This is a genomic window from Candidatus Planktophila sp., from assembly GCF_044232745.1.
Classification (GTDB): Bacteria; Actinomycetota; Actinomycetes; order Nanopelagicales; family Nanopelagicaceae; genus Planktophila.
Genome location: NZ_JBIILI010000005.1, coordinates 57,672 through 113,669, shown reverse-complemented (window position 1 = coordinate 113,669; position 55,998 = coordinate 57,672). Strand labels below are relative to the sequence as shown.

62 protein-coding genes and 1 tRNA gene (2 of these 63 running past the window's edge) are annotated in these 55,998 nt (G+C 45.4%); 17 read left to right on the top strand and 46 right to left on the bottom strand.

Annotated features, from left to right (window positions below; all coding sequences use genetic code 11):
- Together AC9UGD_RS04840 and AC9UGD_RS04835 are read left to right on the top strand one after the other, a co-directional pair.
- A protein-coding gene (locus AC9UGD_RS04840; RefSeq protein WP_509570307.1) for a glycoside hydrolase family 13 protein crosses the window boundary here: on the top strand, positions 1-1,323 show its 3' portion. 285 nt of this gene lie to the left of the window's left edge; only the last 1,323 of its 1,608 coding nucleotides appear in the window; its start codon lies off the left edge, out of view; the stop codon is at positions 1,321-1,323.
- 16 nt (positions 1,324-1,339) lie between these two features.
- Positions 1,340-2,248 carry a TerC family protein gene (locus tag AC9UGD_RS04835; protein WP_509570304.1) on the top strand — a complete coding sequence of 303 codons (909 nt, stop codon included), beginning with the start codon at positions 1,340-1,342 and terminating at the stop codon, positions 2,246-2,248.
- Here the strand turns inward: AC9UGD_RS04835 and hpf are convergent.
- Genes hpf through AC9UGD_RS04800 form a run of 7 tightly spaced genes read right to left on the bottom strand, consistent with a single transcriptional unit; the run spans position 2,245 to position 7,918 of the window.
- Entirely contained in the window at positions 2,245-2,586 is a 342-nt protein-coding gene (hpf, locus tag AC9UGD_RS04830; protein ID WP_509570301.1) for a ribosome hibernation-promoting factor, HPF/YfiA family, read from the bottom strand. The genes AC9UGD_RS04835 and hpf overlap by 4 nt on opposite strands.
- Positions 2,587-2,588: 2 nt before the next feature.
- Positions 2,589-2,972, bottom strand: coding sequence for a hypothetical protein (locus AC9UGD_RS04825; protein ID WP_509570298.1), 384 nt, complete (start codon positions 2,970-2,972; stop codon positions 2,589-2,591).
- The gene (locus AC9UGD_RS04820; protein WP_509570296.1) at positions 2,965-3,114 is read right to left on the bottom strand and encodes a hypothetical protein; all 150 of its coding nucleotides are present in this window, start codon (positions 3,112-3,114) and stop codon (positions 2,965-2,967) included. The genes AC9UGD_RS04825 and AC9UGD_RS04820 overlap by 8 nt, the downstream gene beginning before the upstream one ends.
- 34 nt (positions 3,115-3,148) lie before the next feature.
- Entirely contained in the window at positions 3,149-4,204 is a 1,056-nt protein-coding gene (locus tag AC9UGD_RS04815) for a trans-sulfuration enzyme family protein (protein WP_509570293.1), read from the bottom strand.
- 9 nt (positions 4,205-4,213) lie between these two features.
- On the bottom strand, positions 4,214-5,719 hold the full coding sequence (locus AC9UGD_RS04810) for a phytoene desaturase family protein (RefSeq protein WP_509570290.1): 1,506 nt from the start codon (positions 5,717-5,719) through the stop codon (positions 4,214-4,216).
- Entirely contained in the window at positions 5,720-6,883 is a 1,164-nt protein-coding gene (locus AC9UGD_RS04805) for a MalY/PatB family protein (protein WP_509570288.1), read from the bottom strand. It abuts the gene before it with no gap.
- Between the two features lie 15 nt (positions 6,884-6,898).
- Positions 6,899-7,918, bottom strand: a complete 1,020-nt coding sequence (locus AC9UGD_RS04800) for a LacI family DNA-binding transcriptional regulator (protein WP_509570285.1) — start codon at positions 7,916-7,918, stop codon at positions 6,899-6,901.
- 115 nt (positions 7,919-8,033) lie between these two features.
- Between AC9UGD_RS04800 and AC9UGD_RS04795 the strand changes: the two genes are divergently transcribed.
- Positions 8,034-8,636: a DUF4389 domain-containing protein gene (locus AC9UGD_RS04795; protein WP_509570282.1), complete on the top strand. Its 603-nt coding sequence runs from the start codon at positions 8,034-8,036 to the stop codon at positions 8,634-8,636.
- A gap of 17 nt (positions 8,637-8,653) precedes the next feature.
- Here the strand turns inward: AC9UGD_RS04795 and msrA are convergent, their stop codons facing one another.
- Complete coding sequence (gene msrA, locus AC9UGD_RS04790) at positions 8,654-9,166, bottom strand: peptide-methionine (S)-S-oxide reductase MsrA (RefSeq protein WP_509570279.1); 513 nt, start codon at positions 9,164-9,166, stop codon at positions 8,654-8,656.
- A gap of 64 nt (positions 9,167-9,230) precedes the next feature.
- Here msrA and AC9UGD_RS04785 point away from each other — a divergent pair.
- Together AC9UGD_RS04785 and AC9UGD_RS04780 are read left to right on the top strand one after the other, a co-directional pair.
- Positions 9,231-9,302, top strand: a tRNA-Arg gene (locus tag AC9UGD_RS04785).
- Between the two features lie 154 nt (positions 9,303-9,456).
- Positions 9,457-9,726, top strand: coding sequence for a WhiB family transcriptional regulator (locus tag AC9UGD_RS04780; RefSeq protein ID WP_506626810.1), 270 nt, complete (start codon positions 9,457-9,459; stop codon positions 9,724-9,726).
- Here the strand turns inward: AC9UGD_RS04780 and AC9UGD_RS04775 are convergent.
- The 4 genes from AC9UGD_RS04775 to AC9UGD_RS04760 are packed head-to-tail and all read right to left on the bottom strand — an operon-like array spanning position 9,723 to position 13,293.
- Complete coding sequence (locus AC9UGD_RS04775; protein WP_509570276.1) at positions 9,723-11,192, bottom strand: sensor histidine kinase; 1,470 nt, start codon at positions 11,190-11,192, stop codon at positions 9,723-9,725. The genes AC9UGD_RS04780 and AC9UGD_RS04775 overlap by 4 nt on opposite strands.
- A gap of 2 nt (positions 11,193-11,194) precedes the next feature.
- Positions 11,195-11,581 carry a DUF6912 family protein gene (locus AC9UGD_RS04770; RefSeq protein WP_509570274.1) on the bottom strand — a complete coding sequence of 129 codons (387 nt, stop codon included), beginning with the start codon at positions 11,579-11,581 and terminating at the stop codon, positions 11,195-11,197.
- A 19-nt stretch (positions 11,582-11,600) separates the two neighbouring features.
- Positions 11,601-12,701: a CpaE/TadZ family protein gene (locus tag AC9UGD_RS04765; RefSeq protein ID WP_509570271.1), complete on the bottom strand. Its 1,101-nt coding sequence runs from the start codon at positions 12,699-12,701 to the stop codon at positions 11,601-11,603.
- On the bottom strand, positions 12,694-13,293 hold the full coding sequence (locus tag AC9UGD_RS04760) for a flagella basal body P-ring formation protein FlgA (RefSeq protein WP_509570268.1): 600 nt from the start codon (positions 13,291-13,293) through the stop codon (positions 12,694-12,696). The genes AC9UGD_RS04765 and AC9UGD_RS04760 overlap by 8 nt, the downstream gene beginning before the upstream one ends.
- 122 nt (positions 13,294-13,415) lie before the next feature.
- Here AC9UGD_RS04760 and AC9UGD_RS04755 point away from each other — a divergent pair, with 122 nt between their 5' ends.
- On the top strand, positions 13,416-13,943 hold the full coding sequence (locus AC9UGD_RS04755; RefSeq protein WP_509570266.1) for an Rv3235 family protein: 528 nt from the start codon (positions 13,416-13,418) through the stop codon (positions 13,941-13,943).
- Between the two features lies 1 nt (position 13,944).
- Here the strand turns inward: AC9UGD_RS04755 and secA are convergent, their stop codons facing one another.
- The 13 genes from secA to fdxA form a co-directional block, all read right to left on the bottom strand.
- Complete coding sequence (gene secA / locus AC9UGD_RS04750) at positions 13,945-16,620, bottom strand: preprotein translocase subunit SecA (RefSeq protein WP_509570263.1); 2,676 nt, start codon at positions 16,618-16,620, stop codon at positions 13,945-13,947.
- A 68-nt stretch (positions 16,621-16,688) separates the two neighbouring features.
- On the bottom strand, positions 16,689-17,177 hold the full coding sequence (locus AC9UGD_RS04745; protein WP_509570259.1) for a ComF family protein: 489 nt from the start codon (positions 17,175-17,177) through the stop codon (positions 16,689-16,691).
- Positions 17,178-17,392: 215 nt separating this feature from the next.
- Complete coding sequence (gene mtrB, locus AC9UGD_RS04740) at positions 17,393-18,943, bottom strand: MtrAB system histidine kinase MtrB (protein WP_509570256.1); 1,551 nt, start codon at positions 18,941-18,943, stop codon at positions 17,393-17,395.
- A gap of 2 nt (positions 18,944-18,945) precedes the next feature.
- Positions 18,946-19,632 carry an MtrAB system response regulator MtrA gene (gene mtrA / locus AC9UGD_RS04735; protein ID WP_509570253.1) on the bottom strand — a complete coding sequence of 229 codons (687 nt, stop codon included), beginning with the start codon at positions 19,630-19,632 and terminating at the stop codon, positions 18,946-18,948.
- Positions 19,632-20,939, bottom strand: coding sequence for an adenosylhomocysteinase (gene ahcY, locus AC9UGD_RS04730; protein WP_509570250.1), 1,308 nt, complete (start codon positions 20,937-20,939; stop codon positions 19,632-19,634). The genes mtrA and ahcY overlap by 1 nt, the downstream gene beginning before the upstream one ends.
- 104 nt (positions 20,940-21,043) lie before the next feature.
- Complete coding sequence (locus AC9UGD_RS04725) at positions 21,044-22,399, bottom strand: phosphomannomutase/phosphoglucomutase (protein ID WP_509570247.1); 1,356 nt, start codon at positions 22,397-22,399, stop codon at positions 21,044-21,046.
- A gap of 3 nt (positions 22,400-22,402) precedes the next feature.
- A complete protein-coding gene (locus AC9UGD_RS04720; protein ID WP_509570244.1) occupies positions 22,403-22,774 on the bottom strand; it encodes a DUF3499 domain-containing protein in 372 nt (123 codons plus the stop codon).
- A gap of 42 nt (positions 22,775-22,816) precedes the next feature.
- Positions 22,817-24,121, bottom strand: a complete 1,305-nt coding sequence (locus tag AC9UGD_RS04715) for a DUF5719 family protein (protein ID WP_509570241.1) — start codon at positions 24,119-24,121, stop codon at positions 22,817-22,819.
- Positions 24,118-27,162: a glycosyltransferase family 2 protein gene (locus tag AC9UGD_RS04710; RefSeq protein ID WP_509570238.1), complete on the bottom strand. Its 3,045-nt coding sequence runs from the start codon at positions 27,160-27,162 to the stop codon at positions 24,118-24,120. Before AC9UGD_RS04710 ends, AC9UGD_RS04715 begins: the two co-directional genes overlap by 4 nt.
- 37 nt (positions 27,163-27,199) lie before the next feature.
- Positions 27,200-27,421 carry a WhiB family transcriptional regulator gene (locus AC9UGD_RS04705; RefSeq protein ID WP_445821606.1) on the bottom strand — a complete coding sequence of 74 codons (222 nt, stop codon included), beginning with the start codon at positions 27,419-27,421 and terminating at the stop codon, positions 27,200-27,202.
- A 211-nt stretch (positions 27,422-27,632) separates the two neighbouring features.
- Positions 27,633-28,592, bottom strand: a complete 960-nt coding sequence (locus tag AC9UGD_RS04700; protein ID WP_509570236.1) for a nucleotidyltransferase family protein — start codon at positions 28,590-28,592, stop codon at positions 27,633-27,635.
- 3 nt (positions 28,593-28,595) lie between these two features.
- On the bottom strand, positions 28,596-29,660 hold the full coding sequence (gene dapC, locus AC9UGD_RS04695) for a succinyldiaminopimelate transaminase (RefSeq protein WP_509570234.1): 1,065 nt from the start codon (positions 29,658-29,660) through the stop codon (positions 28,596-28,598).
- Between the two features lie 3 nt (positions 29,661-29,663).
- On the bottom strand, positions 29,664-29,984 hold the full coding sequence (gene fdxA / locus AC9UGD_RS04690; protein WP_509570231.1) for a ferredoxin: 321 nt from the start codon (positions 29,982-29,984) through the stop codon (positions 29,664-29,666).
- A 99-nt stretch (positions 29,985-30,083) separates the two neighbouring features.
- On the opposite strand from fdxA, the gene AC9UGD_RS04685 reads away from it, so the two are divergent.
- Complete coding sequence (locus AC9UGD_RS04685) at positions 30,084-30,284, top strand: LSm family protein (RefSeq protein WP_509570229.1); 201 nt, start codon at positions 30,084-30,086, stop codon at positions 30,282-30,284.
- Positions 30,281-31,627 (top strand): cysteine--tRNA ligase, encoded by a 1,347-nt coding sequence (cysS, locus tag AC9UGD_RS04680; protein WP_509570226.1) that lies wholly within the window; start codon positions 30,281-30,283, stop codon positions 31,625-31,627. The genes AC9UGD_RS04685 and cysS overlap by 4 nt, the downstream gene beginning before the upstream one ends.
- On the opposite strand, the gene AC9UGD_RS04675 is transcribed toward cysS, so the two are convergent.
- Complete coding sequence (locus AC9UGD_RS04675; RefSeq protein WP_509570223.1) at positions 31,624-31,935, bottom strand: hypothetical protein; 312 nt, start codon at positions 31,933-31,935, stop codon at positions 31,624-31,626. The genes cysS and AC9UGD_RS04675 overlap by 4 nt on opposite strands.
- A complete protein-coding gene (mshB, locus tag AC9UGD_RS04670; RefSeq protein ID WP_509570220.1) occupies positions 31,935-32,801 on the bottom strand; it encodes an N-acetyl-1-D-myo-inositol-2-amino-2-deoxy-alpha-D-glucopyranoside deacetylase in 867 nt (288 codons plus the stop codon). Before mshB ends, AC9UGD_RS04675 begins: the two co-directional genes overlap by 1 nt.
- 30 nt (positions 32,802-32,831) lie before the next feature.
- Here mshB and AC9UGD_RS04665 point away from each other — a divergent pair, with 30 nt between their 5' ends.
- Both AC9UGD_RS04665 and AC9UGD_RS04660 read left to right on the top strand, forming a co-directional pair.
- Positions 32,832-33,443, top strand: coding sequence for a TetR/AcrR family transcriptional regulator (locus tag AC9UGD_RS04665; protein ID WP_509570218.1), 612 nt, complete (start codon positions 32,832-32,834; stop codon positions 33,441-33,443).
- 21 nt (positions 33,444-33,464) lie between these two features.
- The gene (locus AC9UGD_RS04660; RefSeq protein WP_509570215.1) at positions 33,465-34,802 is read left to right on the top strand and encodes a DEAD/DEAH box helicase; all 1,338 of its coding nucleotides are present in this window, start codon (positions 33,465-33,467) and stop codon (positions 34,800-34,802) included.
- On the opposite strand, the gene AC9UGD_RS04655 is transcribed toward AC9UGD_RS04660, so the two are convergent.
- Genes AC9UGD_RS04655 through AC9UGD_RS04645 form a run of 3 tightly spaced genes read right to left on the bottom strand, consistent with a single transcriptional unit; the run spans position 34,799 to position 37,138 of the window.
- The gene (locus AC9UGD_RS04655) at positions 34,799-35,410 is read right to left on the bottom strand and encodes a MarC family protein (protein ID WP_509570212.1); all 612 of its coding nucleotides are present in this window, start codon (positions 35,408-35,410) and stop codon (positions 34,799-34,801) included. The two genes, AC9UGD_RS04660 and AC9UGD_RS04655, sit on opposite strands and share 4 nt — an antisense overlap.
- On the bottom strand, positions 35,407-36,252 hold the full coding sequence (locus AC9UGD_RS04650) for a PHP domain-containing protein (RefSeq protein ID WP_509570209.1): 846 nt from the start codon (positions 36,250-36,252) through the stop codon (positions 35,407-35,409). The genes AC9UGD_RS04655 and AC9UGD_RS04650 overlap by 4 nt, the downstream gene beginning before the upstream one ends.
- Positions 36,245-37,138: a DMT family transporter gene (locus tag AC9UGD_RS04645; protein WP_509570206.1), complete on the bottom strand. Its 894-nt coding sequence runs from the start codon at positions 37,136-37,138 to the stop codon at positions 36,245-36,247. Before AC9UGD_RS04645 ends, AC9UGD_RS04650 begins: the two co-directional genes overlap by 8 nt.
- A gap of 22 nt (positions 37,139-37,160) precedes the next feature.
- Here AC9UGD_RS04645 and AC9UGD_RS04640 point away from each other — a divergent pair, with 22 nt between their 5' ends.
- Positions 37,161-38,438, top strand: a complete 1,278-nt coding sequence (locus tag AC9UGD_RS04640) for a magnesium transporter MgtE N-terminal domain-containing protein (protein WP_509570203.1) — start codon at positions 37,161-37,163, stop codon at positions 38,436-38,438.
- 12 nt (positions 38,439-38,450) lie between these two features.
- Positions 38,451-38,948: a DUF1003 domain-containing protein gene (locus AC9UGD_RS04635; RefSeq protein ID WP_509570200.1), complete on the top strand. Its 498-nt coding sequence runs from the start codon at positions 38,451-38,453 to the stop codon at positions 38,946-38,948.
- Here the strand turns inward: AC9UGD_RS04635 and AC9UGD_RS04630 are convergent.
- The 9 genes from AC9UGD_RS04630 to AC9UGD_RS04590 form a co-directional block, all read right to left on the bottom strand.
- Positions 38,916-40,037, bottom strand: coding sequence for an Mrp/NBP35 family ATP-binding protein (locus AC9UGD_RS04630; protein ID WP_509570199.1), 1,122 nt, complete (start codon positions 40,035-40,037; stop codon positions 38,916-38,918). The genes AC9UGD_RS04635 and AC9UGD_RS04630 overlap by 33 nt on opposite strands.
- On the bottom strand, positions 40,034-40,342 hold the full coding sequence (locus AC9UGD_RS04625; protein WP_509570196.1) for a twin-arginine translocase TatA/TatE family subunit: 309 nt from the start codon (positions 40,340-40,342) through the stop codon (positions 40,034-40,036). Before AC9UGD_RS04625 ends, AC9UGD_RS04630 begins: the two co-directional genes overlap by 4 nt.
- A gap of 18 nt (positions 40,343-40,360) precedes the next feature.
- The gene (locus tag AC9UGD_RS04620; RefSeq protein WP_509570193.1) at positions 40,361-41,485 is read right to left on the bottom strand and encodes a S1C family serine protease; all 1,125 of its coding nucleotides are present in this window, start codon (positions 41,483-41,485) and stop codon (positions 40,361-40,363) included.
- A 10-nt stretch (positions 41,486-41,495) separates the two neighbouring features.
- Entirely contained in the window at positions 41,496-42,122 is a 627-nt protein-coding gene (locus AC9UGD_RS04615) for an O-methyltransferase (protein ID WP_509570190.1), read from the bottom strand.
- Positions 42,122-43,597, bottom strand: coding sequence for a leucyl aminopeptidase family protein (locus AC9UGD_RS04610; protein ID WP_509570187.1), 1,476 nt, complete (start codon positions 43,595-43,597; stop codon positions 42,122-42,124). The genes AC9UGD_RS04615 and AC9UGD_RS04610 overlap by 1 nt, the downstream gene beginning before the upstream one ends.
- Before the next feature lie 31 nt (positions 43,598-43,628).
- Positions 43,629-43,808 carry a DUF3117 domain-containing protein gene (locus AC9UGD_RS04605; RefSeq protein WP_445860428.1) on the bottom strand — a complete coding sequence of 60 codons (180 nt, stop codon included), beginning with the start codon at positions 43,806-43,808 and terminating at the stop codon, positions 43,629-43,631.
- A 93-nt stretch (positions 43,809-43,901) separates the two neighbouring features.
- Positions 43,902-44,096, bottom strand: coding sequence for a sigma-70 family RNA polymerase sigma factor (locus AC9UGD_RS04600; RefSeq protein WP_509570185.1), 195 nt, complete (start codon positions 44,094-44,096; stop codon positions 43,902-43,904).
- 23 nt (positions 44,097-44,119) lie between these two features.
- Complete coding sequence (locus AC9UGD_RS04595) at positions 44,120-44,554, bottom strand: SRPBCC family protein (protein ID WP_509570182.1); 435 nt, start codon at positions 44,552-44,554, stop codon at positions 44,120-44,122.
- Positions 44,551-45,084, bottom strand: coding sequence for an LOG family protein (locus AC9UGD_RS04590; protein ID WP_509570179.1), 534 nt, complete (start codon positions 45,082-45,084; stop codon positions 44,551-44,553). Before AC9UGD_RS04590 ends, AC9UGD_RS04595 begins: the two co-directional genes overlap by 4 nt.
- A 30-nt stretch (positions 45,085-45,114) precedes the next feature.
- Here AC9UGD_RS04590 and dapD point away from each other — a divergent pair, with 30 nt between their 5' ends.
- On the top strand, positions 45,115-46,032 hold the full coding sequence (gene dapD, locus AC9UGD_RS04585; protein ID WP_509570177.1) for a 2,3,4,5-tetrahydropyridine-2,6-dicarboxylate N-succinyltransferase: 918 nt from the start codon (positions 45,115-45,117) through the stop codon (positions 46,030-46,032).
- On the opposite strand, the gene AC9UGD_RS04580 is transcribed toward dapD, so the two are convergent.
- Genes AC9UGD_RS04580 through AC9UGD_RS04565 form a run of 4 tightly spaced genes read right to left on the bottom strand, consistent with a single transcriptional unit; the run spans position 45,958 to position 49,861 of the window.
- The gene (locus tag AC9UGD_RS04580; RefSeq protein WP_509570174.1) at positions 45,958-47,259 is read right to left on the bottom strand and encodes a SpoIID/LytB domain-containing protein; all 1,302 of its coding nucleotides are present in this window, start codon (positions 47,257-47,259) and stop codon (positions 45,958-45,960) included. The genes dapD and AC9UGD_RS04580 overlap by 75 nt on opposite strands.
- A complete protein-coding gene (locus AC9UGD_RS04575; protein ID WP_509570172.1) occupies positions 47,246-48,049 on the bottom strand; it encodes an ABC transporter ATP-binding protein in 804 nt (267 codons plus the stop codon). The genes AC9UGD_RS04580 and AC9UGD_RS04575 overlap by 14 nt, the downstream gene beginning before the upstream one ends.
- Entirely contained in the window at positions 48,027-48,854 is an 828-nt protein-coding gene (locus AC9UGD_RS04570; RefSeq protein ID WP_509570169.1) for an ABC transporter permease, read from the bottom strand. Before AC9UGD_RS04570 ends, AC9UGD_RS04575 begins: the two co-directional genes overlap by 23 nt.
- Entirely contained in the window at positions 48,851-49,861 is a 1,011-nt protein-coding gene (locus AC9UGD_RS04565; RefSeq protein WP_509570166.1) for a glycosyltransferase family 2 protein, read from the bottom strand. Before AC9UGD_RS04565 ends, AC9UGD_RS04570 begins: the two co-directional genes overlap by 4 nt.
- 36 nt (positions 49,862-49,897) lie before the next feature.
- On the opposite strand from AC9UGD_RS04565, the gene AC9UGD_RS04560 reads away from it, so the two are divergent.
- The 3 genes from AC9UGD_RS04560 to AC9UGD_RS04550 are packed head-to-tail and all read left to right on the top strand — an operon-like array spanning position 49,898 to position 52,734.
- Complete coding sequence (locus tag AC9UGD_RS04560; protein WP_509570164.1) at positions 49,898-51,019, top strand: LCP family protein; 1,122 nt, start codon at positions 49,898-49,900, stop codon at positions 51,017-51,019.
- Between the two features lie 10 nt (positions 51,020-51,029).
- Positions 51,030-52,340: a UDP-glucose dehydrogenase family protein gene (locus tag AC9UGD_RS04555; RefSeq protein ID WP_509570162.1), complete on the top strand. Its 1,311-nt coding sequence runs from the start codon at positions 51,030-51,032 to the stop codon at positions 52,338-52,340.
- On the top strand, positions 52,333-52,734 hold the full coding sequence (locus AC9UGD_RS04550; RefSeq protein ID WP_509570342.1) for a CoA-binding protein: 402 nt from the start codon (positions 52,333-52,335) through the stop codon (positions 52,732-52,734). Before AC9UGD_RS04555 ends, AC9UGD_RS04550 begins: the two co-directional genes overlap by 8 nt.
- Here AC9UGD_RS04550 and purE read toward each other — a convergent pair.
- Genes purE through AC9UGD_RS04535 form a run of 3 tightly spaced genes read right to left on the bottom strand, consistent with a single transcriptional unit; the run spans position 52,731 to position 55,105 of the window.
- Positions 52,731-53,237, bottom strand: a complete 507-nt coding sequence (gene purE / locus AC9UGD_RS04545; RefSeq protein ID WP_509570159.1) for a 5-(carboxyamino)imidazole ribonucleotide mutase — start codon at positions 53,235-53,237, stop codon at positions 52,731-52,733. The genes AC9UGD_RS04550 and purE overlap by 4 nt on opposite strands.
- Positions 53,230-54,342 carry a 5-(carboxyamino)imidazole ribonucleotide synthase gene (locus AC9UGD_RS04540; protein ID WP_509570156.1) on the bottom strand — a complete coding sequence of 371 codons (1,113 nt, stop codon included), beginning with the start codon at positions 54,340-54,342 and terminating at the stop codon, positions 53,230-53,232. The genes purE and AC9UGD_RS04540 overlap by 8 nt, the downstream gene beginning before the upstream one ends.
- Positions 54,343-54,346: 4 nt before the next feature.
- Complete coding sequence (locus AC9UGD_RS04535) at positions 54,347-55,105, bottom strand: biotin--[acetyl-CoA-carboxylase] ligase (RefSeq protein WP_509570155.1); 759 nt, start codon at positions 55,103-55,105, stop codon at positions 54,347-54,349.
- 18 nt (positions 55,106-55,123) lie between these two features.
- On the opposite strand from AC9UGD_RS04535, the gene AC9UGD_RS04530 reads away from it, so the two are divergent.
- Positions 55,124-55,998 carry the 5' portion of an acyl-CoA carboxylase subunit beta gene (locus AC9UGD_RS04530; protein ID WP_509570152.1) on the top strand. It continues 697 nt past the right edge of the window, so only the first 875 of its 1,572 coding nucleotides appear in the window; the start codon lies at positions 55,124-55,126; the stop codon falls past the right edge of the window.

Genomic DNA, 55,998 nt, shown 5'->3' with positions numbered 1-55,998 from the left:
GTATTAGTCGATGTTGTACCTAACCACTTTTCAGATCAGCATGTTTGGTTTCAGGCAGCGTTAAAAGCTGGCCGTGGATCAACCGAACGTTCTCGTTTCCACTTTTATGATGCAAACCCTGATGGAACTTTGCCCAACAATTGGATTTCACTTTTTGGTGGACCATCTTGGACTCAAGTAGAAGATGGCCAGTATTACTTACATTTATTTGATTCATCTCAGCCAGATCTAAACTGGGAAAGTCCAGATGTTGCAGATGACTTTGAAAAGACATTGCGCTTTTGGCTAGATCTAGGTGTCGATGGCTTCCGAATAGATGTTGCCCATGGCTTGGTAAAAGAAGATGTCTTAAAGAATCATCCAGATCCCCAAAGTCTGAGCGATGCCCTTCTGCTTCATTTCCCAATGGAACAAGAAAAACGTTATGCACTACTTCAGACTGTTCCGTTTTTTGATCGCCAAGGAGTGCATGAGATTTATCGTAAGTGGCGCACATTGTTTGATTCATACGGAGATCGTGATGTGATGGCAGTTGCCGAAGCATGGGTTCATCCCCCAATAAACTCCACACGATACGTGCGACCCGATGAGCTCCATCAAGTATTTAACTTTGATTTATTGGATGCCCCTTTTAGCGCACCAAATCTTTATGATGTAATAAGTCGATCAATCGAATTGATGAAAACTGTTGCTGCTTTGCCAACCTGGGCGTTAAGCAACCATGATTCGCCACGTGTTGCATCACGTATTGGCGAACAACAATCACGCGCACTTTCCTTGTTTGTATTTGGCTTACCAGGATCCACCTACGTCTTTGCTGGTCAAGAGCTAGGACTTCCGGATGGTGTTATCCCTGATGAGTCTCGACAAGATCCAATTTATTTCCGCTCTCAAGGAGCCCAAAAGGGCCGAGACGGTGCACGTGTTCCGCTGCCATGGAATGGAGATAGCGCTCCATTTGGATTTACATCTGCAACTCCTTGGCTGCCAATGCAGGATAGTTGGAAAGATTTAACAATTGATAAGCAAGCTGCAGATCCAAAGAGTTCTCTCAATCTTTATCGAAATGCACTAAGTCTGCGGGCTGAGCATTTAGTAAACACTGGCGAAATCGTGTGGATTGAATCACCGAATCACGGTTCGAAGAATCAATCCCTGCTTGCCTATCGCCGCGGTGATGTTTCTATATTCATGAATCTTGGTGAATTAGCTGTTGAGGTAGAAATCACCGGCAAAGTACTTATCGTGAGCGCAGGAACACCCGATGGGCGCGATGGAAAAATAACGATTCCACCTGTTTCAACCCTGTGGGTCCACCACTAACTGGCACAATACCGCCATGGAATCTACGACCGTATGGCTTGTAACACTTGGTGGCTTATCTGCAGTAATCATCTTTGACTTAATTCTTGCGGTTTTACGTCGCAATAAAGAGACAAGCATGACTGAAGCAGGAATTTGGACAGTTATCTATGTAGCCGCTGCCCTAGTTTTTGGTTACTTCATGCCCAACTGGACATCAGATCCAAACGCGCAAAAAGAGTTTTTTGCAGGTTGGTTAACTGAGTACGCCTTGTCAGTAGATAACATCTTCGTTTTCGTAATTATTTTGAGCCGTCTACAAGTTGAAAAGACAAAGCAACAACTTGTGCTGCTCTTAGGAATCATCATCGCTCTTGTCCTTCGTGGAGGATTCATTGCAGCCGGTAGTGCGATCCTTGAAAAGTTCTCTGGCGCATTCTTCATCTTTGGAGCGTTCTTAATCTTCACCGCCTACAGACTTCTGGCCGAGCATGATGAAGAGGAATGGAAAGAAGATCGTCTGATCACCTTCTTGCGCAAGAAGGGTGCGACAACATTTACCATTGCATTGGTTTCACTGGGGTTCACAGACCTTGTATTCGCACTCGATTCAATCCCAGCAATCTTCGGAATTACGCGTGATCCATATATCGTTGTGTGCGCAAATATCTTTGCACTAATGGGATTGCGTCAGCTGTATTTCTTATTGCAAGGGTTACTGCAGCGCTTGATCTTTCTATCCAAGGGCCTCTCATTTATTTTGGCCTTTATTGGCTTCAAGATGATCATCGAAGCATTCCACGGCATCGATATACATAAGATTGCAGGGATAGAACTTCCACACATTGCAATTGAACTTAGCCTAGGAGTAATCGTTACAACATTGGTTGTTACAGCGGTGGCGAGCCTTACAGCCACACGCAAAGATGGAACTGAGATCGTTTAAAGATCCGTTTTCATTTTACGTAAAGTTTCACGGTCGTGATCTTTTGTTCGCTCGTGGATCTTTCGAATCTGCAACGCAAAAGCTTTAATCGCAGTATCAAAAGCTGCTAAGTCATTGAACTCCGCTGCTTCTGCACGGATCAAAGGCCCGGCTCCATGTGTTGTCAGCACGACTCTGTGGGAATGCTTTCCTTGTTGGGGATTTGCCTCGTGCAGAACTTCGACTTCGACGCGATCAATAACTACGCTAAATCGCTCCATGCTAGTCAATTTTTCTTCTGCGATTGATTTGAAATCTTCTGCTAAATCTGCGTGCCGGGTATGAATTAGAATCTTCATACTTAGAAGGGTAGTACTAATACCACCGCTGTCGCTATGGATGCGAGTAAAAAAGATTTACCCAGGATTTTTAGTGCTGTCACTCTGTCAGCAGCCCGGTCTTCCTTGCTTGCAACTCTCTTGATATCTCCCAGCTTGCCAACATTGAAAGTACCAGCAAAGCCGTATGCCAAACAAAACTTACTGCGCGATTGAACAAAGCCAACAGAGGCGACCATTAAGGGAAAGAAAATTCCTAAACGAATTGATGTAGGCGCATCTACGGTGTAAAAAGTTAAAAGTGTTGAGATTGAGAAAAACAAGCCCAGTCCTGCGACTAATTGTCTGCGGCGAATTTCACCTTTTCCAATATTGCAGCTTCCAGGAATATATGCGAAATCAGGCATCTTCGAATTCATCTTCATCGACCCAGGTATCTGCAACAGAATCTTCTTGATGCTCTACCCATGAAAGAAATGAGCCAACTGCGCGAAAGGCCAAGACAGCAACGGTTACCGCTGCGAATACTCGACGAAACACTTTTACCATGGGTCAAAAATACTCGCTTTTGCCCAATATTTCTTTATAGGACGGTTAACGCCTGCTGAATGTCTGCCCATAAATCATCAACATGCTCGCATCCAACTGACAGACGAATCAATTGTTCGGGTACTGAATGACTTTCACCTGCCCAACGGCGGCGGCGTTCCCACAATGATTCGATCCCACCAAGACTTGTTGCATGGGCGATCAGCTGTGATGATTCACAGACCTTTTGGGCAGCTTCAGCTGTTCCATCTACTTCAAAGGAAATAACTGCCCCAAAATCTGGGTATCTAACCTTTGTGATCTTTGGGTGTTGTGACAAGCGAGCTACCAATTCTTGTGCATTACTTTCAGCTGCTCTAAAGCGGATAGGAAATGATCTAATTCCACGCACAGCAAGCCAGGCTTCAAATGGGCCTGGAATTGCACCATTTAAACGTCGAGACTCTTCTAACCTTTTATACAGTGCCTCATCATTTATGGATAATGAACCCAAAACAACATCACTGTGGCCTGCCAAAAACTTAGTAACAGAGTGCATGACAATATCTGCGCCCATTGTTAATGGTTTTTGTACTAGGGGCGTTGCAAAGGTGTTATCGACGCCAACGCCGATACCTAACTTTTTGGCTGCTGAAATTAATGCGGGTAAATCTGCAATATCTAAACAAGGATTTGTTGGGGATTCCAGCCAAACAAGTGCTGCACCTTTCATGGCCGCAATTACTTCATCGGTATTTGTGATCTCTACAAATCGAACTTCAAGGCGTCCTGTTGAATGCAAAAGATTAAGTAATCCCATGACTCCGCTATAGCCCTGATTAGATGCAACTACTGGTGCACCAATTGGCAATATCGAAAACACAGCACTTACCGCCGCCATGCCTGATGAAAATGAAAGTGTTTTTCCACCTTCTAATTCGCTAATTGCTGCTTCTAGTGCGCTCCAACTTTCATTGCCATATCTTCCGTAACCAACAGGACCACCTGCGTGATACGTAGATGAAAAAATCAAAGGAGGATTCAGTGGAGCATCAGGTGCGGCATCAGGACGACCGGCTGTGATCGCAGATGTTTCTGGATGAAGACTCATTTGATAAGTCTAATTGTTTGCCAGTACGGCCATAGCCGCATTATGACCAGGAATTCCGCTTACTCCCCCGCCACGAACAGCCCCTGCACCACAGATGAAGATGCGCGGGTCATCAGTTTCCACGCCCCACGAAGGAGCGGATCCATCTTCACGGAAGGGCATAGAAAGATCTTTGTGAAAAATGTTGCCTCGGGGCAGGCCAATGGCCCCTTCAATATCTAACGGTGTTTTTACTTCCATTGCTGCGATCACATCTTCGATAGGTTCTGCCAAATACTCATTAATCGAAGCTAGCGCTGAAGCAAGAGCTTGTTCGCGTGCTGAATCATTGTCGGCATCAAATAATGATGCTGGTGTGTGCAATCCAAATAAAGTCAAAGTTTGGTAGCCAGCTGCTTGTAATTCTGCGCCCAAAATCGAGGGGTCAGACAAGGTGTGGCAATACATTTCGATAGGCATTTTGATTGGCATGTGACCTGCTTGAGCAGCTTTAAATGTCTGCTCAAACTGCGAAAAACTCTCATTTGCATGGAAGGTTCCGGCAAAAGCAAGTCGTGGGTCAATTCCAGACTTTAACTTAGGTAAACGCTTTAGCAAGATGTTGATTTTCATCTGCGAACCATCAAGTGATTGCGGCTGTGCTTTGCCACGAAGTTTTGCTAACACTGCAGGAGCGGCATTAGATAACAAGTAGTCAGATTGGTATAGATCTCCAGATTCGGTTCTTACGGCTACTCCTGATGTGTCGCTAACTACTGAATCAACTCTAGAATTAACTTTGATTTCAACACCAGATTCGATTGCAACCCTTACTAGTTCCTTTACTAGCGCTCCCATACCACCAACCGGAACTTTCCATTCACCTGTGCCATTACCCATAAGGTGATACAAGAAACAAATATTTGCTTGCAGGTCATAGGCAGATGCGAATGTTCCAATTAGCGCATCAGTTAAAACTACGCCTTTCACCAGATCATGGTTGAAACGTTTATCTATTTCTTGACCGATAGGGCGTTCTACCAAGTAATCCCAGACATCAGGCAGAGCTATATGATCCTTAAGTTCGCTTCTGGTCTTTAATGGTTGCAAAAGTGTTGGAGCAATCTTTTGGGCAAACTCTGCGACCTCACCATAAAACCGTTGCCAGGCAGCTGCTTCATGGCCAGTTGGATCTAGCTCATTAAATGATTGCGCAGTTTTTTCATCCCACTGCCTTGATACATACAAACCTTTATCTGCATACGGGGTGTAACTAGATACTTCGCGAGAAATACATTCAAAAGAGAGGCCAAGGTCGGTCACGATTGTGTCTGGAAACAGTGAAACCAAATATGAGTATCTAGATAGGTAGGCATCAAAACCTTCAAAAGCCTGAACGCTTTGGGTTGCCCCACCTATTTCAGGATTTGCTTCCAGGATTACAACTGATTTTCCGGCTCGTGCTAAATAAGTCGCAGCCACAAGGCCATTGTGACCGCCACCAATAATGGTGACATCGTATTTCTTGTTGTCCATTTAGACAGCCCGAGCAATCCGATCGATAGCTTCGGTGATTATTTCGGGACTAGTGGCAAAATTTAAGCGCACATACTGACTGCACTGTTTTCCAAATGCATGTCCTGGACTAAATGCCACCCGACCCTTTTCAACCAAAGTAACGGACGGATCTGCACCAAGGTTTAAGGACTCAACATCTAACCAGGCCAAATAACTGTTTTGCGGAATGTGATAACGAACAGTCGGAAGTTTTTCTGCCAAAAGTTTCTTTATCAAATGACGGTTATGGTCTAGCTGCGATATGGCTGTATCTAGCCAAACACCACTTTCGGCAAATGCAACAGCTGTTGCAAATCCACCAAGTAAAGAGGCACGGTAATGCATGGCGGGCGCTAAATTTGCCAACTTAGAATTCATCACTTCGTTTTGAGAAATAAGGATTGCGCACTTTAATCCTGCAATATTCCAGCCCTTGGATGCAGCGGTAACGCAGATTGATACAGCTTCGGCATCGGCACCTAAAGATAGAATCGGAACAAAGCGTGCATCAGGAAAAGTCAGTGGGGCATGAATTTCATCGCTAATAACCAATACATCATGCTTTTTAGCTAATGCCACAATCTTGAGTAAATCTTGTTCCGAATATACAAATCCAAGTGGATTATGAGGGCTACACAACAGGTGAACTTTTATTCCAGATGCGTATGCGTTTTCAATGCCTTGCCAGTTAATAACCCAAGGATTTGATGTTTCATCACCGGTTCGTTCAAATGGAACATCGACGCAATTTAATTTCGTTTCATTAATCCAGGTATAGAAGTTGTGATAAACCGGCGAACTGATAAGAATCCAGTCTCCGGGCTTGGTAAATACGCGCAAGATTTCAACTACTGCTACGCCCACATCAGTGGCTGCTCGAACTTGTTTTTCATCAACGGTCCAGTTCCAACGTTCTGCTGCAAATTTTTTGAAACCCAAGCCAAGTTCTGGAATCGGTCCGAGATATCCAAGGTCTGATTTTGCAACCATTTCGGTAAGAAGCGCTTTGATTGGTTCTGCTACTGGAAAATCCATTTCGGCAACAGGTAACGGCAAGACATCGCTCGGGAATCCACGCCACTTTTCACTTCGGTGAGTGTGAAGCTCTGCAAGATTGTGCGCCGAAAACTGATGATCGCTCATGCCTGCAAGGTTACATCAGAGTGCTTGTTCTTCGACAGTCAATCTGCGAGTTGAATTACGCACAACAAGTGTTGTGGGAAGCACCAATGAAGGAGGATCAATTGCGGGCTTACGCAAACGTTCCATGATTGACCACGCTGCCATTTCGCCCATGAGCGTGACAGGCTGTTCGATAGTAGTGAGCTCAGAAAATTCAGCCATCTCGTGTCCATCAAAGCCAATAATCGAAATGTCATCTGGTGCTTTCAGGCCATGACGTCGCAACGCTTGCATTGCACCAATGGCCATTTCATCAGATTCGCAAAAAATCGCAGTGGGTCTATTGGGACGAGCCAATAAATCATCCATCGCACGTGATGCGGTGTGCATCGTAAAGTCCCCATGAACCTCGCGCGAAGGAAGCCATTCCAGTCCACTTTCGGCAAGTGCTTGCATAAATCCCTTGCGACGATCCTGCGGAACACTAAAGTTGAATGGATCATCTGGCCGACCTGACATCAGTCCAATTTTCTTGTGCCCCTGATTTACCAGGTGCTGGGTAGCTGTTTTTGCCGCTGCAACATCATCAATTTTAATGGAAGCACATTTAGCATGTTCCATTCCTACAAGTGCAATTGGAACACCTAGGCTGAGTATCGAATCAAACTCTTCTTCAGTAGGCGGCAATGAAATAACAATCAGCGCATCGACTCGACCCTTTAATAAATGATGCTGGAAAAGTCGTTCGCGACCCTTCATTTGTGAAAAGTTATACAACAGTAGATCTAAGCCAGCCTCGCGAAGTGCTTGTTCGGCACCGCTGATTACCTGCGAGAAATACCACCGAGAAATGTATGGAGCTACGACACCTACAGCGTTTGTTCGACCCCCAACGACATTCTGGCGATCTGAAATTAATGGGTAGTTCAACTTTTCCGCCGCGGCAATAATCTTTTCGCGAGTTTGCTGATTCACATGATGGAGGCCACGAAGTGCGCGTGAAACTGTTGCTGTCGAGACTCCAGCCTCTTCTGCAACTTCCTTGATTCCTGCCATGTGATCACCCCCTACGGCTGATAAATACTGCAAAAGTTCTGCAATAACTGCAAAAGTATGGCAAGGAAACTGTAAAAAGCAATTTCACGCTTAAATCAGGAGTACATTTGCATGCATGAGCAACCAAATTGAAACCCAGATCGATGTAACGCTAACTGAGCGCAATCGCGTGACCGCACTATTTCGCCTAGTCCTCATTGTCCCGATCGCCATCTTTGTGGCCTCTTTTACCCCATCGCTTGCAGATTTTGAAAACACAGATTGGAACGGTTTGTTTGCCGGATTCTTTGCACTGCCTGTCGCCTTGGCTTTAGTTTTTCGCCAGATTTATCCAAGTTATTTGTTGGCTTTTAATGAGGCGCTCTTATCGCTGCAGACCCGTGTCGATGCTTACCTATTCTTGCTTTCAGATGAATATCCATCGATTGAAGAAAATGATGTTGTTAGCGTGACTTTCCCAGAGGTAGATGCAAAGGCCCTTAACCGTTATTTGCCACTCATTAAGTGGCTCCTTGCAATTCCTTTGTACATCGTTGGAATTGCCTACATAATTTATGCTTCATTCTTAATACTATTTGCTTGGATCAGCATTTTGTTCACTGGTAATTTCCCAGAATTTTGTGCTGAAGGCATCGTTGGCGTAATTGCTTATTGGAACCGCGTGGCAGGATACGCAATACTTCTTGTTACAGATGAGTACCCAACTTTTTCTTTGTAACTAGCTTGTCTCTTTAATCAAACAGGGTATGCCACCCCAGTACTTGAATGACAGTCATATCCGTTGGGATTTTTCTGTAAGTACTTTTGGTGGTACTCCTCGGCCTCAAAGTATTCGATGCCATCTGCGCTAAGGATTTCGGTGCAGATTTCATCCATACCGGCAGGTGTTAAAACACTTTGATAAGCATCACGTGATGCGAGCGCGGTTTTCATCTGATCTGCATTAGTTGTAAAAATAGCGCTCCGGTACTGAGTTCCAATATCTCCGCCTTGCTTGTTTAGGGATGTTGGATCATGCATCGTCCAAAACTCTTCTAACAATCGTTGATACGAAACAACGGTCTCATCAAATACAACCTTCACCATTTCAGCATGGCCCGTAACGCCCGTACAGACCTGTTCATATGATGGGTTTGGGCGAATTCCACCCATGTAGCCAACGCTTGTTTCAACGACTCCATCCATCTGCCAGAAGCGACGTTCTGCTCCCCAAAAACAACCTGTTGCAAAGTACGCCGTTGATCTCATGCGTGAATTCTTGCAGTATGCAGAGATATTCGCACGCGCTGATAACCTTGTCTTAAACCCACGAGCCCCCGTAGCTCAGGGGATAGAGCACTGCCCTCCGGAGGCAGGTGCACAGGTTCGATTCCTGTCGGGGGCACACTTGAGGTAAATCACTCTGATCTGCGAAAACACTTTGCGTACATCCTTGTATATCAACGCTGCAGGATGGACAATTAAGCCCTTGCACGCACATTTGTGTGTAGTAGCACCACATAACTTTGATAAGTTGTACTTCCCTAAGGAGACATGCAATGGATTGGCGTCATCAGTCAGCCTGCCGCGATGAGGATCCGGAGCTTTTCTTCCCTGTTGGAAACACAGGACCAGCCCTTACTCAAATCGAAGAAGCCAAAAAGGTTTGTAATCGCTGCATCGTAAAAGAGCCATGTTTGGCATGGGCACTTGAGAGCGGACAAGATGCGGGTGTCTGGGGCGGTCTATCTGAAGATGAGCGTCGTGCTCTAAAACGTCGTGCCGCACGAAATCGTGCGCGTTTGATGGAACAACAAAACCAGATTTAAATTGGGAAGCGCAACTTTGCGTGCGTTCCTTGGTGTGTAGATTCCAGCTTCAATTCACCCTTTAATTCATTCTCTATAAGTGTGCGCACAATTTGTAGCCCCAAGTTTGATGAGGTTGCTAAATCAAACCCAGCTGGCAGGCCCACGCCATCATCAGAGATCGTGATCAGGCCTTCATTGCTATAGCGCTGCAACTCGATTCTCAAATGTGTCCCAGATTCATGTAAGCCGTGTTCAAGCGCATTGTGCATCAATTCAGTCACAACTAATGACAAAGGCGTTGCAACTCTAGATTCAAGGGAACCAAGCATTCCCACACGTTCGATGCTTAACTGACCCATGCGCGGACTTAGTTCTAGCGCATGTGTCACCAGTGAAGTCAGTACCTCGTCGAAGGCCACCGTGTTTTCAGTGCTATTAGAAAGTGTTTCATGCACCAGCGCAATAGATGCAATTCGACGAACAGCTTCATCCAAGGCTGCAGCTGCGGCTGGATCATCAATACGACGAGACTGCAAACGCAGTAACGCAGATACGGTCTGTAGATTATTTTTTACACGGTGATGAATCTCGCGAATAGTTGTATCTTTGGTTACTAATTCGCGATCACGACGACGAAGTTCGGTGACGTTTTGCAACAACACGATAGAACCAATTCGATCTGTTCCTTGAATTAGTGGCAATACCAAAAGATCAATTGTTGCGCCTTGATTATCAATTTCTACGCGGCGCAGAGTTTTGCCATTTAAACGCGTTCGAATACCTTCTTCTTGTGCATTTGGTGAGGCTGTAACAACTTTCTCTGCCACTTCACCAAGATTGTGACCCTCAAGTTCACCATGCCAGCCCATGCGAGAAAATGCTGATTTTGCATTAGGACTAGCAAAAGAAATAGCACCATTTACATCAAGACGAATCAAGCCATCGCCCACACGTGGAACTGGCTCGAATAAAGAACCTGCTGATTGGTATGGAAAGTTTCCTTCGGCCACCATTTGATACAAATGCTTTGCGATTTCTCGATAATTTAGTTCGAGCTTGCCAGGCGAACGCATATGTTCTGCATTACGGTGACGCGAAATTACAGCAATCACCTGGCCTTCAAAGAACACAGGGATTGTTTCCTCTTTGATCAATAACTCACCGATACGTTCAGGCTCGGTATTTCGAACAATGTCACCAGTTGAAAGTGCTTCGTCAATATTTGGACGTGCTCCCCATAAAACTTCATCGCCAATAACATCATTGATAAAGACTGTCGACGATGTTGTTGGGCGAATATGGGCCACCGCAATATGACCTGTTGGCCACAGCTTTATATCTTTACGAATTGGAACCCACAGAATTAAATCTGCAAAGGACAGATCAGATAACAACTGCCAATCCGCCACCAATTCGCGCAATCTATGGGATTGATCAAAAGTTACCGAGGTGCGCCCTCCCAGTAAATTCTCTAACTGAAACATGGTTACTTCCACTCCGCCAAGTGCAGTTCGATCTCTTGGGTGGCAAACCACACCAGTTCATCATCGCCCTGGAAGGCAAGCAATGCGCACTGAACCTGACTCCATAGCAATGGAGAAACAAGAGTTATTGATTGGGCGTAGTGCTCGCCTATGAATTCCTTTTCAATTTCAAAAGCCAGGACAATACCTGGAGCTTTTTCAGAGAGCCGGAGCTCTAAAGCTTCTTCGCTTGCAGCAACTGACAACAAATATTCGAGCTCTTCTTCATCGCAGTCAGGATTTTCAACAACAAAGTGAATGGTGGGTGCATATAGTTCATCGACTTCGAAGCTTTTACTGGTTACGAAGCTTTCGAGATCTTTGTGAGTAATTGGAAGATATGCACGCATTGGGTAATAGTAATAGATATCAACTTTTTAGTTCACTGGCCAGTTCTGCTATTGATTTACGCACATTTGAGCGCTCATTAATCTCTACCAAGGTCGCATGCTCGTCTTCAGCGGCCATAACTGCGCGAGAATCCTTCGCGATACTCCTGATTCGTATTGGCTTCAAAGCGGTTGCGCAACTTAAGAACTGTGCTTCCTCCTTTTCGCCTCGCTTGCCAGGAGATTTCATATTCATCACAAAACTAAGGCTCGCTCGAACTGAGGTATTCCGCAAGAGTTCTATGACTTGCGCCAATCTGTGTGCTCCCAGTTGATCTGCCCTAGAAACAATCATTAACTCATCTGCTTGATCACAGCACCAGGTAGTCATGGTCGAAGTCCAACGACGATCTGTGAGTCGATTTGAAAGGCCAGAAATGGATCCTAGATCAACGATGATGAAATCGAACTCTGCTGCTGCGCGCTCCATAAACTCATCAATTCTGCCGGCATATTCTTGATTGATTTCAGTTAAGGATAAGTGGGGGGCAATAGTTTTCCACTGTGATTCACTATTGATGTTTCGCATTGCTAGAAAAGCAGCTATAGAAGGTGCGCGATAGTTTCCCTCGATAAGAAGTGTAGGTTTCTCCAGAATGCTCAACTCCATTGCCATATTAATTGCTAACGTTGTGCACCCGGTGTAGCTCCCCGCTGACCCGACTGCGATAACTCGTGCTTTTCGTAAGGCACGTTGCGGTGTATTAACTCCACGCAGCATTGGGGCCCGCACAAAACCACGCACCAAAGTGACTAGATCTGTAGTTGTTTTTGGTACCTCATGGAGATCTTTGAAATCCCCCTCCCGTTGATGTTCGGTAGAAAAACCAATACTTTGACGAACTTTTGGTGCAATTGAATCTAAATTTGCTTTTGAAATCCCCGGCAGGTCTGAAGCAAACAACAGAAGTGCGCCATGGGCAACTTCCTGATTATTAAGAATAAATCGCTCTAATGAAACCCAATCGATCGCTCGAAATACAACGCTCCAACCCTGAGCAAACAATGTGCCCGCAATGAACCCTTCTGTTTCAGAAGCTGAAATGGCAGTTATTACAGTGGGCATCTCTAACTCAGACATGTGATCTGATCACCACTAAGCGCCCTAGTGTTGTAGCACTCAAGAGTCGAAGTACCTGCGTTTCTTCTACAGCTATTGATAATCCGATGTCACTTCCAAAACTCTTTCCTGCATCGTCGTAACTGAGCAAAGTCACTCCCCCAAGTATCAAGATTGGGTCCATCGAGTCTTCACCATTTTGAGTATCTAATACCCAATAGATGTCTACATCTTCGCCGATACGTAATCCGGTAGCGACATCAACTGAGCGGACGCTAATTGGTACCGCACTGGTGGACATCGCATCGATAGCTGACGATAAATCAGTACTACCAATTATTTCACCCGCACGCATGATTCGAGTCGCCACCATTCCAATTGGTTCAGACTCATTGTTCAGATAAAACTGACCGCTTGAATCTAAATTGAAATGGGCTAGAGAAACATCCGATGCTGCGATTTGATGGCCAGGTGAAATAGGAGCATTGATTACCCAATAATCTGATCCCTTATTGGAAACTGTTGCAATCAAGAAAGATGAAATGAATGCCGCCGCGATAAGCGTTATGGCCAATGGAAGCCGTGAAGAAGGTGTTTTCTTATGTAGAGTCATAGGAGCACCCAAACCGTATTGGTGACATCTACTTCTTCTTCATCCACAGTGGTACTTAAGTATGAAATCGAACCATCCTTAAGCCTGAGGTATGTGCATGGGCACAGGGCAATTGTCAGTCCATGACGACAGAACTCACATATAGCCAGCAACCAACCTTCTCAACGATTGATTTATCGCCCATTTCAAGTGATCCACATGAAGATTGGCAACATCTTGTACTTGAAATGTTTCGCCCCGAAATACCTGTACCGGTCCCACAAAAGTCACGTCTATACCTAGTTGCTTCAACTTTCGGCGAAGAGTACGACGAAGAGTTTGCTCCTGAACCAACATCGGCTGCAGATTTACCGGACATCCACGAATTGGTATTTCAGTTTATTCATAATGTTGTAGAAATATGGGCTGGACGCAGATCTGCTTCACAAGTCCAAGCGATGTGCCATCACCTTATTTACGCAGAATTGCAGCGAAAAGCTGGGCAGCAGAAATTAGTTGGAAGAATAAGAAAGATTAAAGTCACTGAGCCGTTAGATGGCATAATCGAATCGACGATCACGGTTCGTTATGCTGATCGATTACGTGTAGTAGCGATCAGATTTGAAGGACTTGATGGTCGATGGCTATGTACTGCATTAACTTTGATTTAAGTTAAGCAGCACCACCGTGGCAACGCTTGTACTTCTTGCCAGAGCCGCATGGACATTGCGCATTTCGAGAAACATCACCAGTTGTGCGAACACCAGATTCATCTGCAGCTGTGTACTGCAATCCAGTTACAGGTACATGCTTTGCCTCAAGACCAGGTGCGACAACTTGATTGTTTGTGCTTTCGACAGTGACTTCGATGTTGAACAAGAATCCAGCGATTTCTTCTTTGATTGCATCCATCATGGCCGCAAATAGGTCGAAGCCCTCTTTTTGGTATTCAACAAGTGGATCACGCTGCGCCATTGCGCGTAGCCCAATTCCCTCTTGTAGGTAATCCATCTCGTACAAGTGCTCACGCCATTTACGATCTAGAACAGAAAGCAAAACCTTGCGCTCAAGTTCGCGCATAACTTCAGCACCAAGTGCTACTTCGCGTTGCGCATAGGCTGCCTTGCAATCCTCATTTACACGAGCGTTCAAGTACTCAGCATCTAGTCCTGCGCGAGAACCAACCTCTACAAGTAGTTCGTCGATGGTAAATGAGATTGGATAAATAGTTTTAATCGCAGTAAATAGAGTTTCAAGATCCCAATCTTCTGCATAACCATTGGCAGTAGCCGCCTCAACGTAGGCGGACAAAGTTTCGGAAACGAATCCTGCCACCTGATCCTTAATGTCCGCACCCTCTAGAACCATTCGGCGCTCTCCATAAATAACGGTGCGCTGACGGTTCATAACATCGTCATACTTCAAAACATTTTTACGCATTTCAAAGTTCTGCGCTTCAACTTGTGTTTGAGCAGAACGAATAGCATTTGAGACCATCTTTGATTCGATTGGGGCATCCTCAGGAAGACCTGCTGCTGTTAAGAAACGCTCAACCATTCCTGAATTGAATCGACGCATCAAATCATCTTGCAAAGAAAGATAGAAACGAGATTCGCCTGGATCGCCCTGACGACCAGATCGTCCACGAAGCTGGTTATCGATACGACGAGATTCGTGGCGCTCTGTTCCTAGAACATACAACCCGCCTAAAGAAACTACATCTTCGTGACCTTTTTCAACCGCTGCCTTTTGACGTGCAATTTCAGCTGGCCATTCCTTTTCATACTCTTCAGCATTATCAACTGGTGAAATTCCGCGGCGTTGTAATTCAAAGTCGGCCATGAATTCTGGGTTTCCACCAAGCATGATGTCAGTACCACGACCAGCCATATTCGTAGCAACTGTTACAGCTCCACGTACACCAGCACGAGCAATAATCGCGGCTTCGCGTTCGTGATGCTTGGCGTTCAGAACTTCGTGAGGAACGCCTGACTTGCGTAAGAATGCAGAAAGTTCTTCTGACTTTTCAACGCTGACGGTACCAACCAATACCGGCTGACCTTTACGGTGACGTTCTGCGATATCTGCTGTCACAGCAGCAAATTTTCCCACTTCAGTTTTGTATACCAAATCTGGTGAATCAATTCGTTGCATGTCGCGGTTTGTCGGAATCGGAACTACACCGAGCTTATAAATCTGGTGAAATTCAGATGCTTCTGTTGAAGCTGTACCTGTCATACCGGAAAGTTTTGAATACAGGCGGAAATAGTTCTGTAAGGTAATTGTTGCAAGAGTCTGATTTTCATCCTTGATTTCAATGCGCTCTTTAGCTTCAAGTGCCTGATGTAAGCCCTCACTGTAGCGACGACCAGCCAACATGCGACCAGTGTGCTCATCAACAATTAACAGTTCGCCATTCATTACAACGTAATCCTTATCGCGCTTAAAGAGTTCCTTAGCGCGGATTGCATTGTTTAGGTAGCCGATCATTGGTGTATTTGCTGATTCGTAGAGATTGCCAATTTGCAACATTTCTTCAACTCTTGTTACGCCTTCTTCAATAACGCCACAAGTCTTCTTCTTCTCATCTACTTCATAATGAACATCGCGCTGTAATTTATTGACAAGATTGGCAAACTCGACGTACCACTTAGTTGCTTTATCAGCAGGTCCACTAATAATCAATGGTGTTCGGGCTTCATCAATCAAAATCGAATCCACTTCGTCAACTACTGCAAAAAAGTGTTCGCGCTGTACGCACTCTTCGAGAGACCAAGCCATGTTGTCCCGTAGATAATCAAAACCAAATTCATTGTTCGTTCCATATGTAATGTCTGCCAGGTATGCCTTACGTCGTTCTGAAGGTGTCATATTTGCAAGAATTACATCTACCTTTAAACCGAGAAAACGGTGTACTCGACCCATCCACTCGCTATCGCGTTCTGCTAAATAATCATTAGTTGTAACAACGTGCACACCACGACCTGCAAGAGCGTTGAGATAAGAAGGCAATGTTGATACCAAAGTCTTACCTTCACCGGTACGCATTTCTGCAATGTTGCCCTTGTGAAGCGCTGCTCCACCCATAATTTGTACGTCATAGTGACGCTGTCCAAGTGTTCGCTTTGCCGCTTCGCGCACAACCGCAAATGCTTCTGGTAGCAAATCATCGAGGGATTCGCCCTTTGCGTATCGCTCTTGGAAAATCCCAGTTTGATTGCGGAGTTCAGAATCAGACATCGCTACACAGCGAGCCTCCTGAGCATTGACTAAGGCAACGACCTTGCTTAGATCACGAAGGATGCGTCCTTCGCCTGCACGCAAAATCTTGTCTACAAATGCTGGCATTGATTCTTAACCTTTCATCGTGGCTGACCCATCAACCCTTGATCGGGATGGAGCGCCTTTTCACCCCCTTATCGTAGAGGCTGAGCCACACAGGCGGTAACCGCGCACACTGAGCCGAAAGCGTGAAAACCCTGCGAATTGAGGGCCCTGGCGGCTTCTCGAAGGGTCGCACCTGTTGTGACGACATCATCAATCACAATTGCATCACCGCGAAGTATCGCCCCATTTTTTAGCGAAAAAGCGCCCTGCATATTCGAACTTCTCTGTACGCGTGTTAACCCACTTTGATCAGAGACTCGTCGTGAAAGCTCAAGACAATCATTTACGGGAATGCCTGTGCGCTTGGAAATTGTCTTCGTTAAATCAAGGATGAAACTGCGACCACGACGACGTTGTGATTGTTTACTTGAAGGAACCGGAACCAATGTGAAGTAGCCTCTATCTAAGCTAGCTTTGTCTAACACATGCTCAATCGCTGCAATCAACAAATCATCTGCGCCCTGCAAACCGTTTTCTTTCGCAGCAAGAATTATTTTAGAAGCTGTTGGTGTGTACATAATTGCCGAATGGACATTCAGTGGGTTGATTTGAGTCTTGTAATAGTGCGGGATCCACTCGCGTCTGCAAGTAGTGCAAATACTGATTCCTAATGAATTGCATCCATAACATCTAGTGGGAAAAATTAAATGCGAGAGCTCTGAAAAGGTTTGCATGGGCCAATACTGCAGTGTTAATGGTTACTGCAGATATTTGGAAAGCCAATATGTGGAAACTAAGCTCTGTAATCTTCTGGCTGCAGCGGAATCAGGCGGCGGTCAATTGACTCCCATGTTTTTCGTGGCAAGGTGACAACAAAGTGAGCACCTCGTCCTGGGCGTCCCCACGCTTCAAGTTCACCATTGTGTAATCGCGCATCCTCTAGTGCGATTGAAAGCCCAAGCCCGGTGCCCCCACGTGTACGTGCTCTTGAAGGATCAGCGCGCCAGAAGCGATCAAAAACTCTCGTTAAAGAGTTTTCATCAAGTCCAATTCCGTAATCACGGACACCTACTGCGACATCGTTTTCACTAGCTTCAATTTGAACATCGATCTGTAGCTCCTCCGCGTGATCAATCGCATTAGACATGAGATTGCGCAAAATACGCTCAACCCGACGAATATCTGCTTTGATCATGATTGCTGGCTCTGAAGACTTAACGAAAATCTGTGTCTTTCTCTCCTTGGCAACAAGAGCTAAATCTTCTGCGCAACGATAAACCAATTGCACAATATCGAAATCAACGGCTTCTAGAATTGCCACTTCAGCATCAAATCGTGAAACTTCCAGCAAGTCTTCTAGTAAACGCTCGAAACGATCTAGCTGTGCGACTAATAATTCGGTACTTCGAGCAACTGTCGGATCGAAGCTTTCTCGAGATGCAGCAATTACCTCAGATGCCATTCGCAGAGTTGTTAATGGGGTACGCAATTCATGCGACACATCCGAAACAAAACGTTGCTGAACCCGAGATAGGTTTTCCAATCTAGCAATTTGTTGCTCAAGCGATTCAGCCATCTCATTAAACGCATTACCAAGTCTTGATATTTCATCTTGTGAATTTACCTTCATGCGCTGCCTAAAATCTCCTGAGGTAAATTCGCTTGCTATTCGAGCTGCTTCACGCACAGGTTTAACAACCTGCCGCACAACAAGCCAGGTAATCAAAGCAATTAATAGAAGTAAAATTAAACCAGCAATAATTAGATAGCTATTAATTAAGTTAAGCGTTTTTTCCTCATTTGCCAGAGAAAATACTATGTACATTTCGTATTGACCCGCGCCTGGAATCTGAACTTTCTGTCCAATGGCAAGTCCAGGCAATCTGGTATCTTGTATATATCGCATCGTTGTGTATTGCCAGACGGTGTCATTAGATTTTCGCACTCGGTCACTTAAGGATTTCGGAATTGAATCTGGATCCAGAAAATTAGAGGCAATTTCATAATTCTTAACCATCGTATTGCCAGGACTTCGAAGAAAAACTACTTCGCGGGTGTTTTCATTAGATGTAATAGTTGTTGCAGAGCTAATGACATCGTCAACTACTTTTTGAACAACTTCATCTTTTTCTCCTTGAGTTAGCAAGAAGCGATAGTCAGCGGTGAAGATTGTCGAACGAGCTTCGACGATTGCAGAGTTCAGGTTTACCTCTTTAATTCCGCTAGAAAGCCTTGAATTAAGCGCGGATCCAGTAATCCAAACAACGCCCAGCGAAAGAATTACAGTAGAAATGATTACCTTGAAGGCAAGGGAGTTACGTGCTTTCCACAAAAAACGGTTCATGGTTAGGAACCGCCCATGACTCCTGCTTTGTAGCCAACACCGCGAATTGTGATGACAATTTCTGGGTGCTCGGCATCATGTTCTATCTTTGAACGTAGGCGCTGCACATGAACATTTACTAGTCTGGTATCTGTTGAATGGCGATAGCCCCATACTTCGCTGAGCAAAGCATCACGAGTGAACACTCGGCCTGGCTCTTTAGCCAATGCAACCAGTAAATCAAATTCAAGTCGAGTTAACGCAATTTGCTTACCTGCACGCAGAATCTGATGAGCTTGAACATCAATTGCTAAATCACCAATAGTTAATAGCCCGAGAACTTCAGCATTTGTTCGACGTAACCGTGTTCGAATTCGTGCAATTAGCTCGGATGGATGACGAAATGGTTTAACCATGTAATCGTCGGCACCTGCTTCTAAACCTTTCACAACATCTTGCGTGTCACCTTTAGCTGAAAGCATGACGATTGGAACCATGGATTCTGCGCGAATCAACTTACAAACTTCGATTCCATCGAGGCCAGGCAACATAACATCCAACAAAACTAAATCTGGTGGATTATTGCGGAAAACATCCATGACCTCGTCACCACGACTTACTAGATCCACGTCGATGCCGGCACCGGTTAAAACGATGCCAAGCATCTCCGCAAGATCCTGGTCGTCATCGACGACCATAACTAAGGTCATTAGCTACCGTGCTCCCAAGAGTTCAGGTACATATCTTGTGCGGGAGTTAGAACGTCAATACGACCACCCATACTGATTAACTTAAGTGAAGCAACTTCCTTATCAATATAAGTAGGAACTTCATGAACACCTGGCTTCAGGTTCTTTGCTTCCTTAACAAGGTACTCAGCTGTTAGTGCTTGATCAGAGAATGACATATCCATAACTGATGCTGGGTGGCCTTCTGCAGCGCCCAAGTTAACCAGGCGACCTTCTGCAAGTAGAAGTAGGCGACGACCGTCTGCCAATACATATTCATCAGTTTGGTGACGCATTTTTGCATTCTTTGTCTTTGCGTTCTGCTCTAGCCATGCAACATCGATTTCGATGTCAAAGTGGCCTGAGTTAGCCATAATTGCGCCATCCTTCATAACTGCAAAGTGTTCGTCACGCAATACATCGCGGTTACCAGTAACGGTAATAAACACATCGCCGACCGCTGCTGCATCTAGCATCGGCATTACTCGGAAGCCTTGCATCATTGCATCAAGTGCCTTTGTTGGATCAATTTCTGTGACGACTACATCAGCGCCCATTCCCTTAGCGCGTTCTGCAACGCCTTTACCGCAGTATCCAAAACCAGCCACAACAACAATACGACCTGCAAGCAGGAAGTTGGTTGCGCGGAAAACTGCGTCAAGAGTTGATTGACCTGTTCCGTAGCGGTTATCGAACATGTGCTTTGTGTCGGTGTCATTAACGGCGATCATTGGAAACTGAAGTGCTCCATCTTTTGCCATCTGGTTAAGACGGATTACGCCAGTTGTTGTTTCTTCACAACCACCTGTGATGCCTGGAATCAATTCTTTACGTGTTGTGTGAAGAGTGTTTACAAGATCGCAACCATCATCAAACACTTGGTGAGGGGCAATGTCTAGAGCAGCATTAATGTGCTTGTAGTAACCATCGCGGTCTACTGAATTTCGGGCGAATACAGAGATTCCGTATTCGTGTACAAGTGCTGCTGCAGTGTCATCTTGTGTCGATAGTGGGTTTGATGCACACAGTGCAATCTCTGCACCGCCGGCTTTTAGAACACGCATCAAGTTAGCTGTCTCGGTTGTTACGTGCATACATGCAGAAATACGTACACCTGCAAATGGTTGTGACTTTTCAAAGCGCTCACGGATTTGTGCAAGGACAGGCATGTTGCGCTCTGCCCATTCAATTTTCTTTTTACCTTCGGCAGCAAGTGATGCATCTGCAATGTCATGTGCTGGAAGAGTTGCTGTTACTGGAACGTTCACGTATATCTCCTTAAGTGGCATTCAAAGTGTTGTTTGGGTACCTAAGGCGTAGGGCTCTACAGTGCTAGGCGACTATGGGTAAAGATTACCGCCACACGCTTAAACTCTCTAATGGAAAACGGGAATTAGTCGCGGATAAGTGAGAGAACCGCATCACGCACGGACTCCATTTGAGCCTGTGTAGATGCCTCGACATTGAGTCGAAGCAGTGGCTCTGTATTTGATGGACGTAGATTAAACCACCAGGTATCCCCGTTAACTGTTAATCCATCCAGGTGATCGATTGTGACCTGATCTGATGTGTAACTCTTCTGAACAGTTTCGGTAGCAACTTTGGTATCTGCAACCTTTGAATTTATCTCACCGCTTATGACATAACGGTCATAGGGTGCAAGTAATGCTGACATTGTTGTGTCACTTTCACCTAGAGCTGCAATTGCATGCAATGCTGCAAGCGCTCCCGAATCTGCACGCCAAAACTCTTTAAAGTAGAAGTGGCCTGAGTGTTCGCCACCGAAAATAGCGCCACTATCAGCCATCATTTTCTTAATGTAAGAGTGACCAACACGACTACGTAATCCAACTCCACCATTTTCGTCAATAACTTCTTGGACAGTGCGGGATGATATTAAATTATAAATAATAGATGAGCCTGGGCGTTTGATTAATTCACGATGCGCGATCAATGAAGTCAATGCGGATGGATTAACTGCGACTCCTCGTTCATCAACCAAGAAGCAGCGATCTGCGTCCCCATCAAATGCCAATCCAAGATCAGCCTTCTGTTCAATCATTGCTTGCTTTAGATCGCTCAATGTACTTTCATCAAGCGGATTTGCCTCGTGATTAGGAAATGTGCCATCTAACTCAAAGTACATAGGAATGACTTCACAATTGAGTCGAGCAAAGATTGCAGGTGCGGTATGACCGGCCATTCCATTGCCTGCATCCACGATAATTTTGAGTGGACGAATATTTCTAATATCTACAAGAGTTAAAAGATGATCCACATATTCTTCAAGCATGTCACGCTGTTTTTCAACACCAACATTTCGCAGTGCGATCGGAGAGCCTTCGCGAACAAAGTTTTCAATTGTTGCTAGACCGGATTCTTTTCCAATTGGGCGGGCATCGCTTAAGCAAAGCTTTATTCCATTGTATTCAGCTGGATTATGGCTTGCCGTAAACATCGCGCCAGGCAATCCCAATTTTCCTGATGCGAAGTACAGCATGTCTGTTGAGGCAAGCCCAATACGAATTACATCCATGCCTAGCGAAGTAGCTCCTGCAGAAAACGCATCAGCTAATAAGGGTGATGATGGGCGCATATCTTCGCCGATAACAATTGTTCCGGGTTCTCTCTCGATTTGCAGAAAACGTGCAAATGCAACACCGGTTGCAAATGCGAAATCAACATCAATTTCAATATCAACTAAACCGCGAATGTCATAGGCTTTAAATATTTGGGCAAACTCGTTCACTAATTACTCCGAAGAAGGAACAGCGCGTAAATGACCACGACGACCAATGTGCTGTTGCGTCGATAAACCTTCAACAGGTGCACCTTCAACAATTTCTTTTTTAGCAACTTCGCGAACAGCATCTGCGATTGCCATTAAGTCATCTTCGGTTGGCCCCTGTGTCTGGCCATCAAGTTCTTGTTTTATGACATTCCAGCCGTGAGGAACTTTTAACCGTGCACCGTGAACTGCACAAAGATCGTATGCATGTGGCTCGGAATAAGTTGCGAGTGGACCAACAACAGCTGTTGATTCGGAGTACACATAGGTCAGCGTCATTGTTGCCTGAGATCTGCACCCTGCGCGTGAGCAGCCGCGACCACCTTGTGTTCTCATGTGTGAAAGATTAGTGGGAACAGGGTAAATATCTTGGGATTCTCAGGGATTTAGGACGCGAATATTTGAATCTGGTAATTCAATCTTTGTTAAAAGACTTCCTGAGGCTATTGGAAAGTACCCATACCCATTAATCGACGATACAAGAGCTCCTGCAAAGGTTTCGGGGCCCACTTTTGTAATCGTAAAAGACCGCGCTGCCTCTGGTGCTCGCCAAGTTGCGATGTCGATGCCTTTTATGTTTTTTCTTACAACTTTTCCATTGTTTAGTGTCACTTCTAGAGAGACGTTAATGCGCTCGCCGGTAAATGAAACGAGAGGAGTCAATCCAGTTATTGCAATTGTGAGTGGCACAAGCGCAGGAGCCGAAGTGCTCCAGACAAAGTCTTTTCTGCCAGAAAAAGTAACAGTGGACTTTACTGCTGCGACTACTGGTTCTGTTGACGTAATTCGAATTGCCATTATTGACGAAGTTATCGTTGGGGTTAATTGGAACTCAGATACTGTTCCGGCGCTGATAGTGCGTGAAGTTAATCCAACTGGAACAAAAACGCCATCGGCAGACAAAACTTCGGCGGTCACACTTGCATCCACATCGCCAGGGGTTAAGACTCTTAAAGTATGAGGTAAAGCTTTTGAATTCTTCACAATTTGATTCGGTATAGCGGGAATCATCACTGTCTTACTGGCACCTGATGCGAAATTAACGAGATCTCCACCAAGTGACCTTAATCCCTTGCCCTGCTCGTCAATCATAAAGGCATTAACTCGTCCCGAACGTGGTGCAACATGTACCGTTAAATTCTTATCGCCAGGAGTTAGAGAATCTACTGGAATGACCAGGTAGTTTTTCGAGACCACAGTAATTGTGCGAAGTGGTTGTTTCCCGTTTTCGGTAAAACTCTGCACATCAATGACTGCATCACTGAGCCCACTGTTAACTATGACTAAACGTCCTTTTGTTGTTATGTCAGCTGTCCCACCAACAAACCATTGAGAAGTTGCAGGACCGTTACATAATGCACCACCCGCCCAGCTAGAGGCTTTGCTTTGCCACACGACAGGAGTCACACCCTCAGAATCAAACACCAATGAATCTTTTTTAACAGGTAAGCGCAGGACTTTTACTGGCTCGGTTTTAGTCGTACGGTTTTGAAGTTTTTGAAAAGGTGTTTGCTTAGATGCAAGTGAAATTTGCGATGACAGGCCATTTAGAGTTGGCGGACAGACAACTGCTGGGTAACTTTCTGAGTAGCTCTTCGTGGTTACTGCGACTGAGAATAATCCGTCAAGGCCCAAGGCAATTACTAACGCCGCCAATAAACCGATTGATCTGCGAAATCTCATGCCAACTCCTCTTCGGAAATTTCACTCTTTCGGCGACCGGCAGGAAGTGCCATCACAAGTGCTACAACTAAGAAAATCAGTTGTAATGAAAGCCAGCCACGACGAACTGTTCCGTCATGCAGTAATGAAATCTCACCGGATTCTGTGACTTTAAATGTAGGCAATCCACGTTCATTATTCGTGCGCTCCAAACGATCACCATTTTGCAGGACCTGCCATGATCTGTTGGAGGTTTCCGTGAGAATCAAGGTTCCAGGACCCGGTACCAATGTGCGTGCACCATATTCGCCGGTTTCAAGAACCGATCGTTTTCCATCATTGGCAACAAATATCAGTCGCCCAGTTGACTGAGTGACTCTCCATACAACACCAAGTGATGTTGCAGATGTTCGAGTGAATCCACCAAGACCATCAATTGATCTAATGATTTCCTTTTTAAAGGGGTTCTTCACAAATACATACTTAATCCCGTAGTCAGCAAAGATCTCACTGCTTGCTATTCCAGTTCCATCAATTAAAGAACGTACCGCTTGGGCAATAGTGACATTTTCTTGCGGGGCGACATCGGTCTGACCTAAAGCAATGTCGTGTCCTCTAGAAATGTAATACTGAATTCTTTTCTCGTTTTCGCTTCCTACTTCTCGCAAAACTAAAATCTTGGTTTCAGTTTCAACACTCAAGAATGCCGGCATAACAGTGGCGCGATTTGCTTGAACTGCAGAGTTAGCGCCAATTGTTAAGTTGAATCCAACAGCCACAACCGCATAAGTTGCGGTTATAAAAATCAGAATGGCAGCTAAAAAATGTCGATAGTGAATGTGACTCAATATCAAAGTTTGGCGCAAACTATCTAGCAATACTGTTCCTGCCGCTACTGCAGCTAAGGTCACAATAGTGAGCACAGGGCCGGTCCAGACTTTTGCAGCGCCTTCACTTCCGCGAGTAGAAATTGACAGTGATCCGACCAATATCGCCAGAGAAAGAGCACCGATTCCATACTCGGCAATACCTCGCGCATGCGTTGAAGAGAATAAAGAAACGACTAATACCAACACAATAGGGCTGATCAACCACATCGGCACAGAACCAAGGCCACCCGGATTTCCGGTGAGGGTAGCAATTGCTCCACCTCCAGGGATTCGCAAACCTGGTTCTGTCAAGAATCTGCTGGGGTTTATTACTGCCTCAAAAGAGTATGGCGCATTAACAAAAAAGGGAATAAACACGAGTGCTGACCTTTTTGCCAAACGATCAAGCCACAAGACCCTATTTCGCGAGACAGAATATTCTTTGAAATTTTCAATAGAGATAACGACCGATGCGACTAAAGCAATTACAAAACTAATTAAGCTAAATGCATACAAGAATGCGAAAAGTAGCGAAACTGCAAATATCTTTCGCCAGCTGTACTTTTCTATAGCCCACCAATCATGAAGAATAATTGCAACAAGTGGCGCAAAAATCAGCAGAATTAAAGTGCCAATGTGGCCCGAGCTAACTGCTGCGATTGTTACTGGTGAAATTGCATAGAGAAATGCCGCTGGGATTGAGATCCAGTTATTACTTGTTAACTTCTTCAGCAATAGGAAGCCAGTCCACATAATCAATAGCGGTGCAATAAGGAAAAAGGTTGTAATGAAGAATTGAACTTTCCCCAATACCCCTAGTGAGGCAAGAGCGATAACAGCAACCCAGGGCGGAGTGGCTAAGGAGGAACCCATTCCGACTTGATGCCATGACTCGAAATATGTTCTCCATAAGTCGGTGGCTCCAGCTGGTGAGATCGCAAGAGCGCCACCGACTATTGCGCCTAAGCGATTTCTTGAATTAACTAGTGAAATAACTGCGATAGCCAAGAAGCCAATAACTTCTGGTCGCTTAAAGACAGTTAGCCAGCTAAAAGTATTAACTGGTGTTAATAAATCTTCATCATCGACAGAATCAAGGATCGATACTGGAATCGAATCATTGTCTGGAAATATCCTGCCACGAACATGTTCAAATATCCGCTCTGTCCCTAATCGAAGTTGTGACCAACGAGGCGGTATGTATGTAGCCACTACTCGCGCAGTAACAAATCTTTGTTTCTTGCGAATCTTGCGTGCTTCAAGAATCATACCGGGGCGCACAATTAGTGATGCAACCGCCAGAATCTCGTCGGATGCATAGCCAGGCAACTTAGCTAGTAAAAATCCAAGGGCGCGGGCAAGAGCAGATCCCAATAATTGAATAGCAATCCAAGGAATCATCCACCACGAAGAGTTTGCCAATAAAACGTAGGCTGCATTGCGTCGATCTAAAAGTAATGGGCGATGTAAAAAAGCCCCTGCAACATCGATCTGGCGTCGCTCAGTTGCTGATGCTTGTGCGTGAAATGCAACAGCATTAGTGGCTGCAAGAACTGAGTGTCCAGCAGTTCGTGCGCGCCACCCAAAATCAACATCATCACGGAACAATTCAAGGTTTGGATCAAGTCCACCAAGTTCTTCAAACACATCGCGACGAATTAACGCCCCTGCAGTACTGACAGCGAGCACATCATGAATGCCATCGTGCTGGCCTTGATCGTATTCCAATGGCTCTAGTCCAGTCCAACGTGCGCCATTACCAGCAATACTTATTCCAGCTTCTAGCAAGTGTGTTCGATCATGCCAGCCAAGTAATTTTGGTCCAACCATAACTACTTGTGGGCGATTATCGATTGCACTTAATAATTCTGCGAGCGCAGTTGGTGCTGGCGCGCAATCATCATGGATTAACCAAATCCATTCGTGGTCAATACGTTGTGGCAAATCTTTAACAGCAAAGGAAATTGCTTGTCCGAAACCTGTTTCACTATCCGTTACAACAAATGGGATGTTTGCAGATTTTAATAACTTTGTAGAAGCATCTTCTGATCCCGTATCGACGGCAGTTATCGCATCAATAGGTCGGGTCTGAGAAGTAAGTGCTGCAACAACTTGGGGTAACCACAGCGCCCCATTGTGAGAAACAAGAATTGCGGTTACTAGATGCTTATCTACATCGTTTAGGGAAGCCATAGAAACATCTCGCTATCTCCTAAGAGATGCAAAATCCTTAGGCGGTGCGACGCTTTAAGCGACGACGTTCGCGCTCTGATAATCCGCCCCAAATTCCGAAGCGTTCATCATGTGCAAGTGCGTATTCCAAACATTCTGCGCGGACATCACATGAAAGACATACGCGCTTTGCTTCGCGAGTAGATCCGCCTTTTTCTGGAAAGAATGCCTCTGGGTCGGTTTGCGCGCACAATGCACGTTCCTGCCATGAGAGCTCCATGTTCTCACCTGAAGCGAGTGTGATTGTTGGGCCTGACGTGGGGACTGGGGAGTTCTGGGCTGCGGGTTGAATCGGCATAACGTCGATGCTCCATTAGCTTTCGTTGTCTCATCCCTCGTGGAAAAGACGTTCTTAAGAGTGAATTACACGCTTGTAACTCGCTCATGTCAAGCCCAGGTTGGCCCTCTAGGTGACCATTTACGCTTGATTTCTAAGGAATCGGAAGAATTTCGCTATTTGTAACACACGAAGAGGCAATTTGTGCCCCATTTTCTACTTCAGCGCCTGTTGCGACAAATGAGTTGGCAATTTTTGCATTAGGAGCGATCACACAACCGGCCTCGATGATGGAGCTATCAATAACCGCTCCTGCCCCGACCGATGTATTGGATCCAATGCAGCTACCCCCAGTGATAACTGCGGTGGGATCAATTGTTGCTCCTGGCATTGCCAAAAATTCACCAGTTCGCTTTACGATATCGATCGAAGCCTTTAACAATGCTCGTGGTGTGCCAATATCTAACCAATATGCGGCTTCAATAAATCCAAAAACCTTAGCGTTGTTTGCAACTAACTGTGGAAATGTTTCACGTTCGACCGAGACAACAGTGTTCAGTGGAATTGTTGAAATCACTCGTGGATTAAAAACATAACAGCCAGCATTAATCTGATTTGTTACTGGAACTTCCATTTTTTCTAAAAATGCTGTCACACGGCCTTGGCTATCTGTTGGCACGCATCCAAATGCCCGTGCATCCTGCACTTGGGTTAAATGCAAGGTCACGTCGGCATCATGTGCTTCATGTTGGCGGATTTGTTCTGCCAAATTGTGAGAACTTAAAACATCGCCATTTAAAACAACCACTGATTGATCAGAATCAAGCTGCTGCGCTGCATTTCGAATTGCTCCGCCTGTTCCTAGTGGTTCTTTTTCAACGGCGTACTTTATTTTTATACCCCACTTTGAACCATCACCAAAGTAAGGAATAAAGACTTCAGAAAGGTATGAGGTTGCTAAGACTATTTCGGTGATTCCGGCAGCTTTTGCCATTGCAATTTGGTGTTCTGTTACCGGAATTCCAGCAACAGTCAGCATTGGTTTTGGTGTGTTTTTTGTTAATGGCATTAGACGGGTGCCGAAGCCGCCAACCAACAAAATCGCTACAGCCATTGGTTAAGCTTTTATACGTTCTGCAGCATCAGCAATTTGAACATCTGTTGCTGTCATCGCGATCCGAATATGCTGGGCCCCATGGCTTCCGTAGAAGGATCCGGGGGTCGCTAAGATTCCGCGATCTGCAAGCCATGACACACTGTGCCAAGCATCTTCATTGCGGGTACACCATAAATACAAACCTGCATTACTAAATTCAATTGCAAATCCAGCTGCCTCTAGAGCTGGTCGTAGCATTTCTTTTCGTGCGTTATAACGGGCACGTTGTTCGGCAACATGTTTGTCATCAGAAAGTGCAACGGTCATCGCTTTCTGCACAGGTAGTGGCACCATCATTCCGCCATGCTTTCGAATTTCTCGAATACGAGCGATTAATTGTGAATCACCAATCATGAAAGCTGCTCTATAACCAGCCATTGACGATCGTTTTGAAAGGGAATGAATTGCCAAAATATTTGTGTTGTCTCCCCCAGTATGAGAAAGCACGGAAACAGGTTGTGCTGTTTGAGCAAATTCTAAGTAACATTCATCCGAAACCAACACAGCATTATTTGTGCGCGACCATTCTATGCAGGCCTTAATTTCCGCATCACTATGAACACGTCCAGTTGGGTTAGATGGAGAGTTCAACCAGGCTAAATCTGCACTCGGCCAACTCTTTGCATCAATTTCAACCGTGATCGATTCAGCACCTGCTAACACTGCGCCAACATGGTAAGTCGGGTAAGCAATTTCAGGAATTAAAACTCTTTTAGATTCCACAATTGTTGGAAGCCAGGCAACTAATTCTTTCGATCCAATAAGTGGCAGAACATCAAAATCTCCAGTTGCCCCTAATCGTTCAGTTGCCCACTTCTTAATTGCCGCGCGAAGTTCGGGAGTTCCAGCTGTTACTGGGTAGCTTGGAGAGTTTGAGGCATCGCGAAATGCCTGTTGGATAAAATCAGGGGTCGCATCGACAGGGGTTCCTTGCGAAAGATCAATAATTCCTTGTGGATGAGATCGAGCAATATCTCCGTATGGTGCGAGTGCATCCCAGGGAAAATCTGGGAGCTGGCCGCGCAACGCTTACTCGCTCTTTGGTGGAAGTGCAGATACTGAAGCGTGATCAGTTCCTGTTGGACCGACCTTGCTTGCACCGCCTGGAGAACCGATTTCAATGAAAAACTCTGTATTTGCCTTACTAAAATCTTTCCACTGGCCCGGAACATCATCTTCATAATAAATGGCTTCGACCGGACACACTGGCTCGCACGCTCCACAATCGACGCATTCATCAGGCTGGATGTACAACATTCGTCCACCTTCATAGATGCAGTCCACAGGGCATTCTTCGATGCAGGATTTATCCTTTACATCGACGCAAGGTTCAGCGATCACATAGGTCACGAGTTGCCTCCAAATAATCTCTCATAATTGGTATCGCCGAATTGTAACTATAACTTCGGCCACAGCGCGATATTTCCCATCTCGGTTTATCCTGCTCTTATGGCAACCGAGCTAGAAACCGCTTTTGCCGCACTTATAGGCAAACGAGTAAGCATCCGGCTGCACGATCCAGAAGGTGGGTTTCGAGACATTCTCGGCTACTTGGAGTCTCCTACATCGCTACGCAATCGTCATGGGAATCTCATTGATTTTGCGTATGAACAAATTTTTGTCTGGCGTGAGGTTATAGAGCGCACATGAAGTTATATGACACTCAGTCAAGAGAGTTGAAGGAGATTGCGAGCACCAATGGCAATCTCTCGATGTATTGCTGTGGACCTACGGTCTATCGGGATGCGCATGTTGGGAACCTACGAACTTTCATGCTGGCGGATTTGATATCACGGGTATTTGTTCTCACAGGGATTAAGGTCACATTAATTCAAAACATCACCGATGTTGGGCACATGTCCGAAGACTTTGCCGAAGATGACAAGATTTTATCGCAAGCCACAATCGAGAAAGTCAGCCCGCTTGAAGTTGCTCGAAAATATGAGGATAAGTTTCACGAAGATTTGTCTTTGTTAAATATTGGAAAAGCTTTTGCATATCCGCGAGCAAGCGAAAGCATCGAATTAATGCAATCAATGATCGCCGAATTGATTCAAAAGGGATTTGCATATGTAGGTAGGGATAAAACTGTTTACTTTGATGCGCAGAAATTTGATGGATACGGTGACATCAGTGGAAATAAAATTGATTCACTAATACCAGGACACAGATTCGAATACCACAATGATGGTGCCAAAAAATTCCATGCCGACTGGGCACTGTGGAAAGCAGCTGGTGAACGCAGTGAAATGATTTGGGATTCACCATGGGGTCCAGGGTTTCCCGGATGGCACATCGAATGTTCTGCTATGTCCATGGAAATGCTTAATAAGCATGTTGCTGTGCATGTTGGCGGAATCGATTTACGTTTTCCACACCATGAAAATGAACGAGCACAATCTAATTCGATCATCGGCCGCGAGGCAGTTGATGTGTGGGTGCATGGAGAACATCTACTTTTCGAAGGTAGAAAAATGTCAAAAAGTAGCGGAAATGTTGTTTTGGTTAGGGACATCATCGCTCGCGGAATTGATCCTTTAGCTATTCGCCTATGTTTTCTAGAAAACCGATATCGATCTCAAATGGACCTAACATGGAACTCAATTAACGCTGCACATGAGACGTTAAAGCGTTGGCGAACAAAAATGTCTGAATGGGAACAATCCTTTGAAATCAATGTTGATTCTGAAATTGAAGCAGCATTTAACAACGACTTAGATACTCCAAAGGTAATTCTTCGTTTGCGTGAAATCGAAAAGAGCGACCTGCCAAATAAGCGCGGATTATTTATGTATGCAGATCAAGTCCTTGCTTTAGATCTTGATCGTCCGATCGCTGTTCGTCAATTAACCGAGCAGATGCAAACACTTCTAGATGAGCGCGCGAAAGCCCGAAGCGAGAAACGCTGGGCTGATAGTGATTCGTTGCGGGTGCAGTTAGAAACTCTTGGCTTGCAGGTAAAAGATACTTCTGATGGGCAAATCTGGTCTTAAAGTGGGGTTAATATGGCAATCACCACTGCGATAAATCCAAAGTTGATTAGAGAAACTCCAATTGCATCACCTTGAAGTAAATACTCTTCATTTAGTCCCGGAAATCCCGCACGCAAAACCACCAAACTCCATGCGACTGCAGCAATAAATCTAAAACTTCTACTGCCCCACATTCGCCCGACCGCCCAAATTCCTATGAATGTAGCTGCAATTGAGAGTACTAAGCCAACTGGCGGATACAAGCTATAAAGAAAAATAGAACTTGCACCTAATGCAGCACCAAAAATTAGTGAGTATAAATTACGCATTACAAAACTAAACCTGACGTTAAGTCAATTTCTCGACCATTGGAATCAAACGGGGCGCTTTTTGTGCCCTTTACTAGGGTGTAATACTCGTCTCCCCAAATCTGCATTCCTAGATTATTTGATAACGCAAAAAATGGACCATCTAATGCGATTTGAGTTTCGTGAGCTTTCATCGCCGCCATTTTTGAGTCAACGTAATCTGAACCATCAATCAAAGTCGTTACAAACTCATCATCTTTTGCAAATGGAACATCATCAATACTTTCTGCACCGAAGAAATCTGAGCCAATTTCCTTCATTTTTTCCATGCCTTGTGCGATTACAGATTTAGGGATTGTGTTCCAGTAAATCTTTTGAATCTGCCAGGTAGCTAGCTCTGATGCTCGCATGGCAACTCTGTGGGCCTGGATGTGATCAGGGTGACCGTACCCGCCGATCTCATCGTACGTAATCAAAATATGTGGTTTAACTTCTTCAATTACTTCAACAAGAATCATGGCTGTTTTGTCTAAATCAGCTTGCCAAAAAACATCCGGTCGATTATTTGGTTCTGTTCCCATCATGCCGCTATCTCGAAATTTGGTAGTGGGTGCTCCCAGAAAACGGAAATCTGAAATTCCAAGTGCTTTCATGGCAGCTGCAAGTTCAGTTTCTCTATGTAGGCCCAGCAAATCTTGATCAGTACTAGCTAGATGAGAAAGCCCCGGAACTAATACTTCGCCTTCTTCGCCACGTGTACAGGTCACAAGGGTTACTTGAGCCCCACGATCAGCATAAAGAGCCATCGTTGCGCCATTGTTGATGGTTTCGTCATCAGGATGCGCATGTACCAACAAGATTCGAATACCTTCATAAGGGCGGTTCATGATTGGCAATTCTGCCGTACGATTGCACCAATGAGTAACGTAGACACATCCAACAAGGCGCGTTTGCCTCGCGATGAGCGCCGAGCATTGTTGCTTTCAGCAGCTCTTGAAGTTTTCACTGCTGCTGGCTACCACTCTGCAGCGATGGATGAAATTGCCGATCGTGCAAATGTTTCAAAGCCGGTTTTGTACCAGCACTTCCCGTCAAAACTCGAGCTCTACTTAGCTGTCCTAGATTTGCATATCGATTCGTTGGTATTTGAAATTCAGAAGGCGATTGCATCAACTCCGGATAATAAGGATCGTGTGCATGCAACGGTGGATGCTTACTTTGCATTCATCGAAAAAGAAGGCGAGGCCTTTCGCTTACTTTTTGAAAGTGACATGAGTGTTGAACCACAAGTTCGCCAACGTTTAAACCGAATGACATACGACTGTGCAGCTGCAGCAAGTGCTGTAATTGCAATTGATACTGGCCTACCAAAAGAGGCATCAATGCTTTTGGGTGTTGGAATGATTGGTTATGCGCAAGTAACTGCTCGTCACTGGCTCGAACGAGATAGCAAACTGACTCGACAAGAAGCTGTGGAACTAGTTCACAACCTCATGTGGCGAGGCATTTCAGGTTTTCCGCGCAATTAATCCCGATAGGAACACATTTATATGTCACCAACATTTGCCGAGCTGCCCCTGCGCAGCCAAACAATTGAAGCACTTCATGCACATGGTTTTTTAGCTCCATTTGCTATTCAAGAAATGGTTTTGCCAATCGCACTCGCTGACGGCGATGTAATCGGACAAGCAAAAACCGGAACCGGTAAGACCCTCGCATTTGGTATTCCCGTCATTGAACGTGTTATTGCACCTAATGATGCTGAGTGGGCAGATTTTGCAAATAAAGGTATGCCACAAGTTTTAATTGTTGTTCCAACTCGTGAATTATGTACTCAAGTAACGCGCGATATCGAAGAATTGGCTTCTAACCGTGGAATTCGCACACTGGCTGTTTATGGTGGACGCGCATTCGAACCACAAATTGAGGCACTACACGCTGGTGTTGAAATAGTTGTGGGAACTCCAGGTCGCCTTTTGGATTTATCTCGCCAAGGTCAGCTAAAACTTAAAGAGGTTTCACGCTTAGTTCTTGATGAAGCAGATGAAATGTTGGATCTTGGTTTCTTGCCTGATGTCGAAAAGATTCTTTCTAGTACGCCTAACCGCACGCAAACTATGTTGTTTTCAGCAACCATGCCTGGGGACATCATTGCTCTGGCTCGCCGCTTCATGAACCAACCAATTCACATTCGTACGCAGGACAGCGAAGATGAAGGAGCAGTAGTTACCCGCATTAAGCAACATGTTTTGCGCGCTCACGCAATGGACAAAATTGAAATGCTTGCTCGTATCTTGCAAGCCGATGGCCGCGGACCAACAATGGTCTTTTGTCGCACAAAGCGCACTGCGCAAAAGACAGCTGAAGATCTAATGGAACGTGGCTTTAAAGCGGCACCTATTCATGGTGATTTGGGACAAAGCGCACGTGAAAAAGCTCTGAGTGATTTCAAAGCAGGAAAATCAGATGTGCTAGTTGCAACAGATGTTGCAGCCCGCGGTATTGATATTGATGGCATTACACATGTTATTAACTACCAATGTCCGGAAGATGAAAAAACTTATGTTCACCGTATTGGCCGTACTGCTCGTGCGGGTGCTCACGGAATCGCCGTCACATTTGTTGATTGGGATGAACTCGCTCGTTGGAAGATGATTAACCAGGTTTTAGAGCTTGGTCTTGCAGAACCAGAAGAAACATATTCATCCTCAGAGCATTTGTATGAAACTCTTAATATTCCAGCAGGTTCAACAGGTCGACTAGTTAAAGCAAAGCCTGTAGCCAAAGTTGACGCTAAAGAATCTCGTCCACCTCGTGCTAAGCAAGAGGTTGCACCTGTTCGGACCGAACGCACACGCACTCGTACAAAAAAGTTTAAAGAAAGTTAAGCCGAAACAAAAACGCGGATTGCATCAACAAGCATTTGCACTGCAATTGCTGCGAGCAATAAGCCGGCAATACGAGCAACCAGAGTCACGCCTGCTTCTTTGATGACCTTTAAAATTGTTGTTGACGCCATCAAGACCGCCGCGATTGCTACGTGAACTGCAATAACCGCTGCCACTAAGCCAAGTGCCATGCTGGATGTATTTGCTTGCTGAACGAAAATCATCGTTGCAACAATTGCACCAGGGCCGGCTAAAAGAGGTGTGCCCAGTGGAACAAGGGCGACATTGGCATCACCGTCATCGCCATGCTTTTTAGCATTACCTGTCAAGAGTTCTAAGGCGACGAGCAAGAGCAAAAGCGCTCCTGCTGCCTGTAAGGCTTCCATTGAAATATTTAGATAATTTAAAATCGCTCGACCAAAAAGTGCAAAAATTGAAATGACAAGAAGTGAAACACCTGCAGCTTGTATTGCCAGGATTCGTCGAACTCGTGGTGATTTATCAGCGACTAACCCCAAGAAAATTGGTGTTGCACCAGGAGGATCCATGATCACAAAGAGTGTGACAAAAGATTGGACCGCAAAAGTTACTGCACTTATATCTTTCATGAGTTAACGACCCTTCGTGCATCTGCTTGTGCTTCTAACTTCTGCCATTGTTCCCTACTGGTGTGGTTTTCTGCTAATGAGTTCAACTTTCCCGTACCGTGGTAATCACTGCTACCAGTAACAACGAGATCCAATTCCTGCGCGATAACTCGTAGCATCGCACGCTCATCTGGGTTTTGGTCTCGGTGATCTACTTCTATCCCATTAAGACCAGCCGCGACTAAATCTACAAAATCTTCAGTTTTCAATACTTGCCCCCGATGAGATGCAAAAGGATGAGCAATTACAGCAACTCCCCCAGCGCTGCGAATCATGGCAATAGCTTCAACTGGAGTTGGGGCAGCATGTGAAACATAAAAACGAGATTCATTGTGCAATAAATCTATAAAAGCTTCATCCCGTGATTTAACAATTTTCTTGGCAACTAGAGCATCGGCTAAGTGTGGGCGCCCCATAGTTGCTCCAGCCGGCATTGCATTTTTGACATCTTCTATTGAAATATCCATACCTTCGGCTCGCATTTTTTCAATCATTTTTCGCATACGCGGTAAACGACCATCACGAGTTTCTTCTAACATTGTTTGCATTTCAATGTGCTTGGGATCAAAAAGCATGCCTAACATGTGAACGCTTATGCCATCGGTGGTTAGGCATGAAATTTCAGCACCCAGCACTAGTTGTAGCTTTCCTCGCAGAGTCTGCGTAGCTTCTTCCCACCCTGATGTTGTGTCATGATCTGATATTCCTAATACCTCTAGACCTTGAACAATTGCTTTGTTAACTAGTTCTCTTGGTCGATCGGTACCGTCGCTGCATGTCGTATGTGTGTGTAAATCAATCATTGTTCACGCCTCGCGTTCTTGTAACAACTAAAATGCAGCCAATCAAAATTAGAGCAATACCAGGAATAATTCCAGCTGGAGGTTTTTGATTCAACCACCATGCTGCAAGAACGGCACTGACTGGAACTTCAAAAAATACGATTAAAGAAACTACCGCGGGTGAAACTCTTTTGAGTGCAGAGTTAAACATTGAATGTCCCAACAGTTGTGCTCCGAGAATAAGACCCAGAAGAATCCACCATTCTTTTGCGCTAAAAGAAAATATCTCATTGCCAGCAATAAACGCCATAGGAAGCGCTGTCATTGAACAAATGAAATAACAAATAGTCGTGTAGGTCGTTGTTTCTAGAGTTCTTTGTGCTTTAGAGCCAGCAATCATGTAGGCGGCTGCCAGCGCTGCCGAAACAAGAGCAGCTAAATCTCCTAAAAATGATGTGAATGAAATTTGTAGATCTACACCGACAACAAGTAATACACCGGCAAAACTCACAATCATTCCGAGCCATGCTTTAGAAGGAATGTGACCGCCTGAAAACTTCACAAACAAAGCCGCAAAAATAGGCTGCAAAGCAACTAATGCAGTCCCTGCTGCAACCGTTGTCATTCTCATTGCTAAGAAAAATCCAACAAAGTGAAGGGCTAAGACAACTCCAGCAATTACAGCCCACTTAACGCCAGCCCTGTCTCGCTGATGACGAAGAGCAAATGGCAAGGTCACTAGTGATCCGCCGAGATTTCTCCAGAAAATCAAGGTGAGGACAGGCATTGTGCTCATCGCGATTAATGGCCCAGAAGTTCCGATTCCGATAATTCCTAGACCTAAACGAATCAGATCTGGACGAGCAGGTATCGCCGTATGGTGGTTAATGCGTTCGCCTGCGTTCATAAGAGAAAGGTACCCTTATCCCATGAGCGGCAATCTCTTAAACCGAGTATTTCTTGCCCGTCTTGCAGGTACCGCGGTCTTTGACCCAAATGGTGATCCTGTAGGTAAGGTGCGGGATGCTGTCGCGACCCTTCGTTCTACAAATCAACCACCACGAATTCTGGGATTAGTTGTTGAAGTCCCATTGCGTCGTCGTGTCTTTGTGCCCATCACTCGAGTAACTTCGATCGAAAGTGGCGCGGTTGTTATTACTGGATTACTTAATATGCGCCGATTCGAAACACGTCCGGGTGAAGTGCTTGTCCTTGGCGAAATGTTGGATCGTTCAATTACCTTAATTGAATCTGGCGAAGCAGTAGTTGTTGAAGATATGGGGATGGAAGAAACTCGGACTGGTGATTGGTTCATCAATCGTGTCCACATTATGCGTCGAGGTCGTGGCTTGCGTCGCAAAGGCGCAACATCAACTGTTGCATGGGAAGAAGTAACTGGTTTTGCAAGCTCTGAACAAAATCAAGGCGTTGCAAATTTGATGTCCACCCTTGCTAATTTACGTGCCGCCGACCTCGCAGCAGTTTTGCAGGATCTTGCCCCAAAGCGACGAATAGAAGTTGCCATCGCTCTAGATGATGAACGTCTTGCAGATGTGCTTGAAGAAATGGATGAGACAGATCGAGTCGCGCTGTTGGCCGAACTCGAAGGTGAACGTGCCGCAGACGTTTTGGGCGAAATGGATCCGGATGATGCAGCAGATTTGCTGCGCGAAATAGGTGAAGAACGAGCAAATGCGCTTTTGGATTTAATGGAACCAGAAGACGCTGAAGATGTTTTGCGTTTGATGACCTACGAAGATTACTCAGCAGGCGGAATGATGACGACTGAGCCAATTGTTCTCACCGCAGATTCAACAGTTGCCGATGCATTAGCTGCGGTTCGCCAAAAAGAAATTTCTCCTGCACTTGCCTCGCAAATTTATATCTGCCGCCAGCCAGTAGAAACACCAACCGGCCGCTTTATTGGCGTTGTTCATTACCAGCGCTTACTGCGCGAGCCCCCTGCAACTTTGTTGGGTTCGATTGTTGATAATGATTCAAAGGGTGTAAATCCAGATGCAACTTTGCACGAGGTTTCCTCGTATTTAGCTAGTTACAACATGCTTTCGCTTCCCGTTGTAGATGCCAATGAACGTTTACTCGGGGCCGTAACAGTTGATGACGTACTCGATCACTTATTGCCTGAAAATTGGCGACATGATCACCGAGAAAAATCACCAGTAACTTTTAAGTCAGAAACATTGTAAGGAGGGCAAAAGATGGCACGCACTAATGGATTAGACACTCCACGCGAAACCCGTCGTTCACTGCGCCCTAATTTTGATCCAGAAGCTTTTGGTCGCTTGTCAGAGCGTTTCGCACGTTTCTTGGGTACTGCGCGTTTCCTTGTGTACATGACTTTCTTTGTTATGTTTTGGGTTGTGTGGAACTTTGCCGCACCAGTTGATCTTCGTTTTGATGATTACCCATTTATTTTCTTAACATTGATTCTTTCCTTGCAAGCATCATATGCCGCACCCCTGATCCTTCTTGCACAAAATCGTCAAGCAGACCGAGATCGTATTCAGCTTAATGAAGATCGGGCGCAGAACGAACGATCAATTGCTGATACCGAGTATTTAACGCGCGAACTTGCTGCACTTCGTAACTCTTTGGGTGAAGTTGCCACTCGCGACTTTGTGCGTAGCGAACTTGCAGATTTGGTCGATGAGCTTGCAAAAGAGTTACGTCGAGATACCCAATCGGACTCCGAGTAAAGATTTATTTCGCTTCACGATTTTTTCTGTAATCTCTAGAATTGCAATAGAAGCAACCGAGGTTGGGTCAGCTTCGACAATAGGCGCACCATCATCTCCGCCAGTTCGTAACGCTGGACTAAATGGAATCTTTCCGAGCAATGGAACATCGCTACCTACTAATTGGGACATGCGGCGAGAAGTTTCTTCTCCTCCACCTTCTCCAAACAGTGACATGGGTTCACCACAGGATGGGCACGGAAACTGCGACATATTTTCAATCACGCCGATTACATGCTGATGGATTTGGTGAGCGATGCGGCCCGCACGTTCTGCGACTTCAGCTGCTGCAATTTGCGGGGTTGTCACAACCACAATTTCAGAGTTTGGGATTAACTGCCCCAGTGAAATGGCTAAGTCACCAGTTCCGGGCGGAAGATCAATTAACAAAAGATCTAGGTCCCCCCAATAAGCATCAGAAAGAAGCTGTTCAAGTACTCGGTGCAATAACGGCCCACGATAGGCGACGGGATCTGAGCGCTCTGGCTTAAACATTTCCATAGACACAGTCTTTACTCCGTAGGATTCAAGCGGAATAAACATTTGATCAATCGCCGTTGGTCGTTGGCCCATCAGGCCCATCAATCGAGGAATTGAGTGACCGTAAACGTCCGCATCTAGAATTCCAACATTCAAACCCTTTTTAGCCGCAGCAACTGCCAAGTTAGCGGTAACCGAAGATTTACCAACTCCACCTTTTCCGGAAGCGATTCCGATAACACGAGTGAGTGAATCAGGTTGTGCGAATGGAATGAATTTTTCACGGCCGCCCCGAACAATCTTCTTTACATTATTGCGTTGCTCTTCGGTCATTACTCCAAAAGTTAAATCAACTGATGTAACACCATCTACTTTAGTAATCGCAGTTGTAACATCATTGCGCAGGCGATCTTGCATCGGACAAGCTGAGATTGTAAGTAAAACCGTCACGCTTACAGCACCATTTTTTTCCTGTAAATCTTCTACCATTCCTAATTCGGTAATTGGCTTTCGAAGTTCGGGATCTTGAACCTTTGATAGTGCTTCAGAAATCTGATCGATTAAACTCATAGGAGATCTGGATCAATCATTGCCTTCGGACGATTCACCTTTGGTTTAGCGGTTCCTTCGTCCAGTAAATCTGCTACCTGCTTTTTCATAAATGATTTTGGATTTAAATCTTTAGGCTGTAAATCTTCAAAACCTGGTCCTAGGTTTTCGCGAAGTTCAGCGGTAGCAGTTGATGCCAAGCCGCGAAGTTTCTTAACCCACTGAGCCGCTTCAACAGCTAATTTCGGCAAACGTTCAGGCCCGACCAGCATCATGCCCAAAATTGCAAGGCCCAATACCTCACCCGCGCCGATATCAAAGAACATAGCGTTAGCCTACGGTACTTACTTCTTTCCTGCGATCAGAGTAAGAGTGACTGTTTTCTTGACCCCATCGCGTAAAAAGCCAAGGGTCACACGATCCCCAACATTCTTTGCTCGAATAGAAACAATGAGCTCTTCAGGTGAGTAAATCTCTTTCCCATCAATTGAGATGATGACATCCCCGCCCCGTAAGCCCGCCTTCGCCGCTGGACCACCTGACAAAATCCCACGCCCATTTGTTGAAACTTGCGCGCCATTTTCTGTGAAATTCATGTTCAGTGAAACACCGATGACTGGATAGGTTGCAACACCATTCTTGATCAATTGATCAGCGGTTTTGCGTGCTTGATTAATTGGAATTGCAAAACCCAATCCAATTGAACCAATTTGTGAAGTTGTACCAAGGGAGGCAATAGCTGAATTAACACCAATAACTGCACCAGTCGCGTCAACAAGAGGGCCACCAGAGTTTCCTGGATTAATTGCTGCATCTGTTTGAAGTGCATTTATAAATGCACTCTCAGTATTCGATTCACCCGCAGTCACGGCACGATTCTTTGCACTGATAATTCCAGTCGTGACAGTGCCGCTTAATCCCAAGGGAGAACCAATTGCAATTACTGAATCACCAACAGCCACAGCGTCGCTATCACCAAATTGCAACGCTTTTAATCCTGAGGCACCAATCTTTAATACCGCTAAATCATATGATGCATCGCGGCCAATGACTTTGGCTGAATAAAAAGTTCCATCGTTCAAAGAAACTTGAATACTTCCACCTGATTGTGCAGCGTCGCTAATCACATGATTATTTGTCAGAATATATCCGTTGCTATCGATAACAAAACCTGAACCAGTGCCTGCCCCATCAATTGATCGTGTACTAATTGACACAACTGAAGGTAAAACTCTTTGAGCGATACCGGCAACTGAATCTGGTGCACGCTGAATTGTGCTCGTTGATGAAACTAGTTGAACTCGATTAAACAAGTCTCCACCTGAAGCGTTTACTCCCAAAGCACCGCCGATACTTCCGGCGAGGACGGCGATAAGTATTGCGTTACCTTTTGAACTCTTGCGCGCAGTGGGTGGTTGCCACCAAGGAGCAGGAACTTCCTGCTTAATTTTGTTTCTGGGAAAAATCATGGTCGTATCTTTACACCTTTGTAGCTACGAGTAGGCCATCTCCCGCCGGAATCAATGAACTTACCCAATGTTCTGAGTCGTTCTTGATAATTTTCCCAGCATCACGCAAGGCCACTGTCTTTGGATCTCGCTGGGCAGCATCGCTAACTTTTCCACCACCATAGTAATTATCGATAACTAAGGCTCCCCCGCTGCGCAAAATTCGGTGAGCCTCGCTAATGACGAAACTGAGATCCTCTGGATTGTGTCGCAAAACTACTAAGTCGTATGCGCGATCAGTTAGCTTTGAAATCACTTCAACAACAGAATTGGTGATCAAGCGAAAACGCGCCTGAGCTATATCAGCGTCAGCAAATGCTAATTTGGCGATTTGAGTATGTTCCATTTCATCATCAATTGATGTGAGAGTTCCACTTTCCAACATACCGTCAAGCAGCCACAACGAACCAACGCCTGAACCTGTTCCAACTTCAACAACAGACTGTGCCTTCAGAGTAAATGCTAAGTAGCGTAAAAATGCACCTGACCCAGGGGTGGTATCACTTGTTCCCAGCTCGACACCCCGAGCACGTGCCTGCGATTTGAAAAAATCTTCTGCAATAAATCCTTCAGCAAATTGATGCGGATCAATCTTCATCACAGGGAAGTAATCCACTCTGTTAATAAGCGGACACCAAATCCAGTGCCTCCCTTTGAGTTCTCTCCTGCATCAACCTCGCTGCGAGCCGTCCCAGCAATATCCAGATGAACCCAGCGACGTGAGCCAACAAAATTTTCGAGAAATAGCGCTGCTGTAACCGACCCTGCAGAATACTTTCCCTTACTTGCGTTGTGATTGAAATCAGCAATGTCACTGCGCAATGAATCTTTGTAATCATCAACTAATGGCATATGCCAAACTCGATCACCAGAAGCGTCTCCGGCTTTTGAAAGTTGAGATGCAAGAGTTTTATCTCGGGTGTACATCGCAGCATATTGTCGGCCAAGACCAAGAGTTGCTGCACCTGTCAGCGTTGCAATATCTACTAAGTAATCAGGATCCAGATTCAAATCTGCAAATGCAAGCCCGTCTGCCAAAACCAAACGACCTTCGGCATCGGTATTAATCACTTCTACTGTTGTTCCGCCGTAATGTTTAATAACATCACTAGGGCGCTGCGCGGTGCCAGAGATAGCGTTTTCAGCCATCATCATCAACGCAGTTACCCGAACATTTGGTTGTAAATGCTCAAGCGCGGTTAACGTTCCAAGAATTGCAGCGGCGCCTGCCATGTCGCTCTTCATCGCCATCATGGTGTCGTATGGGCGTTTTAATGAAATACCGCCGGTATCAAAGGTGATGCCCTTGCCGACCAAAACTATGTGGGGCAATGCATTAACTGATTTCTTCTTAGATTTCGGGTGGTATGAGACTTCAATCATGCGAGGACCAGGCTTTGGTGAAGAACCTCCGACCGCGCGTAAGCCACCAAATTCTTTAAGCTCAGCGCCTGCAAGAACCCTAACTTTCAGAGTAGTACCTTTTGCAAAAGCTTCGGCCTGCTTACCCATCCAAGCCGGAGTCTTAATGTTCGCAGGAGTATGAACTAAATCGCGAGCGCGACATATTGCTTGCGCAATCGCTGCTGCATCATCTACGACCTCTTTATCTTTGCTTGCGACTAATAACTTCGGTTCTTCTTTTTTCTTATCAGTCTTTAGATTCCATACCCATGCGCCAAGTGCCAAAGAAATTGCGTGTGCATTTACTTCTTTAACTGCACACGCAGAATAAACAGTCATATTCTTTCCTCGAACTTTGCGGCCAACTGAGGCGCCAGCGGCTCGAAGTGCGGCCTTGCTCTGATCTCCCACTGCAACCATATAAATTCGATCAGTCGGACAATCCGTAGCACTGACTGGAATCTCGAAAATTTCTCCAGCTTTGGCGGTTGGGGCGAAGAAAGCTAACTCATCAACAAGATTTAGTCCGAAGAATTTTTCGACTTCTGAAACTAGTGGGCCAACAAACTCAAATGAAGCATCAGAATTTTTTATAAATCCGATTGCTATTGAGTTAGCCGAGGAAGCCGCTTTAAGATCTAGCGAGGCGGCAATTGGTAATGCTGACATGATTGATAAGGCTAGTGCCTTGGAAAAGGAATTACTTCTTAACTAGTGCTACTGCGGCGTGTAACGCGGCACTAAGGTTGTTTGCTTCTTCAGCGTTCATCTCGACGACCAACCGGCCGCCACCTTCTAGAGGGATTCGCATAACCAATGAGCGAGCTTCCTTTGTGACCTCCATTGGACCATCACCAGTGCGGGGTTTCATGGCTGCCATGTGGGGACTCCTCTAATCGGTTGAAATGCTCTTTTACTGCAAGGGGGTAAGTATCTCGCACAATGCACTGTTGTGCGAAATCGGGGTGAGGCCTTAAATACCCACTATTGCGCTCAATCTGGCCTTCCCTTGCTTAATGATCGAATCTACTGAGCGCTCTGGAACCCCCAACATCGCCGCAATCTGAGCCGTTGACATTGATTTCAGATAATGCATCGTCAAGATGATGCGTTCTTCATCGGGCAAGGAGGCAAGCGCATCTGCCAGAGTCTGCGGTTGCTTGCCCATTTTCCTAGTTTACTTCGTTTCGATTACTTTCTATCACGCAAATGGCGGCTGAGTTTGGCCAATGAAATTCGCACACCAGCGTACAAACCAGGTGCAATAAGTAGGAATACCACTCGTGGAGTCAGAATCTCTTCAGACCAATCAAATCGAGTCGTCTCTGCATCAATTGCACTTAACTTAAAACGACCTGTTCCTTTGATGATCTTACCGGTGTGTGTGACATCGCAAATATGTGGTGGTTGCCATGAAGTAACAATCATGTGATCCATTACTCCAAATTTACCGATCCCAGTAAATGCAGCAATAGTTGTACCGACGCCTTCACGAATCTGTGAAGTTACTTCAACTGTGGTTTGCAACATCCAATCCCCTTGTGACTCCCAATCAGCAAGAGCTGCCCACACCTTTTCAATTGGTGCCTCAATCACAAGGCTCATTGCTATGTGATTGCTTCTCACGCGCCACATGCTTTCAATGCATCATCAACATTTGTAGTCCATTGGACAATGTCGCGCATTCCGGGCTTTATAAATTTTTCTTCTTCAAGATGAACAATTAACTCGTGCAATGGTGCATAAATTCCAAACGGGTCCAAGATAACAACTGGCTTGGTATGGAATTTTAAGTAGTGCCCAACCCAAATTTCAAAAAACTCTTCAAGGGTTCCGGCTCCGCCCGGCAAAGTAATGAATGCATCAGAAATATCGGTGATCATATGTTTGCGTTGACCCATGGTTTCGACTACATGGAGTTCATCATTATCATGATCAGCAAATTCGATGTCTACAAGTGCCTGCGGAATTACACCAATAGTTTTGCCACCCTTATCACGAGCCCCACGTGAGACGGCGCCCATCATTGAAATATGACCGCCACCAGTAACTAATTCGTTGGATGATCCTGCAATTCCCTGCCCAAGTTCGTAGGCAAGTTCTACATATTTGGTATCAATCGTTGGAGATGATGAGCAGAACACGGCAATACGCATACTGCTAACAATAGAGGCTAGGCTTAGGACATGACGACCATTGCATCTGGCCACGGAATCGCAACAATCTCCAATGGAACTACCTTGGATGTTTGGTTCCCGTCTCCATCTCTGTCGGCACTATCAGGTGCTGTACCTGCAGAATTAACTTCACTTGCCAGCGCCGATGTTGCACGTGGTGTTACTCGCGAGGTAATTAGTCTCGAGATTGATACGACAAAGGCTCCTGTAGATGCGGCTGATGCTTACTTGCGCTTACATTTGTTATCGCATCGACTTGTAAAGCCTCACGGGGTTGCACTTGATGGAATTTTTGGATTACTCAGCAATGTTGTGTGGACTTCGGTTGGCCCATGCGCTGTTGATGGCTTTGAAATTACTCGTGCGCGTTTAAAAGCTGCATACGGGCATGTCAGTGTGTACGGTGTGGATAAATTCCCTCGAATGGTTGATTACGTAGTTCCAAGTGGGGTACGAATTGCGGATGCAGATCGCGTTCGCCTAGGTGCGCACCTTGCAGCTGGAACAACAGTCATGCACGAAGGATTTGTTAACTTCAATGCTGGAACATTAGGAAGCTCTATGGTTGAAGGTCGCATCTCTGCCGGTGTAGTGGTTGGCGATGGCACTGATGTCGGTGGTGGCGCATCAATTATGGGAACTTTAAGCGGGGGAGGAAAAGAAATTATCTCGATTGGCGAAAAGTGTTTACTTGGCGCTAATTCAGGTCTTGGTATTTCACTTGGTGATAACTGTGTTATCGAAGCTGGAACTTATATAACATCTGCGGCAAAGGTGCGACTTCCTGATGGTGAGATAGTTAAAGCCGCAACACTTTCTGGTGCAAGCAACCTTTTGTTCCGACGTAATTCTTTAGATGGCGGTCTTGAGGCTCAGTTGCGGACTGGGACTTGGGGTGGGCTCAACAGTATTTTGCATGCCAACTAAATTAAAGTAGGCAGATGGAATTTTTGTTCGGCTTCTAAAAGTTTCACCACGTAAGCTCTTCTTAATTCCTGCACTAGATGTGGCCCTGATGGTTGCAACTGTTCCAGTTGTATTTTTCATAACAACTTCCAAAGAAACGACATCAGGTAGCGCAAATGCCGCCGCCACAGAGCTCTGCGCAACGGTGCGATTCCACTGATAAAAGCGTGGGTTTAGCACTGGATCCAGACTGGAAAGGTCCATAACAGAGTGCGTAAAACTATTTTGCGTTCCCCATGCGTTGCCGGAGGTCTCAGTTAATCCCCCTGATGAACTTCCAAAATATGCGGTGATTGGTTTGCCTGCCTGAGTAATTGTTAAACCGACAGTATTGGTAACCGCTGCTTTCCAGAACTGCCCCCAACCCTTTTCTGTTTCTTTTGCATATCCCAAAAAGGATTGATCAGAAATTTCACCGTAAAGATCGCAATCGCAGGAAGATCGATAGATACCTGCCTTACTCATTGCATACGTTCTAGATGCAATCGCTTGTGCTTGCAGCGCGGCTTCCGGCCAAGATGATGGAACTTCACTTACTCCCCACAAGTATTCATCGGATAAACGGACAGAATTTGTAACTTCGATTCGATACCCCATCGTCGCTGCCTTGACCGCTCGAAATTGCATCTGTCCATAGCGATACTTTTTTGTAGTGCCCGTGTGGGATAACGATACGACTCCATCAACACCGCTTAAATATCGCGTACCGCTCCAGCGAACCGTGAAAATTCGATCGCGAGGAAGACTTACTGTTTTCTTTCCTGCAACAACACTCGGTAAAACTGTTGAACCCAAAATACTGAAATTCAAAGTGCTTTTAACAGGTACAACAGCTATAGGAATCACATTCTGAGCATCGCCGATGTCACCAGTAAAAATCTGCATTGTTACATCCGGTGTTGCAGTGGCCATTTTTACCGAAGTTAACAAGTGTCCTATGTTTACTCGCAACACTTTTGTATCATCCAAAGGTTCGATAGTTACATCTTTGTAATAATACGAAAGAATTGCAGTGGCGCTTTCTCCAGCTAATGCTTTTGCTCTGGCACCGATCTGACTCATGCCAACACCATGACCGTAACCAGCGCCTTTAAATTGAAAGGAGTCTGGAATATTTGTTGCAGCGGCTTGTGGTGGCGATATCAGAGCAAGCGAAATAGCCAAAACTAATGGCTTAAAAGTCCTCATCAATTACTGCGCTCTTTCCAAGGTGTAAGAACTCTTGATAAGCATCAATGACTGCGTGTGGTTCGCCACGTTGTACGAGCTTCCCCTTGTGCAACCACGCAACATCGTTACATGTCTCACGCAAAGTTTGCATCGCATGACTCACTAAAATTAGTGCGCGATCATCGCTGCGGAGCTCTTTAACGCGATTGAGGCTTTTTTCTTTAAATTTCGCATCGCCAGTACTTAGGGCTTCGTCAATGATCAAAATATCTGGTCGAACTACCGCGGCAACCGAGAAAGCGAGGCGCGCGTACATTCCTGAGGAATAGGTACGCATAGGAGCATCTATCGCATCGCCAAGTTCAGAAAATTCCGCAATTTCATCAAAGTTTTCAGCAATTTCTTCGCGGGACATCCCGGCAGCTAATCCACCCAAAAACACATTGTCCCGACCCGACATTGATGGATTAAACCCAACTCCAAGTGCCAGCAAAGTGCTGACGGTTCCGTATACCTCGATACGACCCTGCGAGGGGGGCAAGATGCCAGCAACACACCGCATTAGCGATGACTTACCAGCACCATTTGTTCCTATTACTCCCAATACATGTCCGTATTGAACATCTAAATTAATATCATCAAGTGCGCGAACTACTCTTGTTTGTTTTGTTCCTCGACCTAAAGACTTCACTCGAGACTTAATTGTTGGCTTTTTATCTATCGATGTTGTGTAGGTAAGTCCAACTCCACGGATTGATACCGCGAGTTCGTTAGTTAAATGTAAATTAGAGGCGGACAGCGAAATCACGCTCCCTCGATAAAAAGAAATAAGTTCCTACAAAGAAAAATCCTGCTGCCCATGCCAACCCTTGAAGCATGCTCGAAAGCTGTGGGGCTTCTCCTTGGACCATTGCGCGTGACCATGAATCTAGAATCGGGAAAAGAGGATTAACAATCTGGATGGCTCGAAGACTTGGCTTAAGATCAGATGCGAAGTAGAGAATTGGTGATAGATAAAGAAGCGTACGTGTTATGTACGGCAAAAAGCTTGCAATATCTCTGAAATAGACATTGATACATGAAATTGTTATTGCTAAAGCTAGGGATAGAAAAATAGTTATCAATAAGACTGGGATGGCCCACAACATTTCAAATGTAAATGGTGTTCCAACCAAAGACTTAATCACAAGAAAAACAACTAGCGTTGGTAGAAACTTGAAAATTGCAATTACAACCGCTGAAATCGGAAGCATAATTCTAGGAAAAGCGGTGTTAAGAATTAGTCGCTGTCCAGCAGTAACAGATTTCACGCCGCCAGTAAGACTATTTGCCACTAAGTAAAATAGAAAAAGACTGGCAGTTAAGTGTGCATATCGCGCACTATCTGTAGTTCCACCAATGATCATAATCAAAACAAAGTAGACCGCTGAGAGCAGTAGTGGGTTAAGAACTAGCCACAATTGCCCGAATACCGAATCAAAATGCTGCTCACGAAGTTCAGATTTGGAGTATTCCTTGATAAATGTGCGCCTAGACCATAAAGATTTCCAGTAGCGCCCTAGTTTGGGTAGGCCCGCTTTGAATGGCTCATAGACCTGCAGTGGCGTGCTCACGGATGCAAGGTTACATCAGGGGCCAGAGACTTAGGCGAAGTAAGAAATCCAAACCCCCAAGAAATGTGCATTGTTAGCAAGATTGTGGGCAAACACAGAATCTCACCCGCATTTTTTCCAATTACTACTGAAGCAATCAGGATAAACACAGCATAAACAAGGGCCGGAATTAACAGGTAAGGAGAAATCAGCCAACCCAATAGCAAAGAAAGTGTTGTGGCGGCAACAGTAAATGGTGGAGCTAAATAACGATAATTAATTGTTCCCTGGTGACGACGTGAAATGACACGACGCCAACGACCATATTCAAAGTATTGCTTTGCTAACGCTTTTATCGTTGAACGTGGTCTATACGTAACAATTAGTCGCGGATCGAAGTGGATAACTCCACCCGCCTGCCGCAATCTAAAATTGAGTTCCCAATCTTGCGCGCGAGTAAATCGTTCATCAAAGCCGCCAATTGCAACTAACGCTTCTTTTCTAAATGCACCGAGATACACAGTATCGACTTCCCCAGCAGAACCACCTATATGGAATCGAGAAGCACCTACCCCCAGTGGACTGCGCATTGCACGGGCAACAGATCGTTGAAACAAAGATTGTCCTTCAGCGGCCATCACGCCACCAACATTTACTGCCCCTGTATTTTCTAATAACTCTGACACTAATTGACAATAATTGCTAGGAATATTTGAGTGGCCATCGACCCGAACGATAATGGAATACTGAGATGCAGCAATTGCTAGATTCAAGCCAGCTGCAGTTCGGCCCGTTGGATTATCAACAATCACTACTCGAGGATCATTTATGTGTAATTGCTGTGCGATCTCTAAGGTCTTGTCGGTTGAAGGAGCCACTGCCAGAATCACTTCTAACTTTCCATCGTAATGTTGAGCAAGAATCGCGCTAACCGCGTCGGCTAAATACTTCTCCTCATTGCGGATAGGCAAAATCACCGAAATCTCTCGCTTCGGTGAGCCATATAACGCATTAGCTGATGTCGACATAACCCGCACACGCTATCGCTCAAGTACTCTCTGACAGTGAAATCAACGCGGGCAATTCGGATTATTACCTCACTATCTGTGGGAGTTGTCCTGATCTCCGCATTTTCTTGGCTGGGGCTAGGCCAGGTGAGCGGTGCTATCGATCGAATCGATGTATTCGGCACCTTGAAAGCACGCCCTGATAAACCAAACAAAGCATTGAACTATCTCCTAGTGGGATCTGATACCCGTGAAGGTTTAACAAAAGAACAACGCAAATTGCTAAGAGTTGGATCAACGGCAACAGCTGCAGGCTCTCGCTCTGACACCATGCTGCTTGTTCATATTTCTAAGTCGCGCGACAAGGCAACATTAATTTCGATTCCACGTGATTCGTTAGTGACAATTCCTGAACATGTCTCATCAATTGATAAAACTAGAATGATTCCGGCAGCACAAGGAAAGATCAATGCCGCCTTTGCCTTTGGTGGAGCTCCACTTCTAATTCAAACAATTGAAAATGAAACCGGTGTTCGCATTGACCATTACATCGAAATTGGATTTGCCGGATTTGCCGGAATGGTCGACGCACTTGGTGGAATTGAGGTGTGTACCAAGCGAGATATCAATGACCCAGGTAGCCACTTAGTTTTGCCGGCAGGAATTCATACACTCAACGGTGTTGAGTCGCTTAAATATGTTCGAACTCGCGATTTTGATGGCATGGGTGATCTTGGACGTATGCAACGTCAACAACAATTCATGGGCGCAGTTCTAAGAAAAGTTACAAGTACGGGTGTATTGCTCAACCCAATCAAACTTGTCAATTTCTTTAATGCCGCAATCGCAACTGTGAAAACTGATTCTGAACTCAATGAGAGCGATCTTTTAACTCTTGCAAAACAAATGAAAAACCTTTCTCCAAGTAAAATGCGTACCTTGACTATTCCGCTGGGTAATACCAATGCTCGTGTCCCAGGTGTGGGATCGGTAGTTACGTGGGATCCAGTATTGGCTCCTGAGCTATTCAATCGTTTGCGCGATGATTTGCCACTTGTTGATGTGGTGACCCCATCACCTTCTGCTTCTGCTGCTGCCAGTGCAAAACCGACTCCAACTGTGATTGATAAATTCAAGACTCGTACCGCTGATGAAAATCCTTGCGGGGCTCTGAAGTAAACTCCCCCACATGACTTTAACTCTCTCGGTTGTTGGCTGCGGTTATCTTGGAGCCACCCATGCTGCATGTATGTCCTCTCTTGGTTTTACCGTAATTGGCGTGGATACAGATCCTGAAAAAGTGGCGCTGCTACAAAGCGGAAAACTTCCATTCTATGAGCCAGGGTTAGACACACTGCTTGAGCAGGAGATGAAGACGGGCCGTCTATCTTTCACAACTGATTTTTCTGCAGTCAAAGATGCTGATGTTCACTTTGTCTGTGTTGGAACCCCACAGAGTAAAGATGGACTAGCCGCAGATTTAACCTACGTAAAGTCGGCAGTTGCCGCTATTTCTCCATATCTAAAAGAAGGATCGCTAGTTGTCGGTAAGTCCACGGTTCCGGTTGGAACAGCACAAGCGTTGCGCGCTGAACTTGCAAAGACCGCGCCTCAGGCAGATTTGGCATGGAACCCAGAATTCCTTCGAGAAGGTTTTGCAGTTGAGGATACTTTGACTCCCAACCGTTTGGTTGTTGGAGTTGCCAATGATCGCGCAGAAGAGATTCTGAAAGAAGTCTACGAACCTGTTATTGCATTAGGTACACCTTGGATTCGCGCAGACCTGCCAACTTCTGAACTAGTAAAGGTTGCTGCTAACTCATTCCTTGCAACAAAGATTTCATTTATTAATGCAATGGCCGAAGTCTGCGAAGCTGCGGGCGGAGATGTAACTGTACTTGCAAAGGCAATCGGTTATGACCCTCGTATCGGTAGTCGTTTTCTGCAGGCAGGTATCGGTTTTGGTGGAGGCTGTCTTCCTAAAGACATTCGTGCATTTATGGCTCGCGCCGAAGAACTAGGTGCCAAGCAAGCACTTGAATTCTTGCGCGAAATTGATGCAATTAACTTACGTGCGCGCCAGCGTGTGATCGATGTCGTGCGTGGAGAACTTTCAGAAGATCTAACACAGTACAAAATTGCAGTTTTAGGTGCAACCTTTAAGCCCGACAGTGATGATGTGCGTGACTCTCCAGCTCTTGATATCGCAGTTCAGTTACATGCAGCAGGAGCGAAGGTTGTTATCCATGATCCACAAGGTATCGAGCCTGCGCGCAAGCGTTTTCCAAACCTTGATTTTGCTGAAGTTGTCACAGATGCAATCAAAGATGCCGATTTAATCCTTCACTTGACTGAATGGAAGGAGTACCGCCAGATCGATCCTGCCGCTATTTCTTCCCTGGTTAAGAGCAAAATCATTATTGATGGGCGCAACATGTTGGATCGCACACTGTGGCGCAACGCTGGATGGAAATTCCACGCACTTGGGCGCACTGATTAATACCAAAGAAACAATTGATGCTGTCCTTGCACTAAAAACATGGGCAGTAGTTGGTCTTGGCAATAATCCTGAACGTGCTGCATTTGGAGTAGCAAAACTTCTTCAAGAAAAAGGTCATCAAATCATTCCGGTGTATCCGCGAGCTGAAGTTGTGCACGGTGAAATTGGCTACAAAACTTTGACTGAAATTCCAAGATCTGTCGATGTTGTCGATTGCTTTGTTAACTCAACACTTGTCGGAAAAGTGGTAGATGAAGCCATTGCAATTGGGGCTAAGGCTGTTTGGTTGCAACTAGATGTGATCGATACTGACGCTGTTGCTCGCGCGCAAGCTGCAGGTCTACTAACGGTAATGGATCGCTGCCCTGCTATTGAATATCGCGCTAGAGCTTAAAAACCAGTTTTTTGATTGCGACGAGAGTTTAAACTCTCGCCTTTTTCCTTTGCAATCTTGTTGATCTCCTGTAAGCCAGCTGCAACCTTTATCGAAATCGCGGCATCAGATACACCTAAAATTCTTGCAGCTAATAATGCAGCATTCTTTGCATTACCAACGCCAACTGTTGCCACAGGTACCCCTGCTGGCATTTGAACTATGGACAGCAAGGAATCCATTCCGTCAAGATTTTTTAGGGCAACTGGCACGCCTATAACAGGAAGTGTTGTTAATGATGCAACCATGCCGGGTAAATGTGCTGAGCCACCAGCACCGGCAATAATTACTTTGTAGCCCTTTGCTTGCGCAGTTTGTGCAAACTCAACCATTTCAAGTGGCATGCGATGTGCCGAAACAACATCTGCCGTATATGAAATTCCAAGGTCATCCAAAATTTTCGCGGCATCTTCCATCGTTGGCCAGTCTGAATCTGACCCCATGATGATTGCTACATCACTCATCGATTTCTCCGCTCATATAGTCCACCGCATGTTGGACTTCATTGGTTAATTCTACGAGGTCTTTGCCTAGCAAAGTGACATGGCCAAGCTTTCGACCTGGGCGTACATCCTTCTTGTAATGATGAAAATTAAGCGCAGGAGTCCGTGCCATCAAGTGTAGATACGGACGATACATATCTGTTTTGCTGCCACCCAAAACATTTCCCATGACAGCAATCGGAGCTGTCATTGACGGATCTCCTAATGGCAGATCTAAAACAGCACGCAGATGTTGTTCAAACTGACTTGTGTGAGAGCCTTCAATGGTCCAGTGACCCGAATTATGTGGACGCATTGCTAACTCATTAATATATAGGTTGTCACTTTTTACAAACATTTCAACCGCCATCACGCCAACTACTGCGACTTCTGCTGCAACATCGAGCGCAAGTTTCTGTGCTTTTTCACTTAGCGCTGCTGTTAACTGCGGGGCAGGAGAAATTGTCATCACACAGATTCCATCTTTTTGCACCGTTTGTGTTGGAGCCCAAGTAGTTGCCTGTCCATGAGGTGATCGAGCAACCATGACGGCAATCTCATAATCAAATTCAATCAACTCTTCAACTAGTAGCTTGGGCATCTGCTGTAAAAGATCCCCTAGCTCTTTTTCTGAATTTACTTTCCAAACTCCGCGTCCGTCATATCCACCAGAGATTGCTTTAGCGATTACCGGATAATCACTTACTTGATGTGCTGCAGTCACTATTTGAAATTGTGGTGAAGGAAATGCTTGCAATTTCTGGCGCATTGCTGCTTTATCTTGTGAATACAGAAAAGCCGCAGCAGAAGGACGAACAACTACACCGTCAGCTTCTAGCGCCTTCACAATACTTAATGGAATTAATTCGTGTTCAAAGGTAACAACATCACATTGTGCTGCAAACTCTCGAACAGTCCGAAGATCGGCGTAATCTCCAACAACATGCTGGGTTATTTGAGCGGCAGAATCATTAGAATCAGCTGCAAGCAATAATAAGTTAACGCCTAAAGCTGTCGCTGGAGCAATGCTCATCCGAGCAAGCTGTCCAGCGCCGATGACTCCGACAGTTGGAAAGGTTTTGCTCACCGGCTTATCGTAGATGAATTACATCGGCAGATTGAACATGAGTCCCATCATCTAAGACCAGCGCGCCAATATCTGAAACAGATTCTGCTCTAGCCATGTGTGTAGCTCCGCCAGGGTATTCAATGCGAACCTCTTTACCTAAGGTGGCACTTAGATGTGCGTACAACGCCTGAACCTCGTCAATTCCTTGATCCCATTGCAGAAAATGATCCTCAAACTCTTCCAGGACCTCGCACAAAATTTCATCCCTCGTTAAATCAGTTGCACCTTCGACGAGTAAGGATGTTGCAGTCTCTACTGGCAGTTGATCCTCATTCATGCCAACATTGATGCCGATACCAATTACTACGCCGTCTCCAACTACTTCGGCAATTAGGCCTGAAACTTTTTTATGATTAATCAAAATATCATTTGGCCATTTAACGGTTGCATGGAAAGCATGCAGAGTTTTTGCAACACTGTATCCAGCAATTAAAGGAATCCAACCCCAGTCGTCACGATTGCGTTTGGGTTGGATGTAAAAAGAAAATAGCAAAGCGCTTCCTTGTGGTGCCTCGAATGTACGATTTAAACGTCCGCGACCTGCTGTTTGAAACTCTGCAGCAATTACATCTCCTACTTGTGCATCACCATCGCGCACGCGTTGCACTAAATCGCCTTGCGTTGAACTCGTGAGTTCAACCACGCTTACTCGCCAGTAAGGCGTAATTAATCTATTGATCTCTGCCGGATCAAGCGCTGCACTTAACAATTCTTTGCCCACGACTAGTACCGTACGCCCATGAGCCGTGATCTGCATACAACTGCCGGAAAAATAGAAGACCTTCGTGATCGTGTTGAGGAAGCCATCCATGGTGGATCTGAGCGTGCCGTCGAGAAGCAGCACTCAAAAGGCAAGAAGTCTGCTCGCGAGAGAATTGAACTCTTAGTTGACGCCGATTCTTTCACCGAGATTGATGAGTTTGCACGACACCGATCCGCTCAGTTTGGAATGGAAAAGAATCGTCCTTACGGTGACGGTGTTGTAATCGGAACAGCAACAGTTGATGGCCGGCCAATAGCTTTATATTCACAAGATTTCACCGTCATGGGTGGCTCACTTGGCGAAGTCCACGCCGAAAAAATTGTGAAGATCGCTGAGTTCGCACTTAAATCAGGAATTCCTCTGATTGGAATAAATGATTCTGGCGGAGCGCGTATTCAAGAAGGTGTTGCATCTCTTAATGGGTACGGCAAAATTTTCCGCCTGAATACTCGATCTTCTGGTGTTATTCCCCAGATCTCGCTGATTCTTGGGCCGTGTGCTGGTGGCTCCGCTTACTCACCCGCGCTCACTGACTTCACTGTGATGGTAAATGAAACTTCGCACATGTTTATCACTGGTCCTGATGTGATCAAAACCGTTACTGGTGAAGAAGTTGGAATGGAAGAACTTGGCGGCGCTCGTACACATAACACCCGCACCGGTAATTCACATTACCTTGCCGAAAATGAAGATGATGCAATTGATTATGTGAAAGCACTTCTTTCGTATCTTCCATCAAATAATATGGATGCAGCACCTCACTTGCCACCAACTGAAACTTTGGAAAAGAAGGCTTCAGATATCGCACTTGATACTTTGATACCAGATAGCCCTAACCAGCCTTACGACAT

Bases quoted from the DNA above. Each gene is read 5' to 3' on its own strand.
- AC9UGD_RS04835 (WP_509570304.1), top strand. From the start codon at position 1,340: ATGGAATCTACGACCGTATGGCTTGTAACACTTGGTGGCTTATCTGCA.
- hpf (WP_509570301.1), bottom strand. From the start codon at position 2,586: ATGAAGATTCTAATTCATACCCGGCACGCAGATTTAGCAGAAGATTTC.
- AC9UGD_RS04825 (WP_509570298.1), bottom strand. From the start codon at position 2,972: ATGCCTGATTTCGCATATATTCCTGGAAGCTGCAATATTGGAAAAGGT.
- AC9UGD_RS04820 (WP_509570296.1), bottom strand. From the start codon at position 3,114: ATGGTAAAAGTGTTTCGTCGAGTATTCGCAGCGGTAACCGTTGCTGTC.
- AC9UGD_RS04815 (WP_509570293.1), bottom strand. From the start codon at position 4,204: ATGAGTCTTCATCCAGAAACATCTGCGATCACAGCCGGTCGTCCTGAT.
- AC9UGD_RS04810 (WP_509570290.1), bottom strand. From the start codon at position 5,719: ATGGACAACAAGAAATACGATGTCACCATTATTGGTGGCGGTCACAAT.
- AC9UGD_RS04805 (WP_509570288.1), bottom strand. From the start codon at position 6,883: ATGAGCGATCATCAGTTTTCGGCGCACAATCTTGCAGAGCTTCACACT.
- AC9UGD_RS04800 (WP_509570285.1), bottom strand. From the start codon at position 7,918: ATGGCAGGAATCAAGGAAGTTGCAGAAGAGGCTGGAGTCTCGACAGCA.
- AC9UGD_RS04795 (WP_509570282.1), top strand. From the start codon at position 8,034: ATGAGCAACCAAATTGAAACCCAGATCGATGTAACGCTAACTGAGCGC.
- msrA (WP_509570279.1), bottom strand. From the start codon at position 9,166: ATGAGATCAACGGCGTACTTTGCAACAGGTTGTTTTTGGGGAGCAGAA.
- AC9UGD_RS04780 (WP_506626810.1), top strand. From the start codon at position 9,457: ATGGATTGGCGTCATCAGTCAGCCTGCCGCGATGAGGATCCGGAGCTT.
- AC9UGD_RS04775 (WP_509570276.1), bottom strand. From the start codon at position 11,192: ATGTTTCAGTTAGAGAATTTACTGGGAGGGCGCACCTCGGTAACTTTT.
- AC9UGD_RS04770 (WP_509570274.1), bottom strand. From the start codon at position 11,581: ATGCGTGCATATCTTCCAATTACTCACAAAGATCTCGAAAGCTTCGTA.
- AC9UGD_RS04765 (WP_509570271.1), bottom strand. From the start codon at position 12,701: ATGTCTGAGTTAGAGATGCCCACTGTAATAACTGCCATTTCAGCTTCT.
- AC9UGD_RS04760 (WP_509570268.1), bottom strand. From the start codon at position 13,293: ATGACTCTACATAAGAAAACACCTTCTTCACGGCTTCCATTGGCCATA.
- AC9UGD_RS04755 (WP_509570266.1), top strand. From the start codon at position 13,416: ATGACGACAGAACTCACATATAGCCAGCAACCAACCTTCTCAACGATT.
- secA (WP_509570263.1), bottom strand. From the start codon at position 16,620: ATGCCAGCATTTGTAGACAAGATTTTGCGTGCAGGCGAAGGACGCATC.
- AC9UGD_RS04745 (WP_509570259.1), bottom strand. From the start codon at position 17,177: ATGTACACACCAACAGCTTCTAAAATAATTCTTGCTGCGAAAGAAAAC.
- mtrB (WP_509570256.1), bottom strand. From the start codon at position 18,943: ATGAACCGTTTTTTGTGGAAAGCACGTAACTCCCTTGCCTTCAAGGTA.
- mtrA (WP_509570253.1), bottom strand. From the start codon at position 19,632: ATGACCTTAGTTATGGTCGTCGATGACGACCAGGATCTTGCGGAGATG.
- ahcY (WP_509570250.1), bottom strand. From the start codon at position 20,939: ATGCCACTTAAGGAGATATACGTGAACGTTCCAGTAACAGCAACTCTT.
- AC9UGD_RS04720 (WP_509570244.1), bottom strand. From the start codon at position 22,774: ATGAGAACACAAGGTGGTCGCGGCTGCTCACGCGCAGGGTGCAGATCT.
- AC9UGD_RS04715 (WP_509570241.1), bottom strand. From the start codon at position 24,121: ATGAGATTTCGCAGATCAATCGGTTTATTGGCGGCGTTAGTAATTGCC.
- AC9UGD_RS04710 (WP_509570238.1), bottom strand. From the start codon at position 27,162: ATGGCTTCCCTAAACGATGTAGATAAGCATCTAGTAACCGCAATTCTT.
- AC9UGD_RS04705 (WP_445821606.1), bottom strand. From the start codon at position 27,421: ATGGAGCTCTCATGGCAGGAACGTGCATTGTGCGCGCAAACCGACCCA.
- AC9UGD_RS04700 (WP_509570236.1), bottom strand. From the start codon at position 28,592: ATGGCTGTAGCGATTTTGTTGGTTGGCGGCTTCGGCACCCGTCTAATG.
- AC9UGD_RS04685 (WP_509570229.1), top strand. From the start codon at position 30,084: ATGGCAACCGAGCTAGAAACCGCTTTTGCCGCACTTATAGGCAAACGA.
- cysS (WP_509570226.1), top strand. From the start codon at position 30,281: ATGAAGTTATATGACACTCAGTCAAGAGAGTTGAAGGAGATTGCGAGC.
- AC9UGD_RS04675 (WP_509570223.1), bottom strand. From the start codon at position 31,935: ATGCGTAATTTATACTCACTAATTTTTGGTGCTGCATTAGGTGCAAGT.
- mshB (WP_509570220.1), bottom strand. From the start codon at position 32,801: ATGAACCGCCCTTATGAAGGTATTCGAATCTTGTTGGTACATGCGCAT.
- AC9UGD_RS04665 (WP_509570218.1), top strand. From the start codon at position 32,832: ATGAGTAACGTAGACACATCCAACAAGGCGCGTTTGCCTCGCGATGAG.
- AC9UGD_RS04660 (WP_509570215.1), top strand. From the start codon at position 33,465: ATGTCACCAACATTTGCCGAGCTGCCCCTGCGCAGCCAAACAATTGAA.
- AC9UGD_RS04655 (WP_509570212.1), bottom strand. From the start codon at position 35,410: ATGAAAGATATAAGTGCAGTAACTTTTGCGGTCCAATCTTTTGTCACA.
- AC9UGD_RS04650 (WP_509570209.1), bottom strand. From the start codon at position 36,252: ATGATTGATTTACACACACATACGACATGCAGCGACGGTACCGATCGA.
- AC9UGD_RS04645 (WP_509570206.1), bottom strand. From the start codon at position 37,138: ATGAACGCAGGCGAACGCATTAACCACCATACGGCGATACCTGCTCGT.
- AC9UGD_RS04640 (WP_509570203.1), top strand. From the start codon at position 37,161: ATGAGCGGCAATCTCTTAAACCGAGTATTTCTTGCCCGTCTTGCAGGT.
- AC9UGD_RS04635 (WP_509570200.1), top strand. From the start codon at position 38,451: ATGGCACGCACTAATGGATTAGACACTCCACGCGAAACCCGTCGTTCA.
- AC9UGD_RS04630 (WP_509570199.1), bottom strand. From the start codon at position 40,037: ATGAGTTTAATCGATCAGATTTCTGAAGCACTATCAAAGGTTCAAGAT.
- AC9UGD_RS04625 (WP_509570196.1), bottom strand. From the start codon at position 40,342: ATGTTCTTTGATATCGGCGCGGGTGAGGTATTGGGCCTTGCAATTTTG.
- AC9UGD_RS04620 (WP_509570193.1), bottom strand. From the start codon at position 41,485: ATGATTTTTCCCAGAAACAAAATTAAGCAGGAAGTTCCTGCTCCTTGG.
- AC9UGD_RS04615 (WP_509570190.1), bottom strand. From the start codon at position 42,122: ATGAAGATTGATCCGCATCAATTTGCTGAAGGATTTATTGCAGAAGAT.
- AC9UGD_RS04610 (WP_509570187.1), bottom strand. From the start codon at position 43,597: ATGTCAGCATTACCAATTGCCGCCTCGCTAGATCTTAAAGCGGCTTCC.
- AC9UGD_RS04605 (WP_445860428.1), bottom strand. From the start codon at position 43,808: ATGGCAGCCATGAAACCCCGCACTGGTGATGGTCCAATGGAGGTCACA.
- AC9UGD_RS04600 (WP_509570185.1), bottom strand. From the start codon at position 44,096: ATGGGCAAGCAACCGCAGACTCTGGCAGATGCGCTTGCCTCCTTGCCC.
- AC9UGD_RS04590 (WP_509570179.1), bottom strand. From the start codon at position 45,084: ATGCGTATTGCCGTGTTCTGCTCATCATCTCCAACGATTGATACCAAA.
- dapD (WP_509570177.1), top strand. From the start codon at position 45,115: ATGACGACCATTGCATCTGGCCACGGAATCGCAACAATCTCCAATGGA.
- AC9UGD_RS04580 (WP_509570174.1), bottom strand. From the start codon at position 47,259: ATGAGGACTTTTAAGCCATTAGTTTTGGCTATTTCGCTTGCTCTGATA.
- AC9UGD_RS04565 (WP_509570166.1), bottom strand. From the start codon at position 49,861: ATGTCGACATCAGCTAATGCGTTATATGGCTCACCGAAGCGAGAGATT.
- AC9UGD_RS04555 (WP_509570162.1), top strand. From the start codon at position 51,030: ATGACTTTAACTCTCTCGGTTGTTGGCTGCGGTTATCTTGGAGCCACC.
- purE (WP_509570159.1), bottom strand. From the start codon at position 53,237: ATGAGTGATGTAGCAATCATCATGGGGTCAGATTCAGACTGGCCAACG.